This window comes from Shewanella nanhaiensis (genome assembly GCF_019457885.1).
Classification (GTDB): domain Bacteria; phylum Pseudomonadota; class Gammaproteobacteria; order Enterobacterales; family Shewanellaceae; genus Shewanella; species Shewanella nanhaiensis.
In genome coordinates this window covers 346,029-403,699 of sequence record NZ_JAHZST010000003.1, presented here as the reverse complement: position 1 = coordinate 403,699, position 57,671 = coordinate 346,029, and the positions used below count along the sequence as shown (strand labels likewise).

Below are 57,671 nucleotides of genomic sequence, written 5' to 3'. Positions count from 1 at the left end.
CTGTCTCAGGGAAATATTCATTTTGAGCGTTTTAAAACAGAGCGTGGCGGGGTTGCTTTTAAGCCTTCGGGCGTCAAGTTTTTCTCTCAATATGATACTGCTTTTTTAGCCTATGTTGCGGCAATCATCTCATTTTGTGTGGACAAAGATATCTCGAGCCACTACCTACAAGAGGTTTATCACTCACTGCAGGAGATTGCAGATAACTTTAATGAGCAGAGTGCGGATGAGGAGAGTGTCGCCACCATGTTTCTTGACCCTACGACAGGGCTACATAGTAAACTTGGTTTTCAAAGGATCATTCAATATTTGATTGATAAAAGACAGGAAAATAGTTTTATTGTTGTCTTATCACTCGAGATATCAGGTGGTTCAATTAATTTGCTAGATGAAGAGGTGAAGCGCTCCTTTTTAAAGAAAGCGATAGTGCGATTAAAAACCGATATACCCGATAATAATACGCTCTCAATTCTCAATAGCAGTGAGTTTGCCTTTATTATGATCGACTCCTCTACGGAAGAGGTGATCAGGACACTTACTTGTGTCATTGATGCATTTCTTAATTATTTGATGGTGGATGGTCATCCTATGCCATGTGAATTGAGAGCGGGTTACAGCTGCTATCCTAGCTGTGAATCAGAGCCTAATGAGTTGTTAAGAATGGCGTATATCGCTCTCTATCAAGCCAAAAATACTCCGACAAGAAAGCCAGTTGGTTATCAGGATGCAATTGTTCAGGAGTTAAGATTGCATCTTGAGCTAGCACATTGCTTACCCAGAGCCATCGAGCTCGGAGAGTTTGTACTCTACTTTCAACCGATTGTGAACTCGACAAAGTTAGATGAACCCATTCAACACTATGAAGCTCTGATCCGCTGGGAGCATCCCGTAAAGGGAGTTGTTCCGCCGGATCATTTTATTGAAATTGCTGAAAAGAGTGGTGATATTATTGCTATTGGCTACTGGGTGATTCATGAGGTTTGCCGATGTTTATCTCAACCTTCTGTGCCGAAAAATGTAGGAGTATCGATTAACCTGTCTCCGGTTCAGTTTAAGGAGGAGATGCTGGTTCAAAATATCGCTGAAATAATTAAGGGTTACGGTATCTCGACCAATAGAATCACAATAGAGATCACTGAAACCTCGGCGATGCAAGATAATGAGTTAACGAAAGAGAAGTTTTCCGAGTTTCACGCTGAGGGATTTAAACTCTCAATGGATGATTTTGGTACCGGTTATTCATCTTTAAGTTATCTGCTTAATTTCCATTTTGATATTATAAAGATAGATAAGAGTTTTATCGACAATACCTTAGTCGATGTACAGTATGAGATCATTGCTCAGACGGTCGTTAAGCTTGCTCATGATCTGGATTTGACCGTCATCTGTGAGGGGATTGAAACCGATCAGCAGTATAAGATGGTTAGTGAATGGAAAACAGATATGATCCAAGGGTATCTAATCAGTAAACCAAAACCTTGGAGTGAGTTTTATAAAAATTAAAGTTTTACCCCCCTATTTCAACTCCCCTTCTTAATAAAAATACCTAGCTATCCACAACTCCATATTTTTTTGTTCTATTCACCTGCCTGCTAATGAAATTTTCAAATCAATAGAGGTATATCAAGCAGTTATTTTTAGTCAAAAGATAGGGTTGAAGCCTTCGTTATAGATAGAGGTATTTATTTGTTTTTTCTGTTTGTTTTTTGACCGATTATCGCACACAATTCTGATTGTTGAACTATCTTTAAATTCCACTGTTTTTTGTCTTTGGTTTCTATTGAATCACGCTTAATGACCAAGGCTAGACTCAAGTGAGTAATGATAAATAAAGATAAGGGATGAATGGATGAAAAAGCTAAAATATGCAGTGTACTTCGCTTTGTTATTACCTTTTAACGTCATGGCTGGTCAGCAATATTATGAGGCTCGCAGCGATGCGATGGGTGGTACAGGTGTGGCGTCCTCTAACCGTGAGGGGGCAGCCTTTATTAATCCTGCTCTTTTAGCTCTACAGGCTCCGCAATTTAATGATTTTTCCCTACTTTTACCCGTTCTCGGAGCCGATGGCGCTGATAAAGATCAGATGGTTGATAAATTCGATGCGCTAGAGGAATCCTATGACGGATTAGAGGCTGCGATTAATGCTTCGAATGCTGCTGCTATTGACCGATTTCGTACGGATTTGATTGGCGATCTAGAGTCGTTAAAAGATAACACTGCTTATGTCAGTGCCGGCATTGGGTTTTCGCTTGTGATCCCTAACCACAAGATGCCGATGGCGGTTTTCTACAAAAGTTATATCGATGCTATTGGGGTGACTGTGATTGAGCAATCTGATATCGATGATTTAACTGTGCTAGATCCTAATAACCCTCCTGAAGTGTCTGATCTTGATTCTCAAGGGGCTGTTGTCGCGGGGGCTGTGTCAGATTTTGGTGTGGCAATTAGCTTTCCACTCTCTATCGTTAATATGCCCATATCGGTTGGGATATCCCCTAAGTTTCAGCGGATCGATACCTATAACTATGTGGTCAGCGCAAATAATTTCGAGTCCAGTGATTTTAATGACTCCAAATATCGTAATGATGAGTCTACGTTCAATCTGGATATTGGGGTGGCGATGGAGCCGATTGAGGGGCTTGTTGTGGGGTTATCTGGGCGTAACTTAATCAGTCAGGATGTGGATACGGTTGAGGCCCAAGGACGTAAGTTTACTTATCAGGTTGAGCCTCTATTTACAGCTGGGGTAGCTTATGATTGGAAGAGTCTGACATTAACATCAGATATCGATTTAAATGCTTATAAACGCTTCGACGAGCTAGAGGGGACTCAGTATTGGCGCTTAGGTGGTGAAGTGAGGGCGATGGACTGGTTAGCACTGCGTCTAGGCTACCGTCACGATATGAAGGACAACACCTCCAATATCTACTCATTAGGTACAGGTTTCTCCATCGGGCAGGCATTTTACTTAGATCTTACTGGCATGGTGGGCAGTGATGATGCCATCGGTGGTGTGCTGCAAACCTCATATCACTTTTAATGGCTAAGAAGGGCGTTTGCAGGCTCATTTTAAGCTCGCTTCGCTACGAGAGCGGGAACGCGTTCCCTTCGAGTTCGCCAACAAGTTGACTGCGAGTACAAGCAATACGTAGTAGGTTTGTGTCACTTCTCTTTCTCGAAGACCGAAGGTCGCTCTCGAAGTATCGTTGATGCACACTTGCTGTGACACAGTCGCGTTCTCGGAGCGCTCTGGCTTTTACAACTCTATTAACGATTTAATCGTCAACACTAATGCGCTGATAGAGCAAAGTATTAAGGTCATGCTGCGTGTTTTGCTTTTATCCACTCTCCCGACCAACCTGCCAGCCACTAGATAGCCTAATATCACCGAAGGAAGCAGTAACAGTGATAACCAAAGCTGCTTTAACTCTAGTAACCCTGTCACGGCTAAGATGGCTAAGGCGATGGTGGAGCTGAAGATAAAGAAGGCTGAGAGGGCCGCTCTAAATTGGTTGGCATCTTTACCTGAGAGTAAGATGGCTAATGGTGGTCCTCCGATGGCCGCTATATTGCCAAATACACCTGATATGACCCCTGCCGCAAATAAACTCTTGCGATTCACGACTAAATTAAACTTCATTAGGCTTAAGATGACAGCTGCGGCTACGATCCCCGCTATGGCGAGTCCCAGTATCGGCTGAGGAGCAAATATGAGTAAAGCAGCGCCTAAAAAGCCGCCAGGAATACGACCAAGCAGTGCGTATTGCAGGCCGTTAAACTCCAAAGCGCCACGCTCTCTAAAGAGGGTCAGTAACGAGATGGTAAATCCCATGATGATCACGGGAGCTGGAACGAGATCTGGGTCAACAATGTAGAGCAGCGGAGAGGCAACAACCGCAAGACCAAAGCCTATTAAGCTTTGAGTAAGTGCACCAAAGAAGATGATGATAGATGCCAGTAGCAGGGTGGTAGGTGCAATTAACTCAAACATATTGAATGTCCATTAGCCGAGCACAAAATTGAAAATTAATACAAAAATAACAGAGTAAAACAAACAGGGACCGCATTGCGGTCCCTGAGGTGAGTATACATTTATATAAGCTTACTCAACATCTTCCCACTCAATCCCCATCTCATCCATTAAGCGTTTCACTTCCGCTGGGATGCTGTCGGGCTTGTCTTTTGAAAGATCTTCATCGTTAGGCAGTGGCTGACCAGTGTAAGCATGCAAAAAAGCTTCACAGAGCAGCTCACTATTGGTGGCGTGACGAAGGTTGTTGACTTGACGACGTGTGCGTTCATCAGTCAGTACCTTAAGTACTTTCAAAGGAATGGAAACAGTAATTTTCTTTACCTGTTCATTCTTTTTGCCGTGTTCAGCATAGGGGCTGATGTAATCGCCATTCCACTCAGTCATTGACTCACCTGTAAATTCAAAATTCGGGGCAGATTTTAACCCTTTAATTTGTACAGTCAAATTATTGCCTCTTATTTCCATTAAATGCAAATAGATTTCCATATGTTCGGACGTCTAAACGTCTAATTGGTTGACGAAGAGGTAACTCTTAGGTACATTTAGACGTCCAGACATCTCTTTGTTCTTGTCGATATGAAGTATGATGTGAAGTAGTCAGTATTAGGAGCAGTAGATGACCGAACGTAAGTTAGCCACGATTGCCGTGCGTCAGGGGATTGAGTCCGATACCCAACATGGTGCCGTAGTACCGCCGATCTATCTTTCCACTAATTACTCCTTCGATGGGCATAAAAAACCAAGAGATTTTGATTACAGCCGCTCAGGTAATCCAACCCGCTCGATTCTAGGCGATGCCATTGCTGGCCTAGAGAAGGGAGCTACTGGCGTCGTAACCTGTACGGGAATGGCTGCCATAACCTTAGCCACTAGCTTGTTAGGTCCAGATGATCTGCTTGTGGTACCTCACGATTGTTATGGTGGTAGCTACAGACTATTCACTAATTTGGCTAAAAAGGGTCAATTTAAGCTGGCGGTGGTCGATCAAACTGACAGTCAGGCTTTAAGTGAGGCGATAGGCCTAAAACCTAAGATGGTTTGGCTTGAGACACCATCGAATCCACTGCTAAGGGTGGTTGATATCGAGGCGATTGCGCAAGCAAGTCACGAGGTTGAAGCGCTCGTGGTCGTCGATAACACTTTCCTCTCTCCCATTTTGCAGCAGCCACTTCTTTTAGGGGCTGATATCGTGATCCACTCGACGACTAAATATATTAATGGCCATAGCGATGTTGTGGGTGGCGCTGTGGTGGCAAAAGATCCAGAGCTTGGTGAGTTACTGCATTGGTGGTCAAACACCTTGGGGCTGACAGGGTCGGCGTTTGACAGCTATCTGGCTCTACGCGGCCTTCGAACCTTGCCTATCCGTATTAAAGAGCATCAAGCTAATGCTGAGCGAGTGCTAGAGGTGCTGACAAACAGCAGCGCCGTCGACAAGGTGTATTATCCTGGATTGAAAGATCATCCCGGTCACGAGATTGCCGCTAAGCAGCAAAAAGGCTTCGGTGCCATGCTCAGTTTCGAGTTAAAAGGTGGAGAGGCCGAGTTAGTTGCCTTCTTAGCGCAACTTTCTGTGTTTTCTGTCGCAGAAAGTTTAGGTGGGGTAGAGAGTTTAGTCGCGGTTCCTGCGACAATGACCCATAGAGCGATGGAGCCAGAGGCACGAGCCGAGGCCGGGGTTAAAGAGACCCTTATTCGCCTCTCTGTCGGTATTGAAGATGCTGATGATTTAGTTGCAGATATTCAAGCAGGTCTTACTGCTGCATCTGCAGCCAGCTGTTAATTGGTTTAGTAGGAGTTAGAGATGGCGCGTGGTCATTTACATAAATTTGGTGGTTCTAGTCTGGCTGATGCTGATTGTTACCGCCGCGTGGCTCATATCCTTCTCACTCACGGCAATAGCGACGATCTGGTCGTTGTCTCCGCCGCAGGTAAGAGCACCAATTTTCTTTATAAGCTACTGGCGTTAAAAGATTCGTCTCAGTTGTGGCAAGAGGAGCTACAGGTGCTGATCAGTTTTCAACAGAATCTGATTGAGCAGCTGCTCTCTAACGAGCAGGCAAGGAGCTTGCGTGAACGTTTATCTATCGATAAGTATCAGCTGATAAGCTTGTTCTCTCTCGATTCCCTTAATGAATACAAGCGCAGCGAAGTGGTGAGCTTCGGCGAGCGCTGGTCAGCACGTTTGCTAGCCGCACTTTTACGAGAGTCTGGTGTGGCGGCGAGTGATATTGATGCTAGAAGTTTGTTGATTGCCGATGAGGGGGCTATTCCTCAAATAAGAGTCGATGAGTCCCGTGCTCGGGTGCTTAAGCGTGTAGATGAGAGTCCCAATGAGAGACTGATTATCACCGGGTTTATCTGCGCCAATAGCCAAGGTGAGACTCTACTGCTTGGTCGTAATGGCTCAGACTACAGCGCCACCTTAATCGCAAGCCTTGCCAATATTGGCCGAGTGACAATCTGGACCGATGTCGAAGGGGTATTTAATGCCGACCCTAATAAGATTAATGATGCCAAGCTGCTTAAGAGCCTCTCGTTAGATGAGGCGAACCGTCTGGCTCATTTAGGCTCCCCTGTACTGCATAACCGCTCACTGCAGCCCCTGTTTGATACCGATGTGAGCTTAGCAGTGCGTTCAAGTTACGCATCACATACCGACTTTACTCTTATTGCACCAAAGAGTTCATCAGCCAGTGCACCGGTTGTAACAAATCTATCTTCAGTATCACTATTTAATTTCAGACTGACAGCCGGACTGCAAAGCGTTATCGAGCTGTTAGCCGAAGCGGGGTTGATCCCGTTAGCCCATTGGAAGTTAGCGCAAAACCGAGTGGAGTTGGCGTTTACGAATGAGAACAGCAAACAGGTGCAATCGATACTGGAGCTTAATGCTGAGCCTCTGGGTATTGCCGATATCCGAGTGCGTGAGGATCTGGGGTTAGTCGCGCTTGTTAGCGCCGACTCAAATCTCTATCGCCGAGGATTTGCTCGTTTGCTAAGTCGTGATGCGCGGCCACTATTTAATGATGGCTTGAGTCTAGTGACCTTAGTGCCTTTTGGTCAGGTTAACCTCTTGACTCAGAAAGTTCATCGTCGCTGCGCAGGACCTCGTAAACGTATTGGAGTACTGCTTCTAGGTGTGGGTAATATTGGTGAAGCTTGGGTCGACCTCTTCACCCGAGCGCGCACCTCATTGAATAAAGAGCTAGAGGCCAGTGTCGAGCTGGTGGGCTTATTGAGCTCAAAAAAAGCTCTCCTTAAAGAGGAGGGGATTAGCCTGAGTTCATGGAAGGAGGAGTTTGATCAACAAGCGACGCCTTGGTTGTATGATCATCTTTTTGAGCAGCTTCAAGCCCTCGAGTGTGATGAACTTATTGCACTTGATATTAGTGCTAGTGCCGATCTTACGTTGCAGTATCCAGAGTTTTTTGCTCGTGGGATCCATGTGGTTAGTGCCAATAAACTTGCAGGATCAGGGCCGCTGGCCTTCTATCACGAGCTTAAACAACAGCTAGGTAATCGCAGACTGTTTTGGCGCTACAATGCTAGCTGTGGTGCAGGCTTACCGGTTCAACATGCTTTAAATGATCTGCACAATAGCGGCGACAATATCGAAGCCGTAGGGGGGATCTTCTCTGGCACCTTGTGTTGGTTGTTTGAGAACTATGATGCTGAGAAGCCGTTTTCACAGCTGGTATTGGAAGCGAAAGGCTTAGGGATCACAGAGCCCGATCCCCGTGACGATCTTTCAGGTCGTGATATGCAGCGCAAGCTACTCATTTTAGCTCGCGAAATCGGCCATGATATCGAGCTTGAAGATATTAAACTTAACTCTCTCGTGCCTGCCGAGTTAGCCGATATCCCTCTAGAGCAGTTTTTAGCTCGTATCTCTGAACTCGATGAGGAGATGCTAGCGCAGTTTAACAGCGCAGCTGAGCTGAATAAGGTGCTGAGATATGTGGCGGGACTGGACTTTATCGATGGTGAGTTAAAGGCTGAGGTGGGGATAGAGTGGGTAGATAGAGAGCACGCTTATGCCAATTTAACTCCAGGTGATAACGTGTTTGTTATTCGTAGCTCCTTTTACCAGGATAACCCGCTTATTATTCGTGGCCCAGGAGCTGGGCGTGAGGTCACGGCAGCCGCTGTACAATCGGATCTGGCCCAAATTTGCCGAGATCTGGTTCAGGAATAAAGAGTAACGAAGGGCGCTTTGCTTCGAGAGCGCTTCGCTTTGAGTCTGTTCGCAGGCTCACTTCGAGGACGCCAACAAGTTGGCTGCGAGAAAAGCACAATCACTTTGCTTTTGACTGTTCTTGAGCTAGTAGTAGCCTCACTGCTAGCTGACTTTTCTTTTTCTCGTAGGTCGAAGCCCTAACTCGCAGTGACGAAGTCACTATCTCGTTACACCCCGTTATATCTTATTTAATAAAATTGGCATTAGTCCTCTTTTAGCTATTGACTTCAAACCTAGTTTCTCTAATATGGATGTATAGACGTCCAAACGTCTAAAAGAGAACTCTGTGACTTAACTCGATTAAGAGAACAGATTATACAAAGCAGTAGAGGGAATAGAGATGAGTTTTAATCATGCACAACATTCAACGTCACTAAACCAGAGCTTAGCTGAGCTGAATGGCGATATTAACGTTTCTTTCGAGTTTTTCCCTCCTGCAACACCTGAGATGGAGCAGTTACTCTGGAACTCTATACGTCGCCTTGAGCCACTGAATCCTAAGTTTGTTTCGGTAACCTATGGCGCTAACTCTGGAGTTCGTGACCGTACTCACGGCGTGATTGAACGTATTCAAAAAGAGACAGATCTGGTTGCTGCCCCGCACCTTACTTTAGTCGACGCCAGTGATGAGGAGCTTAAAGAGCTAGCTAAGCACTACTGGAATTCAGGTATTAAAGATATCGTCGCACTGCGTGGCGATCTGCCTGAAGGGAGTCCAAAGCCGACTCGCTTTGCTAATGACTTGGTACGTCTACTGCGCTCGGTGGCTGATTTTGATATCTCGGTGGCTGCTTACCCTGAAGTTCACCCTGATGCGCGTAATGCTCAGGCTGATCTGATTAATCTAAAAAAGAAGATAGATGCAGGCGCCAATCGCGCAATTACCCAGTTCTTCTTCGATGTTGAGTCTTACCTTCGCTTTCGTGACCGCTGCGTGACGGCAGGTATCGATGTTGAGATCGTACCTGGCATACTACCAGTGACTAACTTTAAGCAGTTAAAGCGCTTTGCTGGCATGACCAATGTCGGTATTCCAGGTTGGTTACATAAGCAGTTTGAAGGCTTAGATGATGATCCTGTGACTCGTCAGATGGTAGGTGCTAACGTGGCGATCGATATGGTCAAAGTCCTGTCTCGTGAAGGGGTTAAGGATTTCCATTTTTATACCCTAAATCGCGCTGAGCTCACGTACGCCATCTGCCATACATTGGGTGTACGTCCGGGTAAGTAAAGTATTAAGTTACGAGAACAGATGCTCTGAGTGATGAGTTAAGTTTAATAGAATAATATAGATGCCCTACCGTGACAGGTAGGGCATTTTTGTATCTGATATAAGCTTGTTGTAAGGTGTAAAAAACACTTTAAGGATAACTGGATGAAAACATGGAAGCTGAGTTTTTTGAGTTTATTATTGCTTAGCGCGTGCAGTAACCTCACGTTTCGAACTCATATTAGTCCTGAAATTGGTGAGGTTGCAGCTAGGTCTATAGCGGCTTCTGACATTAGAGAGTTTACGGCAGAAGAGATTTCTCGTCGTGAAAAAGAGTTCCTTGGAGAGATAAGGTCATCATATTGCCAAGCTGGGTTATCTAAACCAACTCCTTCACGCTCCTTGTTAGCCACTGACTTGCGTTATAAAACTGTAGGACTTGGGGGCAATGGTTATACTGTAATGGAGTGCTTTGATTCTAATGCCGGTTGTAATGCCTATTTAGAGTGCCGTGCTTTAGCTTATATTGTTAGAGATGGCTCCCTTTGAAAGTTATCTTAATCACAGATATTTTTGGTGTAACTGAGCACCTATTACAGATTCAACAAGGGATCGCTAGAGCAGGTTGGGCGTGTGAAGTGCTTGACCCCTATTGCGGTGTTGGGCGACAGTTTATGAGCGAGTCTGTCGCCTATGAAAGCTTTATGGCTGAGTGTGGTCATAAACCGTATTGTGATTTGGTGATAAGCAAGCTTGAGACTGCTGATTGTCCCTGTGTTGTAATTGGCTTTAGTGCTGGCGCCTCGGCGGCTTGGAAAGCACTTGATAGGCTTAGTCCTGATGCTGTATCACAGCTAATTGGTTTCTATCCCAGTCAAATACGGCACCATTTAGCTGTGAATCCTAGTGTCCCTGTCAGCCTTGTTTTCCCCGCCTTTGAATCGCATTTTGATCTGGGTGCTGTGATGGTGAGTTTAGCTAAAAAATCATTGCTGATGCTTAGTCAAACACAGTATGGTCACGGTTTCATTAACTTTTACTCTTCGGCTTATCATAAGTTTGCATCTTCGCAATATATTGATCTCCTATGTAATCCAAAACTGTTAAAGGAGCCAACTTCGATGCAAACTGAACTAGCAAGGCTTTCAGATAAAATGTTAGAGCGTTAGTTATGCAATATTTTCTCTGTTTGCGGCTTAGGTCATCAAACCCTTTTTCTTTCATTAAGGTGAACCTATGATTCAAACATCCGCTACCTTCTGCCCACTGTGCCGAAACAAAAATCTATGCGCAGTCAGTGCTAATGGAAGTATTGATGAGTGTTGGTGTCAAACAGCCAGCTTTCCACCTAAAGCGACTGTGAAAGAGTTAACCGATGCTAGCAGCTGTATCTGCCAAGACTGTCTCGCAAGGATTAAACAAGAGTTAGAGCTAGGTATTACGAGGCTAGAGTAAAGGTTTCTTATTTAATAGTTTTCGGCAGAGATCAGGTTTACGTCACGTTGAAAACAGCCATCAGTAAGCCTTTTATGGCTGACGCCTTGCAGCATGAATGAGATGTTATACCTGCTGCCTTTAACGGCTAGCTTGCTGATGACAGCTCCTCTCACCAAATAGCCTGAACTCTGTGTTATGGCATCTTCTATCCGCTCAATTTTGGTGATCTTATACACTGTGGAATTGAGCTTCTTATCCCCTTGTACGACCATGGCCATTTGTCCTTTAGTGACATATTGCCAATCATGATTCATTGCGTTAGCGATTTGCGTGTCATCGAGATCGAAAATAATAGGATCATCCCCTTGAGCTCTAGATTTTATCGTCTCGTTATATACGCTGTTGTAATCTCGACCTTGTAAATTATTAAAATAGATCATGGGTTCACCTCTACAAAATGTAAAGTGATTATATCAATTGGTACTCACATGTATACTCGCTTGTTAGTTGTGTCTGGTTCAGCTTATATTCAATGGTGGTGGAGTATTCTTGCCCTGTTGCATAGTTTAAATTGGACGGCTTAATGAAATTTCGCATATTACTTGTGTCTCTACTTATCTGTTTTGCGCCTGCTTCCATGGCTGAGTCACTGCTTTGGATAAAAGGCAATCATAGCGCTATACCTGATGCTGTGATAAAGCCATCCGGTGAGCTGTGGTTGAAGGGAAATAGCGGTACCTTACCCGATGCATTCGTTAAAAATACTCAACCTATAGTGCAGCTCCAATCGCAGCGAAGCAGTCAAATAAATGAAGCAAAAAGTGATCTCATCATCTGCCGCGATAACCAGATCTGGCTAAGTGGTGATATGTCACAAGAGCCAGACGCTAAGTTAGATAAGCTAGGCAATGTTTGGTTAAAGGGCAATGATACCGACACGCCTGACGCAAATGTATCTCACGATGGTTTTATCTGGCTTATTAATAATTACACTAATACTGCCGATGCCGCAGTGAGAGGAGGAGACAGTTTTAAAAACGCTTTTATTGCCTCTGTGTACCTGATGATCTAACTTCTGTTCAGGTAATTTGACTATGCTTAGTATTAGTGTGAACTAGGCAGAGGGCGCAGAATAGGTGTTATATCTCAGATTAATATTGCCTGTTTTGTTTATTGTGATCACCGTGAGCGGTTGTTGTTTGCAAACACTACAACCAAACCTTAACCAGAACACCTTGATGAATAAAACAGAAGCAGTACCTTCCTTTTCTGTCATCGCATTGTTTGCTCACCCCGATGATGAAACGTGGATCTCAGGCACCTTGGCAACATTAGCTGCTAGAGGTGTGCAAGTGACGCCTGTCTATGTGACCTCTGGTGATGCTGGAAGCGATCACTCAGGTCAAGGACTTACCGGTGTTGAACTGGCTAGTGTAAGAGAGTTTGAAGCGCGTCAAGCCTCTGCTATCTTAGGGCTAAAACCACCTATCTTCTTAAGGTTTCCTGATGGCAAAGTTACCGAGTATGAGCAAGAGGTTAAACGTAAGCTCACTACTCTTGTAGAGCAGATCGCCCCTAAAATAGTGCTTACTTTTGCTCGAGGCGGGATCACAGATAATCGAGACCATAAAGCACTCAACGCCTTGGTAAGCGAGCATTTCTCTACGCTTGCCGCCTACTTTGCCGTATCTCAATCACAAGCTGAGATTTTAGCGCTATCTGCGAGTAAGTTTGACCTTAACTACCGCATTGCGAGACCTGTTGCAGATGCTGATATCAGCATTAAACTTGATGTTGTAGGCTACCAAGCACAAAGAGTTCGTGCGATGGCAAGTCATAAAACCCAGTTCCCGCCAGTGATGCTCCAAGCCTATCAAGACTATGCTGAGGCATCTCCTTGGGAGGCTTTAACGAGTGTGAATGAAAGTCAACTTATTATTTTTAAAACTATTACAGATTAAGCCCTATTGGTACAAACATCAGGTTTTCATCTATTAATTTTTGCAGGATAAAATTTGGGTTGTGGTTGTGGTTGTGGTTGTGGATTAATAATATTTAATTGAATGGCATATTCCCTTTTGTTGATGCAAGATGCCTGCTGATCCAATAAGCAGGTAAGTGCTAGTGCAAGCGAATTTCAAACTAGGTTTTTTCTTTATCTCAACGGCGGTTCTTTTTTGGGGCATTCTTCCGATAGCGCTAAAGCTGTCTGCGAGCTTTATTGACCCTGTGACCCTTACCTGGTTTCGCTTTCTGGTTGCCCTGCTGATTACCTTTGTTATCCAGTATGTGAGCGGGAGCTTGAAGCAGTTTGCATCTTTGAAGTCTCGAGATTGGTTGAAGCTTGCTTTTTCCGGCGTCTTTCTCATGTTCAACTACGTCTCATTTGTCTACTCTTTGGCGTATCTGGCGCCTGGGGCTGCACAGCTAAATTTTCAGACGGCTCCCTTTTTTCTGGCTTTCGGTGGCATGCTCTTTTTTAAAGAGAGATTAAATGCGGTTCAGATGGCCTGTTTTGCGACATTAGCCTTAGGTATGTTGCTATTTTTTCATCCTTATCTGGATTTTTCACAATCGGACAATAGTGCTGTTTGGACTGGAGTGATGATCATTCAATTCTCTGTGTGTTCTTGGACCAGTTATGCTTTGCTGCAAAAATCACTACTGAAAAAGTTAGACCCTAATAATATCCTGCTGTTTATCTATGGTTTAGGCGTGCTAGTGATGGCGTTTTTCAGTGACTTTACTCAGTTTGGAGTGATGACGCTTAATGAGTGGTGGGTTGCCATTTTTTGTGCCATCAATACTTTGATCGCATATGGTTGTTTTGGGGCTTCGATGAAGTATTGGCCGACGCCGCAAGTGAGTGCCATGTTAGCGTTAACGCCAGTGTTGAGCTTTAGCGCTACCGCTTTAGTTGTCAGTTTAGGGTTATGGCCTGATGCCTTTGTGAGTGATGAATTGAATTTCCTGTCATTAAGCGGTATTGCCATTATTATCTTGTCGGTGGCTTCTCTACAGTTACTTCCTATGATTAAGAAACACAGAGATAAGTTGGTCGTTGGAGAAGGGAGTTAGATGGGTCTGTGGTTTAATGATTTTTTATTTCTGTTAGGGGCTCTAGCCATTGTTTTAATTTGGCAACAAGCCTATCTGGATCAATTGGCTTAGCTAGGTAATCATTCATGCCGGATTGAATGCATTTTTCTTTGTCACCTATCATGGCATTAGCTGTCATGGCTATGATGCAAGCATCTGTATACTCTTCACCAGCTTGACCTGAGCGTATGGCTTGAGTGGTTTGATAGCCATCCATTTCGGGCATTTGACAGTCCATCAAGATGATATTGAACCTCTTATCTTGCTGATTGAGTCTCTCTAAGGCTTGAATACCGTTGATTGCCACAGTGGGAGTGATATCAAACTCCTCTAAAATCCCCTGAACAACGAGTTGGTTTACATGGTTGTCTTCGACTAGCAGTATTGAAGCCTCTGTTTCCCAGCTATTTTCCTCTTTGTATGAGGCGGACTTATCTTTATGACTAAGAGTCGTGAGATCATTGTGTGTTATCAATGGGGACTCGTTTTTCATGGCTTCACCAGATTTAGTAACAGTAGATAAGGCATCAAAGAGATCTTCGGTAGTTGTAGGTTTTGGAAAGTAGGCCTGAAAACCTAGATCTGCAAAGAATTGAGCATCCCCTTCTTGAGACATTGGTGTCATCATCACCAGTTTGATCTCATTGAAGTGGGGTGAGGTCTGCATCAGCTTTCCTAACATAGCACCATCCATCTTTGGCATACTCATGTCCAGAAATGCGATATCGAACTGAGGTTTATCTTTTTGTAAAAACCTTGATTGACAGAGCTTTAGGGCTTCTGGGCCACTTTCTGCTTCCGATACTTCGGCTCCCCAGAGGTTAAGTTGATTTTTTAGTACCTCTCTGTTTGTCTTATTATCATCGACAATTAGTAAGTTAAGGGAGTTTATGTCGACTTTAGGTATGACAAGCTGAGTCAGCTCACTTTTTTCCAGATGAAGGTAGAAGCTAAAGCAGCTTCCTTGATTCAATTCCGTGGTGACACTTATGTCGCCTCCCATTAATTGGCATAATTTCTTCACAATAGCTAATCCAAGACCTGTTCCTCCAAATCTTCGGGTTGTAGAAGCGTCAGCTTGACTGAAAGAGTCAAAGAGAGATGAGCGTTTGTTCTCTGCGATTCCGATACCTGTGTCGCTAATTGAGCATTTGAATAACCAGTTTTCATCTTCTAAAAGAGTTAACTTTGCTCGGATAAGGATCTCCCCTTGAGAGGTGAACTTGATTGAGTTACCGACCAAATTGGTTAATATCTGCCTTAATCTTCCTGAGTCTCCTTTGACTGAGGTATGTTCTATGCCTGAGAGGTCGAGTATAAGTTCCAAGTTTTTATTTTGTGCCTCTATAGCCATAGATTCAGCGAACTGACCTAGTAATTGGCGAAGGTTAAAGTCTAAATTTTCCAGTTCCAGTTTGCCTGCATCAACCTTGGAGTAATCCAAAATATCATTAATTAAGGTCAGCAATGATTGGGCACTGGATTGCGCAATAGAGGCTTTTTTTCTTTGATCTTCTTTCAGTTCACTATTAAGCAAGAGGCCAAGCATACCCAAAACACCATTCATTGGGGTGCGTATCTCATGGCTCATACTCGCCAAAAACTCACTTTTTGCCAGTGCAGCATCTTCTGCTGCATCTTTAGCGAGAATTAACGCATTTTCTGATTCTATTCGGTGGGTTATATCTTGGTAGTTCCAGACTCGACCATTAATCTTTCCATCGAGATTCATGGGTAAAGAGACGCGCTCCATGACTCGGCCATCTTTAAGGTAGAGTTTATCAAAGGTGGGGTGTTTATCATTGCCTTCTAATCTTGCTGTTTCAAACAATAGATTTTGATGATGTAACTGTTTATTTAAGTGCTTTTGTAGCTGGTCTTTGTCATCTAAGTTAAGTTGAGAGGCTTTTAGTTTCCAAATGGCCAAAAACCGTTTATTGACCTTAAAAATATCTCCTTGTTTACCTGTGACTAAAATGCCGTTATCGGTTGATTCTAGTGTCGACTCCAGTAGCGCGAGCATCTGCTTTATCTCCTGCTCTACTTTTTTCCTCTCCTCAATCTCAACGTCTAACAGGACCTTATTGGTGGTAGTTGATTGAAGGTTTGCCGCCATAGTATTCATGGCGTTTCCTAGAGTTGCAATTTCATCATTGCCTAGATCTGGAAGTCGATAAGATAGATTACCATCGCCAATGACTTTTGAGCCAAGACGTAATATTTCTAATCTACGTAACAGGCCATGCTTAGCTAAGAAGTAGAGAAAGCTAGCAAGCATAAATGCCCCGAGTAGTGATGTTATTAGAATGACTTGAGAGATCTGTTTTAGAGGTTTAAAAACTTTCTCTTGATCATAAATTATCAGGACTTCATTATTTTCAATATAATGATTATTCACAATATTTTTTGATGTTAAAGCTTCGAGTGGGTGATCACTTGCGGCGAGCTCATTATCTTTTGTTTGTAATGGGTGTTGGACAAGTATCTCTCCCTGTTTCGATCTGATAAAGGCTGAGGTGACATGATTGTTTGTACGGTTTAACTCATCTACTAAGGTTTTTAATACAGCTTGGTTGACTTGATGCCAATCAACAGAGATAACAAGCCAGCCAATAAACTCTCCTCGTTTCGTGATTTTTGTCGCTAGCCACTGGCTCTTTTCCTTATCTATTCCAACATGGCTAAGGTAAGGATCTGCTTGATAAGAGCTGAAGTAAGTATCATCTGTTGTTGAAGTTAGAAATAGCGGGTGAGTTAAGATATTGAGAAGTAGTAGGTTTTCACCATAGATTTTTTTATTTTGGTGGCTTCGTGTACTGGTTGAGAAAACAGCACCATCGGGTTCGGCGACCAGAACATAATTGATAAATGGATAAATATAGGGAAGATCGTTGAGAACTTGACTGATCCCACGGCTATCGAAAAGATCTAATGCTTTTTTTATCTCTCGATTTCGTGCAAATTCCCTTAAAATACTTAATATTTGCTGATGTTTATCATCAATTTTAGTTATGGCCAGCTCAATATTGCCTTCGAGATGATTTGTTTTCATCTCTAACATAAAGTTTCTAACTTGAAACTGTAAGTAGTAACCCACTGAGCCAATGACGAGCATGACGCTAATCGAGGCTGATAATACTAATTTTGTAATTAACTTCATCAGATATCTTTCATGGGGTGATTAAAATTACCTTCTCTTTAGCTGTATCTGACAGCACTATGCCCAGCTGTTTTAGGCTATTGGGGTTGGCCAGAAAGAGGGGCGGATCTTGTAGTTCAGACTTTAATCTAGTGGGGGGAAGTTTTTCTTGGAGAATTCTGGAAGCTTTTTTAGCAGCCATTTTTCCCAGAGTATAGAAATCTGCTACGGGGCCAAATGTTGAACCTTGTTCGATACCACTTTTATTTGAACTAAGAATGGGAAGTTTATGCTGAAGAGATATTTCGATAAGTGCAGCCTCTCCACCTGCTTGGAGTAGTGTGTCAGTTGTTGTGATAAATAGATCAACTTTACTTACTTGCTCTTTAGCCATCAACTTTAACTCTTCGATATCTCTAGGCTCCAAATTGATAGTGGTGATCCCTTTTCGTTTGAGTAGGCGGATCATGTTTGCCGCCTGGATATTGGAGTTGGGCTCACCTTTACGGTGGAAAATGGCTGCTGATTTAGCGTTAGGTAGAATTAAATTAAGTAGAGAGATGTAGTGTGCTAAAGGAATGAAGTTGCTGGTTCCAACCAAGTTATTACCTGAATACTCGAAGGACTCAATAAGACCTGAGTCAGCTGGGTAGGTAACAATTGAAAAAACGATGGGCATCTGTTCGGGTAAGACCTCCTTCATTATTGCTGTGCCGGGAGTTGTGAGTGAGTAAACTAGATCGACCCCTAAGCGTTTAAACTCCTTTGCGACCTTTTCTTGTAACGTCTTATCGCTACCAATTTCACCAAGGGTATAGTTTATATTGATGTTTTCTATTAGGCCTGCTTCTGTCATTCCATCTTTAAAACCTTGAACGCTGCTTTCATAGCCGGACCAGCTTGCGACTCCTACTCTATACCTATCTTTAGCTTCTACTTGGCTAATGGATGCAACTAGGCCATATATTAAAATAAGGATTAGAGGAGGCAGATATTGTTTTTTTACAGTGGAAAAATTCACCTTACTCATAAATCTCTTCCATGAGTGATCTTGGTATAACAATAGACCAAAATGAGTAAATTCATCCTATTATCGGTTGATATTCCATCTATAACAGGAGGAGCAATAACGCTTATTAGGTAAAGTCTTTATTATTGGTGTGAGAAGTTGTTTTGTTTTGAATCTAGGCTGTTTTGGCCAATATCTCTTTAAGCCAGTTCATGGCACTCTGCGTGCCTAACTTGGTTGCAGGAAAGATTTTTATATTGATCTCGTCTAAGGTGACTCGCTGACCTAGAAGGGGAGGGATATGCTCTCTTTGTAGATCATGGTACAGGATGGCCAATGCCCTTTGGTGCTCCAATGAGGCAAGACAGAGTTGGGCTTCATAGGTGTAGCTGTATTGATTTTTTTTATTAACGAGCAGGGCAAAATCTCCTGGATAAAAGTCACTTAGATAGTTATCCAGCTCTTCGACCATTTCGATACCCAGCTCAACGCCACTGTCGACAATGACTTCTGCTATATTCGATTCTAAATGGTTAATAGTGCAGCCAAAACTTAGCCTTGCCATGCTTTCCTCTTTATAATATTTATTAAAACGTGACGGTTTAATATAGATCATAGCAAATGGTGCTGCAACGCTACCTTGTGATGCTTTGGCTAACCTCTTATTAAGGCGTATCCTTAACTGATTGAAATAGACTGTTTAATAGTTGAGATTAATTTTCATGGAAAAATTGGATGTCATCGTTGTCGGTGCTGGTGTTGTCGGGCTTGCCATTGCGGCCAAGTTGAGTAACACAGGGAGGAGCCTTGCCGTTATTGACAGAAGAGGAGGTTTCGGTGAAGAGACGAGTAGCAGAAACAGTGAAGTTATCCATGCTGGGATCTATTATCCTCAACACAGTCTAAAGGCTAAGTTTTGCGTTGCAGGAAGGCATGCTCTCTATGAATATTGCCAGCGAAAAGGAGTGCCTTTCTCGCCTATTGGTAAGCTGATTGTTGCCAATAGCTCTGTTCAAGAGAGTGCATTACACACTGTAATGGAGCAAGCGCTTAAAAATGGTGTTGATGATCTTTACTGGGTTTCTAAGCAAGGCTTTGATTCATTCTCATCTGAGCTGAGCGCTTCTGCTGCCCTGTTATCTCCCTCGACGGGGATCATAGATAGCCACAGTTATATGTCGAGTCTATTGGCTGACATAGAGCTCGCTGGAGGGATATTTGCCAGCCATACTGAGTTGGTAAGGGCAGAGCCTATCTCTGGTGGCTTTATCGTTTGGTTGAATGTCGATGGTGATGTGGTAAAGATGCAGTGTCGTCATCTTATTAACAGTAGCGGTTTAAGCTGCACAGAGGTTGCAAGGCGCATAGAGGGGGTTGGTGTGAGCCTTTTGCCTGAGCTTTATTGGTGTAAAGGACACTATTTTAACTACAGTGGTGTAAACCCTTTCACTAAGTTGGTTTACCCAGCACCTGAGCCAAATAGTGCAGGGTTAGGCATACACGCAACCATAGATATGGCTGGGCAGTTAAGATTTGGTCCAGATGCCCATTATTTAAGTCCCCAAGACTTGTTAAACTCGCAAGATTACTCGATCCCAATCTCATTGAAAGAGGGCTTTATAGCAGCGATAAGGCGCTATTACCCCAATATCGATCCTGAAAAACTCCATCCAGGCTGTGCAGGCATTCGCCCTAAGTTGCAAGGTCCCAATGACTCCTTTAAAGATTTTCAGATTCAAGGGGAAGGTGAGCATCATATAGATGGACTGATAAACCTATTTGGCATTGAGTCTCCTGGGTTAACTGCGAGTCTGGCTTTAGGTGAATATGTGGCTAATATGGTTAAGGAGAGTGAGTAGCCAGTGATGCTGCTCTACACAGCTTAAGTGTCAGGGCAATCTATCTTGTAGAAGCTCGTCAGCTCTGCTCATTAGTTTTTTGAACATCTCATTAAGTTTGAACTGCTCATCGCTGCTCAGTATCGACATAAGGGCTTGCTCTCTGGCTAAGATCATCGGGGCTAGCTCTTGATGGATCTTAATTCCCTCTGGGCTTAACTTTAACAGGGAGGAGCGTTTATCATGCTTGTGGCTGTCTTTCATCAGCAGAGATTTATCGAGCATCTTGGCGATAGCGCGGCTGGTCTGCATCTTCTCTAGATTAATCATCGAGCCGATATCTTTGGCCGAGAGTGATTGCCCTGCTCCCAGTACTGCTACTATGCGCCATTCATGTTTGGATAATGCAAAATGGCCAGTGTAGATATCGGCAATACTGTCACTTACGCGAGCCTGTAATTGAGTGAGCTGAAAAGGAAAGAACTGCTCCATCTCTAAACTCACCTCTATCTCCTTATCAGAATTGCGCTCTCTTACTGACATAGTCACTCTTAATTGGCATGTTACTTATCGTGGTAGCGACATTATCGGCTTACCCGCTTACTGGAGTAAAGGGATTCCTTTACAGCTTCTCTTTAAAGCTTGCTCATTTCTTGAACTCTGATGATAAAAAGAATATAGTAACATTTGTTACTATATTCTTAGGGGAAGTTATGATCAATATCGAGCAGATACACCATGTAGCATATCGCTGTAATGATGCGAAAGAGACTGTTGAGTTTTATAGAGATAAGCTCAATATGGATTTCCTCGTGGCCATAGCTGAAGATAAGGTGCCTTCGACTAAAGCGCCTGACCCCTATATGCATCTGTTTCTCGATGCGGGCAATGGCAACATATTGGCATTCTTTGAGCTGCCGAATTCGCCCAAAATGGATAGAGACAGAAACACCCCTGAGTGGGTGCAACATATTGCATTTAGAGTGAAAGATACTGCAGCACTGCTTGAGGCCAAGCGTGAGCTTGAGGAGAAAGGCGTCGAGGTACTCGGGATCACTAAGCATGGGATTATTGAATCGATCTACTTTTTCGATCCAAACGGTCACCGATTAGAGCTAACCTGTGTGACCGGCACACCCGCACAATTTAAAGAGTTGAAAAAGGTTGCGCCAGCTATGCTTGAGGAGTGGTCGGTGACTAAGCGGGCTCCTAAGCATGCCGCCTGGTTACATGAGGAGGAGTTCGAAGGGAGCGATTCTTGAAATGAGATTGATGGCTAATACCAATCAATAAAAAAGCAAAAAAGGAGCCTAGGGCTCCTTTTTTATGGATTCACTTAGTTAAAAGCGATCGGCTCATCTAGCGGGTTTACTCGCTATCTCTTGATGGGCCTTTGCGGTGTGTTTTTCTGTCACCTGATGGGCGACGGTCACCAGAAGGTCTGCGTGGGCGACGTGGTGGACGGCTGTCTCCAGCTGGCATCTCAGCACCATCGGCTTCACGAATGTTAAGTGGCTTGCCACAAACACGCACCTTTTTAAGGTGGTCCAGTACATCCTTTGGCATGCCATCAGGAAGATCGATAGCTGTCATGTTATCAAATAACTGGATCTGGCCAATATAACGGCTGTCGATGTTTGCTTCGTTTGCAACAGCGCCAACGATATTACCCACTCCAACACCATGATCACGACCCACATCTATGATGTAACGGCTCATCTTAACGTCTGGATTGTCCTTAAGTGCATCGGCTTTACCCAAGTTAGTTGGGGTTGGGCGCGAATCACGGCGAGGACGATCATTACGGTCACGTGAACCACGATCGCGAGAGTTACGGTCATCACGGTTGTCACGCTGACGCTCGTTAATCGACGGCAACTGTAAAGGACGCTCTTTCTGTACTTGCTGTAGCAGTGCTGCAGCAAGAATGTCAGTGTCGACTTCAAGTTGTTGACAAAGTTGAGCTACAGCACCCTTCATGAAATCTAAAGAGTCTTTGCTGATGATCTCTGCAACTTGCTCACCTAGGCGAGATAGACGACGCTCGGTCACTGTCTCTGGGCTAGGAACGTCCATTGGTGAGATGCGGCTCTTTGTTGCACGTTCGATAGTGCGTAGCATACGCATCTCTCTGTGCGTAACAAACAAGATTGCCATACCAGTACGACCAGCACGGCCAGTACGACCAATACGGTGAACATAAGCTTCTGTATCATATGGGATATCGTAGTTAACTACGTGTCCGATACGCTCAACGTCAAGACCACGAGCAGCAACATCAGTGGCGATAATGATATCTAGCTTGCCACGCTTAAGTTGATCAACAGCGCGCTCACGAGCCTGCTGGTTCATATCACCGTGTAGTGGTGATGATGCATAACCGCGCGCTTCAAGCTTCTCTGCTAACTCAACACAGCTGTTACGAGTACGAACGAAGATGATGATACCTTCAGTCTTTTCAACTTCAAGAACACGTACTAACGCTTCAAGTTTGTTGTGCTGAGAGACCTGAACAAAACGTTGCTCGATGGTTTCAACCGTTGTTGTAGTGGCTGCAATTTTAACGTGTACTGGGTTATCCAAGTACTTGTTAGCAACACGCTTAATCTGCTCAGGCATAGTCGCTGAGAAAAGTGCGAGTTGACGCTCTTGAGGTGTATGCTCAAGGATCCATTCGATATCATCGATGAAGCCCATTTTTAGCATCTCATCAGCTTCATCAAGTACCATAGCTTTAAGCGTAGCTAGCTTAAGTGTGCCACGACGCATATGGTCCATAACACGGCCAGGAGTACCAACGATGATCTGTGGACCACGTCTAAGAGAGTTAAGCTGCTGCTGCATGCTTTGACCACCATAAATAGGTAGTACATGCATGCCTTTCATAAATTTAGAGTAGCTAGCAAAAGCTTCTGCAACCTGAACGGCAAGTTCACGTGTTGGCGCTAGCACTAAAATTTGAGGTGCATTGGTTGTTGGGTCGATGCTGTTAAGTAGTGGCAGAGCGAAGGCACCAGTTTTACCTGTACCAGTCTGTGCCTGACCTAATATGTCCTTGTTGGCCATAAGAGGGTCGATACTTGCAGCTTGAATTGGGGTAGGCTTTTCGTAGCCTAGCTCGTCAAGAGCACGCAACAAAGGCTCGGAAAGACCGAGTTCGCGGAAAGTTTTTTCTTCGGATGACATGGGTTGTAGCCTTGTGGAATAACAGAGTGCAGAAAATGCACTTAGGTTTATAGACAGAAAATCAACCCCGTGTCGACTTCCCGCAACAAAAATTGCTTTAATAAGCCGATTATTATAGCAGGGTGCAATTGGTATTACCAATTAAATGTGAGCTCGTAATGAGTTTACGGGATGATTTCATGGTAAACCGGATACTAATTAGTAAGTTATATTCAAAAATAATAATTTATCACTATCATTTATTGAATGTTTCCTAGTTGTAAACTGTCTATTATCAGCAGTTGGTGCGCCGAGCTGGTAACAGCGGCTAGAAATTCAAAATCTATTTTTTCCTGGGTATCGCTAGGTGCATGATAATCTTGATGAGGTGGTACGCCAAAGTAGAGCCAAGGAACCCCAATTTTATGCAGCGGGTAGTGATCTGAGGCCCTAAGCCAGTCAATATTTCCGGTTAACTTCCCCCGCTTTCTTGGGTGCTTAGCCTTGATACATAACCCTGTCTCATTTATCAGTTTCTGCTTAATTAATGGAAACTGTTTAAACCCTCTTCTTCCCTCGAGATAGACCGCCATGGAGCGCTCAGGTCGACCCACCATATCTAAGTTAATGGCGAGCTCTATCTGTTTGTTGTTTGGAGTGATGTTTTGCTGGCTAAGAAGCTCGGCCAAGGCGTAGCCGCCGTAGAGTCCTGGCTCCTCGGCATCGGTCGCGACAAACATAAGATTGGTTTTTGTAAATAACTCAGGATGTGTAGCCGCATAGTGGGCAAGTTGTAACATGGCTGCAATGCCCGATGCATTGTCATCGGCGCCAGGGTATAGCTTGCGACCTTTTACGCCTAAGTGATCATAGTGTGCGATGACAACCCGCCAAGATGTTGAGGGGGTTGATGCTTTTAAAACCCCCACCACATTGCTGCCTTCTCGCTCACTGAACCCTTGGGAGTAGGTGAAGGGAAGGTTGAACTTGCCTGTACTCTTACTTTGTAGCCTTGTGGCTTTTGTACCTACTTGCGCAGATAACCAAGGTGTTAACCCTATCTGAGTGAAACGCTCATTAAGGTAAGTTCGAGTTAACGCTGCGCCTTGAGTACCGGTTTTTCTACCCTCAAATTCTGCGGAGGTCAGTTGAGTGAGATCGGTTTTAAGGGCTTGTTGGTCGACCCAGTTGGCTTTTAATTGAGTTTTACAGCTGGTACTGAATGTGGAGCAGCCAGAGAGAGTAAGGCTAAAGAGCAGTAGTATAGAGAGGGTATGTGAGAAGCGGAGAGAGGTGAGCTTAATCTGTATTGGACTCATCTTCTCTCCTTGTCTATCTCGTTAATTACTGTTCTAGCAAAGGCTTAAGAAAGCGCGCCGTGTGAGACTCTTTATGCTCGGCAACTTGCTCTGGTGTGCCAGTCGCTAGAATTGTTCCGCCGCCAGCGCCACCTTCAGGACCGAGATCGACAATCCAGTCGGCAGTTTTGATCACATCCAGATTATGCTCGATAACCACTATGGTATTACCGTGAGCTTTTAATCTGTGCAGAACATCCAATAGTAATTGAATATCTGCAAAGTGTAGCCCCGTTGTTGGCTCATCGAGAATATAGAGCGTCTGACCCGTATCTCGCTTAGAGAGCTCTTTTGCCAGCTTAACACGTTGTGCTTCACCGCCAGAAAGTGTGGTAGCACTCTGTCCCAAGCTGATATAGGAGAGGCCAACCTCAATCAAGGTTTGCAATTTTCTAGCAATGGCTGGTACGGCATCGAAGAAAGGCCTCGCCTCTTCGACGGTCATATTGAGCACCTCATGGATGCTCTTGCCTTTATATTTGACCTCTAAGGTTTCACGATTATAGCGCTTGCCCTTACAGTAATCACATGGGACATACACATCGGGAAGGAAGTGCATCTCAACCTTGATCAAGCCATCGCCCTGACACGCCTCACAGCGTCCACCTTTGACGTTAAATGAGAAACGACCAGGCTTATAACCTCGGGTACGAGACTCTTGAGTTGCTGAAAATAGCTCCCTGATTGGAGTAAAAATGCCCGTGTAAGTGGCTGGGTTTGAACGTGGCGTACGGCCAATGGGGCTTTGATCGATATCGACCACCTTGTCACAATGCTCCATCCCTTTGACTTCTCGATAAGGGGCTGGCTCATCCACGGTTGCGCCATTAAGTACTCGATGAGCAATCTTATAGAAGGTATCGTTGATCAGAGTTGATTTTCCTGAGCCAGATACCCCAGTCACACAGGTAAACAGGCCAACAGGTATGGTCAAGTCCACATCTTTTAGGTTGTTGCCACTGGCACCAAATAGCTCGATTAGCTTATCGCCGTTATACGCGACTCGATCTTCACTGATATGGATCTGCTTCTTGCCCGAGAGATATTGGCCAGTAATCGACTCGTCACAGCTGAGAATATCCTCTAAAGTACCGTCACAGATCACTTCACCGCCATGTACACCAGCTCCTGGGCCAATATCGATCACATGATCTGCCATCTTAATAGCATCTTCATCGTGTTCGACCACAATAACTGTATTGCCTATATCGCGAAGATGGATAAGGGTTTGCAGTAAGCGTTCATTATCTCTTTGGTGTAGACCAATTGAGGGTTCATCGAGCACATACATTACGCCGACTAATCCTGCACCTATCTGACTTGCAAGTCTGATCCGCTGAGCTTCACCACCAGAGAGCGTGTCGGCAGAGCGGGACAGGCTTAGGTAGTTAAGCCCGACGTTGACTAGGAAACCTAAACGATCGCCCACCTCTTTAAGGATCTTCTCGGCAATCTGGGCTTTCTGTCCCGTCAACTTAAGTGTGGAGAAGTACTCCATCGCCTCACCGATAGACCACTCGGTTAACTCTGGCATGCTCAGATCATTGATAAAGACATTACGTGCTTCTTCACGAAGACGCGAGCCGTGACAACTTTGACATGATTGGGTGTTGATAAATTTGGAGAGCTCTTCGCGAACAGCGTTTGATTCTGTCTCGCGGTAGCGCCTGTCCATGTTGTTGAGTATGCCTTCAAACGGGTGATTACGAACAACAACGTCACCACGATCGTTAATGTACTTAAAGGCGATGCTCTCGCTGCCTGAGCCATGTAGGACCAGTTTCTGTATTTTATCGCTGAGTTTTACAAAGGGTTGCTCAACATCAAACTTATAGTGCTCGGCAAGGGAGCTTAGCATCTGGAAATAGTAGAAGTTGCGTCTGTCCCAGCCGCGGATAGCACCGCCAGCCAGAGATAGCTCATTGTTGACGATAACACGTTCTGGATCGAAATATTGCTGTACGCCTAAACCATCGCAAGTGCCACAAGCACCAGCTGGGTTGTTAAATGAGAATATTCTTGGTTCCAGCTCAGCCATCGAGTAGCCACAGTGGGGACAAGCAAAGTTTGCTGAGAAGAGTAGCTCTTCATCGGGATTCTTACTCTCGCTATCCATGTCAGCCACGGTGGCGATGCCGCCTGAAAGTTCCAGTGCAGTTTCAAATGATTCGGCTAATCGCTGTTGAATATCGTCACGAACCTTAAAGCGGTCGACCACGACTTCAATGGTGTGCTTAACGTGAAGTTCAAGCTCCGGTGGATCGGTGAGGTCGCATACTTCACCATCTATACGGGCGCGAATAAACCCTTGCGCCGATAGGCTGTCCAGTAGCTTTACATGCTCACCTTTACGGTTGTTGACCACAGGGGCAAGCAACATCTGGCGGCTGCCTTCTGGAAGTTCTAATACCTTGTCTACCATCTGGCTGATGGTTTGTGCCGTGAGGGGCTGGGCATGAGTGGGGCAGCGTGGCTCACCGACGCGGGCAAAAAGAAGACGCAGGTAGTCGTAGATCTCAGTGATGGTTCCCACCGTGGATCTTGGGTTGTGGGATGTGGATTTTTGCTCGATGGAGATCGCTGGGCTTAACCCTTCGATATGATCGACATCGGGTTTCTCCATCAGGCTTAAGAACTGGCGAGCATAGGCTGAAAGGGATTCAACATACCGCCTCTGCCCTTCGGCATAAAGTGTGTCAAACGCCAGAGAGGATTTACCCGAGCCCGACAGGCCGGTGATCACGATTAATTTGTCTCTGGGAATTGTCAGGTTGATGTTTTTTAGATTGTGGGTGCGGGCGCCACGTACTTCAATCTTGTCCATCTGTCTCTCTATGCCAAATAAAAAAGAGATCGATTATCGCACAAAAATTAGCAAAAGCAGAGAGGAGAAGATCAAGAGTAAATTCTGGGATGGTGCGGTTAGTTGGTGTGGAGTTTTGTTGTGCTCCCACTTAAAGGTCCTAGATGAATTAGTTACATCTTGATCTGAATTGGTATAAAATGCGCGGCTTATTTATGTATTCAGATCAGGGCGAAAAATGGCCAATAACGGACTCTCAAAGACTGAGAAAAAAGTCGCGTTTTCTTTAGCCAGTGTATTTGGTTTGCGCATGATGGGCTTGTTTATGATCATGCCTGTTTTTGCACTTTACGGGCAACATCTGCAAGGTTTTTCACCATTGTGGGTGGGTATTGCTATTGGCGCTTATGGTCTGACCCAAGCTGTTTTGCAGATCCCTATGGGGATATTATCGGATAAGTTTGGCCGTAAACCTATTATCCTTATCGGCTTACTGATGTTTGCCTTTGGTAGTTTAGTGGCCGCCAACGCTGACACTATTTACGGTGTGGTTGCGGGTCGTGCGATACAGGGAATGGGCGCGATCGCCGCCGCCGTGCTTGCCTTAGCGGCTGATTTGACTCGGGATGAGCAGCGTACCAAGGTGATGGCGATTATTGGTATGTGCATCGGGTTCTCGTTCGCCCTGTCTCTGCTGGTTGGGCCGATTGTCGCTCAATATTTAGGTTTATCTGGTTTGTTTGCCATGACTGCGGGTCTCGCGGTTTTGGGCATGATTATTGTGCAGCTGCTGGTGCCGAACCCCATATCTCAAGCCCCCAAAGGGGATACATTAGCGACGCCTGCGAAGTTGAAGGCGATGGTGACTGACCCTCAACTGTTTCGTCTTGATGCGGGGATCTTCATTCTGCATTTAGTCTTGACCGCTGTATTTGTTGCCTTGCCGCTGGACTTAGTTGATGCTGGTTTGGCCAAAGAGAAGCATTGGATGCTCTATTTCCCCGCTTTTATGGGGGCGTTCTTTTTGATGGTGCCGCTTATTATCATTGGTGTGAAGAAGAAAAACACTAAGGCGACATTTCAAGTTTCACTGCTAATCATGATGTTGGCATTGGCTTCAATGGCACTGTTTGCTAATAATCTAGTGGTGCTAAGTATCGCGGTTGTGCTGTTTTTTACAGGCTTTAACTATCTGGAGGCGTCGCTTCCAAGTTTAATTGCCAAGTTTTGTCCCGTTGGTGATAAAGGCTCCGCCATGGGCGTATACTCAACGAGTCAATTTCTTGGTGCCTTCTGTGGTGGTATATTAGGCGGTGGTGCTTATCAGCTTGTGGGGGCCGAAGGGGTTTTCGCTGTGGCGCTGGGTTTGATGACGCTCTGGTTATTACTCACGTTAGGCATGAAAAATCCAGTGTTGTTAAAGAGCTATACTCTTGAAGCAAAAGTTGAAGGTAAAGAGCAGGCAAAGGTGATGGCGACTGAGCTGTCTCAGCTTGCAGGTGTCGCCGAGGCGATAGTGGTTCTTGAAGAGAAAGTGGCTTATTTAAAAGTTGATGAGCATTTCGATTTAAGAGAAGCGCGAGCTGTGTTAGGCTCTGTCAGTTAAGTCGTTATTTCGTGTCATTTGATATGAATTAAGCGTAGAATTTATCGTAATTTGTAAGAATATCTCAGGAGATTTCAATGGCCAGTCGTGGTGTCAATAAGGTAATTTTGGTCGGTAATTTGGGTAAAGACCCTGAAGTTCGTTATATGCCAAATGGCAATGCCGTCGCCAACTTTACAGTGGCGACGAGTGAGTCTTGGAAAGACCAACAAGGTCAGCCACAAGAGCGTACTGAATGGCACAATATTGTCATGTACCGTCGTCTAGCTGAGGTTGCTGGTGAATACCTTAAGAAAGGTTCTAAGGTTTATATCGAAGGTAAACTGCAAACCAGCAAGTGGCAAGATCAGGCAACCGGTCAAGATAGATATAAGACTGAGATCAATGCCAATGAGATGCAGATGTTAGACAGTCGTGGTCAAGGCGGTGGTCAACAGCAAGGTGGTTATGGTCAGCAGCAGGGGCAGCAGCAAAACCAGTACAATGCACCTCAACAGCAAGCGCCACAACAGGGTGGTTATGCGCCTAAGCCTCAAGCAGCTCCTCAGCAACAGGCACCTCAGCAGGGCGGATACCAGTCGCAGCAGCAAGGTGGTCAACAGCAGCAAGCGCCAGCTTATGCGCCTAAGCCACAAGCAGCTCCACAGCAACAGTCGCCACAACAGCGTCCAGCGCCTCAGCCTCAACAGCAAGCTGCGCCGCAACAGAACTTTACCCCAGATCTTGATGATGGTTGGGATGACGATATCCCGTTTTAGATCTTAGCGACTAAGTGCTAAAAACATCTCTGAAGCCTCTTATTTAAGAGGCTTTTTTGTTGCCTATTTTCTCCGTTTTAAATATTTTCCTTAACTAGTCAAAAGTATTACTCCTTTTCTATCGCTTTCTTCAGTTACTCGTTAGTGAGCACTTTTTACTCGTCAAAAAAAACCAATTGCTGATAGTGTGGTTCTTTAGTCTAAGTCGCGGCATTGCTGGATCCGCGTTGGCTTAATACTGTTTAGTTTGGGTCTCATCCCGTGAGCCTTTGTAATTGTTGAGATTGATAACATATGAAAAAGTGGATCTATTTATTACCGTTTCTCTTTACCTTCTCAACGGCTGCAGTAGCGGTGGAGGATGATATTGAGATTAGTGGTTTGGTGATAGATAGAACCTTGACTCGGTTTGGTAAGGACTTTGGTTTTTACTACTCAGGTTATTGGCGAGATCTCACTTTCACCCAGGGCTTCAATGTCACTCTCTATGAAACTGTATTCCCCCAAGCGGGCACTCAGCTGACCTTAGAGGTGAATGGAAAAGCTATCTATAGAACCCATTTTGGACGTCGGGCGAATCCGATAAAGGAGCGGGCAGAGCAAGCAATTTTACTTACCATAGATCATATAGCCCAGATTAAGGCGAACGCCGTTACTGGTGAGTTGGCAAGTGCTGAAGATGGCTATTAATTTTGGCTATTAGGATAAGAATAATGAAATACAGGATGTTAGTTTTAGCGGTCAGCTTAGCTGCTGGCAGCGTTCAATCGACCGAGTTGGTCTATACCCCTATTAACCCCAGTTTTGGTGGGTCGCCGTTAAATGGCTCGTACCTGCTTAATAAGGCTAATGCGCAAAATGATCATAGCGAAGGAGAGGGTGATAAAGACTTTATTACTCGGTTTAAAGAGTCTCTAGAGCGAAATATTCTTAATACGATCACCCGTGGAGTTGCCAGTGGGGAGATCACTGACGGTACCTATGACACTGGTGATTTTCGTATTGAAGTCGCCTCTGTTGGTGGTGGGGTTGTGCTCACTATTACTAATTTGGTCACGGGTGAGATCACCGTCATTGAGATGCCAGTTTATGGAGGTGGGGGATGAGATACTTACTACCTCTAGTTGTCATCAGTTTGCTCTCAGGCTGTGGTCTGCTTCCTAAGCCGGAGTTAAATGTGAGTCAGGCTGAACTTAACCCTGTGAGCGAGACCATGCTAGCACTGCAAGCGAAAAAGGGGCCTAAATACCCTATTCCTGTTGCTGTGTATTCATTTAGGGATCAAACGGGACAGTATAAGCCTCAACAAAATGTCAGCTCATTTTCCACTGCTGTAACCCAAGGCGCGACCTCTATGCTAATTCAGACACTGCTGGATTCTCGTTGGTTTACTCCTGTTGAGCGTGAAGGGTTACAAAACCTGTTAACGGAGCGAAAGATAACCAAGAAGCAACCTAAGAGTAAAGACTCTGAAGTGCCTCAACTGACCAATGCTCGCTTGTTGCTTGAAGGTGGGATTATCAGTTATGAGACAAATGTTAGTACAGGTGGTATCGGCATGGAGTATTACGGTATCGGTGCTTCTGAGCTCTATCGTGAAGATCAGGTCACCATCTATTTGAGAGCTGTCGATGTGCACAGTGGAAAAGTGATGATGTCGGTATCCACCACTAAACGTGTGTTTTCTCAGGAGTTGAGAGCTGGTCTGTTTCGTTTTACTAGTTTAAATCGTTTGGCTGAAGCTGAGATGGGGTTCACAACTAATGAGCCTGTGCAGTTTTGTGTGTTGCAAGCGATTGAGCTAGCGGTTGCTGAGATGGTCGATAAGGGGATCGCATTGGGATACTGGAGTCCTAATTCTCAAAGTTAATTCATAGAGCTAATTCACTGGAGTGAGTCACAAAGTTAACTTAAGCCTAGATTTTTTGAGAACAGAGCAGCAATAACACTGTTTAATATTATTGCTGCTTCTTTACTGCTTCATATTTAATACAATTTATTCAAACACCTGCAATGTCAATTCCATGCTCTGCATTTATATAATCATAATCTTACTTTAAGCCGTATAAAATATGCCTGAATAGCGAATAAAACTCTGCTATGTAAATTTTACAGCTTTATTTATTTTTCTTAGTTTGTTTTCTGGTAATTTATAATTATTTATTATAATAATGTTTCTCAAAAGTAAAAAAGCTGTTTTAACTCTCATGGGACCAGAGAGTATTTTATGTTTTCTTCAGGGTGAAAACATAAGGGTATAGACAAGGAGAAAGTTATGAACCAAATCGATGAACTTGTCTTTTTTCATCAAATTGAAGCGCCATGTCATTTAGCTATTTTGGCTCAATCGATTGGATTAAAGACTCGGATTGTCAGTAAGTCTTCAGAACTTTTTGATGGGCTACTATCAAATAGTTTCTGTTTTATTGCTCAAAAAGGGGAGGCGCTGGATAATAAAGGTATCCCTTTAATAGCATCTAGGCTCGCATCGCAGTGCCCCGTTGCGCTTCATCAAGTTGAGCCCAATACGTTAGAGGTTGAATCAGCGCTGCTTTTAGGAATAAAAGGGGTGCTTTACTCTAATCAAGGAATGGATTCTTTGATGTCGGGTATTACCAATATGGTAGAGGGAGAGCTCTATTTTGATCGGCAGTTGATCAGCCAGGTTTTCAGCCGTCTTGTGCGTAAATTAGACAGTGCCAATGACACACTGCAAGACAGCGCAGTGATGATGCAGATGCTAACGAGTCGGGAGAGAACGATTATTAGTTTAGTGTCGAGCGGTGCAAGAAATAAAGAGATAGCTCACAGGTTGTGTATCAGTGAGCATACTGTAAAGGCTCATATTTCATCTATCTTCAGAAAGACGCAATCTAGAAACCGTGTTGAACTGTTAAGGTGGGCACAAAGTTACCAGAGTCAGCTTGAGTTATGTTCTTAATCTGATTTAATTTATTGATATAAATAAAAAGGGAGCCTAAGCTCCCTTTTTGCTTTTGTTACTAATATGAAATTAGTTTTGAATCACAGTTGCGGTATTAAAGTCACCAGTTTGCGTGACTGAGATGCTGTTATCTGAACCAGTTTGCGAACCCATAACTAGGTTGTCATTACCTGTTTGGGCTATGGTCAGGCTGTTACCATCACCAGTTACGACGAAGGCACCATCATCTTCACCACCAACCCAGTTACCATCACCTGTTTGCGTGATTAAAGCACTGTTTTCATCACCAACAATGATAAGATCGATAAGGTTAAGGTCGCCCTCTTGTGTCATATCGAGATCGGCATTATTCATACCCACAACCGTCAATACGGCTTCGTTTTCATCGCCATCTTGTTCGATATCTGTGTCATTACCACTGCCGATAAGGTCTGCATAACCGAAGTTCATGTCACCCTCTTGGCTGATCTCTATCTTGTTATCATCACCTTCGGCAAAAGCGGTAACTTCGTTTTCATCTCCGTCACTTCTTAGGTCAAAATCATTATCGTTGCCATAGACGCCGAATGTAGCAACGTTGGTGTTCCCCTCTTGATCTAAAGAGACATCATTGTCGTTGCCAAATACTTGGAACTGGGCAGTGTTGTTGTCTCCCTCTTGGTCGACTCTCAGATCATTGTCATCACCTTGAACCTCAGCGATTAAGGTGTCACCAATTGTGTTACTCATTCCATCTTGTTTTATCTCAATAAAGTTATCATCACCTTGGACGGCAGCCATATAAGCTGTGTTGTTATTGCCCTCTTGGTCAATCTCAAATTCATTGTCAGAACCAGTTAAGTCATAAACAAAACCTGTGTTATCGTTACCCGCTTGCTCAATATCGAAGTTGTTATCATCGCCTGCAACGCCTTTAACGGCACCTAAGTTGCCATCTCCCTCTTGATAGACGGTTACATCATTGTTGTTGCCAACATTGGGTGTGATATCAAGGGAAACCATGCCTGCGGTATTACCGTTACCTATCTGAGTAACGTCGCCATCATTATCGTTACCCTCAACACGGTATACACCGAAGTTACCGTCACCTTCTTGATTGATTACAGCGGTATTATTATCACCAATTAGCTCAACAACAGCTTCACTTTGTGAACCGTCTTGAGCGACATCAACATTGTTATCATTACCTGTGACATCTATGTTGACCTGATTAAAAAAGTCGAACTGAGCAACATAAGTTTCGTTATCGTTACCAGTCATGTCGACATTAGAGATGTGCCAGTCGTCAGCTTGATCTACTTCAACATTGTTACCAAGACCAGTGGAATTAGTATAGGCTTCTAGCCAAACCCCTTCCTGTACCGTAGTTGCAGATTGGTCATCACCGATTTGAGTGATGGTAGCAACATTGGCATTACCACCAGTTTGAGTTTGCTGAATATAAGCTTCTTGGCCAACAACAGCATTAGCTGTATCTGTCGTTTGTGTAATGGTTGCAGAATCAGCAAATGCTGAGCCACTCATTCCGAGTCCTGCAGTGATCGCTAGCGCAAGTATTGTTTTTTTTGTTTGAGATCTCATGTGACTTTCCCTGTTTAATATTGTGTTATGGTTATTTCAGCACCATCGGCAATCTGCTCGATAGAGAAATTAGCACTGCCAAGTTGATTTAAATTAACCAAGTTATCGTTTCCTATTTGGATGATATCTGCTTGGTTATCTCCACCAACTTGAATAAGTTCTACCTGATTATTCTTCCCATCCTGAGTGATATTGGCCTGGTTGTTGTCCCCTAACTGCATCAGATCGACATAGTTGTTATTGCCAGTCTGCATAATATTTGCGGTATTTAGGTTACCTAGCTGAACTAGGTTAACTAGGCTTGAACGCCCATTGCTTTCGAGAAGAGTTTGTAACGTGATAGGTAGTTCGTAGGTATTGCTTGTGTCTAGCTCATCATCTGCTAATACCCAAGAGCTACTGCAGAGGGTGATAAACAGTAAAAATAGAGAGTTAAATGTTGGCACTTTCATACCCCTTTTACTTTATGAGCTCTAGGTTATTCTCGATACAAGTCTTGAATCAAATTCCCTAAAACGATTAGCTATCCTTTAGACCTTTTGCAGAAGCGTTAATAACGAATGCTTAACAATAGATCCAGATGAGAGTTCAAGTTACAGTCCTGTAAAAATGCCGCAATTGGAAGAAGGTATATTTATTAAAATCTCTGGAATAAATATTTTTTTAACTCGTAAGTGACGTTTAATTATTTGTTTGTTTTGAATAAAGTTGCTTTATATAAATGCTATTTAGTTTTTTAAATTAAACTTGCTAGCGCGATGGGCGTAGTAGAAAGGTAGTAAAGCCCGTGAGTCCGCTTTTAAAATTAGTAACCTTGTGGCAACAATCCTCTTTGTGAAATGCACCGGGATGTTTTGAGACCTTTTTAAGAAGAGAAGGTTAATACCGCGTATTAAAGGTCTTAGATGGATTTGGTTCCGGATATAAATATTTAGGGATAAAAAGGAAGTCAGAATTATGTTTAATAAGTTGACACCGATCGCGCTTGCTGTTGCTGGCGCCATTACGGTATCTGCAGCACCCGTTCAGGCTAAAGTGACACAACATGAATATGTGAAAGACTCAATTCTTGTAGTGTATAAAGATAATGTCACAAAATCTGAACGTCTTTCTGCACAGCGCTTAGTGCGCGGTTCAATACGTGACATCAATGCCGACGGCGTTGATGATAAGTTCGCTAATTTAATGGGCGGTAAGCTGGCAAAACTATCACTGCGTTCAGGATCTGATGTATCAAAAGCAATTAAAATGATCAGTCAGCATCCAGCAGTTCAATATGCCGAACCTAACTATATCCTGAAAGCTGCAGGTGCGCCGGATGACCCTCGTTATCCTGAAATGTGGGGACTTAACAATACTGGCCAGAATGGGGGGACAGCAGACGCTGATATAGATGCCCCAGAAGCCTGGGACATAGCAACTGGTGATGACACTGTGATTATCGGTGTTATCGATACTGGTGTTGATTACAACCATGAAGATTTGACCAATAACATGTGGGTCAATCCGGGTGAAATTGCCGGCAATGGCGTGGATGATGATGGTAATGGTGTCATCGATGATGTCCATGGTTTCAGCGCTGTTAATGATAATGGCGACCCAATGGATGGTAACGGTCACGGTACTCACGTAGCGGGCACCATTGGCGCTGAAGGCGACAATGGCATTGGTGTTGTTGGGGTGAACTGGGATGTCAGTATCATTGGTTGTCAGTTCCTCGACGCAGGTGGTAGCGGCTCAACTGCGGATGCTATCGAATGTATTGATTACTTCACTGATCTTAAAGTCAATCGTGGTATAGATGTGCGTGCGACCAATAACTCTTGGGGAGGTGGTGGCTTCAGCCAGGCGTTGAAAGATTCCATCGAAGCCAGTGGTGATGAAGGCATTCTGTTTGTCGCTGCGGCAGGTAATTGTAGAACTGGTGCACCTGCACGCGATATCGATCAGGAGCCAAGCTACCCAGCTTCATACGATTCAGATGCCATCTTGGCTGTCTCCATGACTACCCGTGATGACACTTTGGACAGCTGTTCTCATTGGGGACCAGTATCTGTGGATGTGGGTGCACCAGGTAGCAGCATTCTGTCTACTACGCCGGGTAATAATTACTCTGTATTCAGCGGGACGTCCATGGCCAGTCCTCACGTTGCTGGCGCGGCAGGCTTGGTGTGGTCTATTAATCCTAATTTGACTATGGCTGAAATGAAGGCCTTGCTGATGGATTCCGGTGATGCTTTGGCCGATTTGGATGGCAAGACAGTATCGGGCAAGCGCCTGAACCTGTTAACAGCACTGGAAGAAGCTGATCCCGCTCCAGGTTTCCGCTTTAGTGCTACGCCAAGTTCTGCTCAGGTTATTGCTGGTGAGTCTACTAGTTATGAGTTCTCTGTTGGCAGCGTAGGCGGCTGGGATGGCACTGCCAACCTTAGTGTGACGTCAGCTCCAGCATTAGCGGGTGTATCTTTGTCAGCAACAACCGCAGGTGCTGATGATACCTTTATGCTAGACGTTGCGACTGCGTCGGATACTCAGTGGGGTGACTACACCTTTACTGTAACCGGTGTTGATGGTGACTTCGAAAAGAGCAAGAGTGTTTCTCTTAACGTGCTGCCTCAGGGTCTGCAGGATTACCCATATGAGAACACGACTCCAGTAGATCTGCCTGACAATGACTCAAATGGTATCGTGAGCACAATCGACGTTGCTGATGATCTACAAGTGTTTGGTGTTACTGCCGATGTGAATATTACCCACACTTGGAGTGGCGACCTTATCGTAACGCTAACCTCACCAGAAGGGACGGAGTCTATACTGCATAACCGCTCTGGTGGCAGCGCCGATGATGTTGTAGAAAGCTGGGATCTTTCTGACTTTAACGGTGAGATGGCGATGGGTACCTGGACTCTGTCTGTTAGCGATAATGCAGCAGCAGATTTAGGAACGCTTAACAGCTGGGGTATTGTTATCTCAGGTGTAGGTGACACTGGACCTGCCGCACCAGTTGCTGGTTTTGATCACAGTGTTGATGGCTTGACTGTTAGCTTTACCAACACAAGTACCGATGCGAACGATGACATCGTGAGCTATAGCTGGGACTTTGGTGATATGGGTAGCTCAACTGATATGAACCCATCTCATACCTATGCATCAGCGGGTAGTTATGCTGTTTCACTAACAGTGACAGATGCTGAAGGTAACACTGATACAGCCAACATGAATGTTGACGTATTTGATAATGTGATTACGGCAGAAGTTCTTCGAGCTAAGCTATCTCGTCGTGGCAGTGCGCTAGTTGACCTGACTTGGGATGGTGCAAATGGCAATTCGGTAGATATCTACCGTGATGGTGAGATGGTTGCGACGACTGATAATGATGGTCGTTACCGTGATCGTTTCACAAATGCGCCTGCATCGGTTGAGTACACAATCTGTGAAACTGGTTCTAGCCTATGTTCTGATCCAATCACAGCTCAATTCTAAATCGTAGAGTTACTTGTCATTAGCGGCCCTCGGGCCGCTTTTTTTGGTTTTAAATATCTAGGTTATTTTAGCTCAGCTTGAACCGCTACCCCTGAGCTTGTGACTTCGCTCTCAAGAGTAATGTAGTACCAGCCTGAAATGGGGTTACTAACGGTAAAGGTCTCACTTGTGCTATTAGCTGTTGTCGATGTTACCTCATGACTATTGGCATTTGACCAAGAACTGCCACCATAGAGGCTGATATCCCCACTACCATAAGCTGAGGTAACTGTGAGTTCACTTGTGCCCTCATCGATCCAGAGCGAATAGTAGTTGATACCATCGTCAGCACAGACCGCTTCCCCTGAGGTGAGGCGCGCACTGTTGGTGGGAGCTTGGATCAAACAGGCATCGGTTATCGTGCCTGAGTTTGGCGGCGTAGGTGGTGTTCCTGAGCTTAACTCTACCGTGACGGTTACGCCTGAAAACTCACTCTCAGAGTCCACCGTAATATAGCGCCAACCTCTGTTTGCTGTGACATATAAAGTCTCGTCATTGCCCGTATTCGTTGAGCTTGCTTGATGACTGGTACTGCTAGCCCAAGTCTCTGCATTGAAGTAAAGGTTAGCATCACCGCTACCACCTGCTGTGCTGATGGTAAGTTGAGTATTATCCTCTTCAACGTAAACATATAAGCTATTTTTGCCACCACTGATGCACTCACTTTGGCCTAAAGTCAGCTGACCATAGCTAATGGTTGCAGACCCGCAATCTTCAACGGGAGTTGGCGCTCCTCCACCATTATCACCACCTTGAGCAGGATCTGGGTCGGCCACCACCTCAGTGATACTCACTAACATATCTACACCTCCGAAATCACCTGCGAGGGTGATATAGTGCCAATACTCATCAGGGTTCATGGTGACCTTAATCACTTCGTGATTACCATTGCCTATGCCGTAACCTTCATTAGACTCACCGCTGGCCCACCCTGTTGTGCTGTAGTAGATATCAGCATCGCCCCAGCCACCACCAACTTTAATCCAGATCTCCTGTGCAGTGCTGTCGACATTAGCAATGGCAAAGCTGGCTCTGCCATTTTGAGAGTCAATACACTCCATGGGGGTATCCAGTTTAAGGCTAGCTTCATCACTGTAGCGATAGGCTTCATCGGTGACAGTACAGGGCGAATAATCTGTGCTAATGGTGGGTTTAGGACCTGCCCAGTTACCGTCAATGCCGCTTGGCAGGGCATCGGCATCAGAGGGACCATGGTCGATAATGCCGTTGTCTACGGCACTTAAACCACTGGTAAGCCAACCTGTCCATTCGTTGTCATAGCGGGTACCGATACTGTCCATAAAGACTTGGTACTCTTCATACTGATCGTTGCGCAGGTAAGCTAAGATCTGGTCCACGTCCGCTTTGTGATTTTCAAACATAAAGCGCACCGCCAGATATCCCCAGCGATAGATCCGGTCTTGGCCTGAGTCATAGTTGTTTTTGAAAATCGTTGAGAGTGGGTACTCTGCAGTTTCGCCCATTGCGATAGCTGCTGTATTGGCATCACGGTAGGAGATATATTCGGCTAATCCCTCTATCCACCAGATGGTGTTAGCCGAAATTCCACGACCAAAATCACCGTGCAGATTATAGCGTCCATCTAAGTAGTGGACATACTCATGCTGAAGGTTCCATATATGGAAGTCAGGTTGGCGCCACTGCGCCTCATAGGCGATAAATCTGGCTTGGTTTTTCATTCCTGCTGGCGAACCCTCAAGGTACATGCCGCCATTGTTGGTATTGATACCGAAAAAGGTGCCTGCATAGGATTGATAATCGCTGGAGCTATCAAAAACGACCAACTCGAGGGCTTCATTATTATCATTTGCCACAGGCGTGTTATTGGTGCCTAATTTGCTATGGAAGTAGATCTCTTGTCCGCCTAGCACCTCACAGGCCCATTTGGCCTGATCTTGATAGAGGGCTTGAGCACGCATCATTAAAGTGTCTGAACATTGCCAGTTAAAACTTAAGGTGTCGGCTTCGAGCTGAGCTTTAAAACCACAGATATCATAATAGTTACAGTTGGCCCTGTCGTAATAATCTGCCATCTCGGCAGCGGCTAACCAGATAACTTTAGATTCATCGTTTTTACTGCTGCTATCGAGCACGGCTTTGACTAAGGTGGTGACTCTGCTCTTCATCTGGGGAATATGGTAAAGGCGAGACATCTCACGAATAGCGTTAAGCAGAACATATTCAGCGTTACTGCCCACTAAGTGTCGATTATTGAGCTGAAAGTTGTTGAGGGAGTCGAGAATACTATGGTCGGTCGCAAACAGCACCTTCATCGCATCATCCCATTGAGCCCGAAAAAGTGTGGTAAAGATAGCGTTCGCCGCGCCATTCATGCCCCAGCTGGCTTGCCAGTCGGCATTATACTCACTCAGTACTCTCTTGGTGATATGGTTAAAGTCGGCACCTAATCCAGCCGAATCGATTAAGATCAATGACTCCTTTAATACACCGGAGTTCTCCTCTGAGATGGTCCAGATCTTGGCGTTGTCGAAGATAGCCGTGATCTCTTTCTTGATATCTGCTTTTACTGTACTGCTGTAGGCGGGAACATCTTCGGGACTGTAAAACTGCACATAAAGGGCTGCACGTTGAAAGTAGATAAGTGATTCTATGCCTGTGCTATCAAGCCCTGTGTATTCGGGAGCGCGGCTAGTGATCCCATCTGCCACACTGAGCATGTTGGCTTCACTGAATAGAGCTGTGGCATCGGTTCCCTTAAGGCTGTAAAGGGGACTGACACATTGTGGATCTGATGTTGCCAGCTTAGTCACCAGCGCACTGCCACTTAACCCTATAAAGCTACTGCAATCGGCAGCTGCCGCTGGACCATTGGGCCCAATTAGTCCAGGCCTTGCAGCCATAGTATCTGCACTCGCCCAAGGGGAGAGAGTTTGAGTGAGGGCACTTTTTGATGCTTGAGCCTGGTTTTCTGATAAACCTATGTGATGAGAGTAGGTGCTACTTGGGTTACTCACTGCGCTAAAACTTGTAGTGAGCCCTATTGCGACGACCAGATGTTTTAATTTCATGGGTTCTCCATTGATTGTTGTTCCTTAGGCTCTATGCCTAAGGGAGGTGTATGGATGTATAAACGTCTGCTGAGCAGATCTTATTAAGCTAAACAGGTAGGTAGTCTCTCTTTGTTGAAGACTTAATTTTCTCAGGGAAACCCGTTTAACATAAATGCAACAATACAGATTGAGGATAAAATATACAATAGTCAAAGTGACTCTTTTGTGCTTTTTTTATTCAGCAAGGAGTGAGAAATTAAGTGGAGGCCTTGAGCGTACTGGTGTGTGGTTGAAAATGGGGTAGATAGAATTTAGTTGATATATTTTTGCTCTGTTAAGGATTGATTTACCTTTATTTGAGGTGTATCAATATTAAATCTGAATGTTAATAAGTCCTAATTTATGTCTGCACACTCACTTCCACAAGACTATTTACACGTTACTTTTGATGAACCAGGAACGCCGGATGTTTTATATCTTACTCGCTCTCAACTACCTAAGGTTGAAGAGGAGCAGGTGTTAATTAGAGTTCATGCGGCAGGCGTCAATGGGCCTGATCTGGCTCAGAGAAAAGGCGTTTATCCTGCCCCAGCTGGTGCTAGCCCAATTTTAGGCTTAGAGGTTGCAGGTGAGGTGGTGGCACTAGGGTCAAAGGTCACTCGATGGCAACTGGGAGAGAGGGTGTGTGCCTTGGTGCCCGGTGGCGGCTATGGCGAATATGTGGTGACGCATGCAGATCACTGCCTGCCGATCGCTAATGGCTGGCGCGACTCCGATGCCGCCGCCGTTGTTGAGACCTTTTTTACGGTCTGGGGCAATCTATTTATGCGAGCCGAATTGAAGATGGGTGAGACTGTATTGATCCATGGTGGCTCAGGAGGGGTGGGGAGTGCGGCTGTTGTCTTAGCTAAGGCATTTGGCGCTAAGGTTATCACGACATCGGGTAGTGATGAGAAGTGCGAGCATTGCGTAAGCCTAGGCGCCGAGCTTGCGCTTAATTACCGTAGTGATTTTGTCACCCCTGTTATGGAGCATACTCAAGGGAGGGGAGTTGATGTTGTATTCGATATGGCTGGTGGCGATTTTATTAATCAAAATTTAAAAGCCTTAGCTATGGATGGGCGTATGGTATCCGTAGCGATGCAGAGAGGGGCTACAGCTGAAGTCGACATTTTTCGGATCATGGCTAAACGAATTCGTTGGACTGGGTCAACACTGCGGCCTCAAAGCGTTGTGGCTAAAGCTGAAATTACCACACAGCTGTTAGAGAAAGTTTGGCCCTTGTTAGCTTGCGAGCTAGAGAGTTCCACTCAACTTAAACCGCATATTTTTGCAGAGTTTCCCCTTTATGAGTGTGCGAAAGCTCACACCTTGATGGAGGCTGGAGAGCATAGAGGTAAGCTAGTGTTGAAAGTGCAATGACATTAAGTTCTTATGATGAAAAGCAAGTTGATATATTTGTTTTTACTTAAATTTTTCTTGTAATTTAAATGACATTAGATTGTCATTTAGCCTGCTCAATATAGCCCTCAATTTGATATTTTTTAAATCCATTTTTATCAAATGGTTGAAATTGATTTTATTGAGTTATAGCTTAATATTTGTAGATTTCACAAATGAAAACTTGAATAAATCATGCTTTCAACTAAATTCGATATTAGTTTGAAAACTCATGATTCACTCCTTGCTTTACGCTAGGTAGAAGTGAGTATTTTGATGAACAGGACTGCCCCTTTTGGTGTAGGCCTAATTTGAAATAGCATAGGTTGGTAAAGGTCTATCGTTTAATCGTTTTGGCCTTGTATTCCTCCTGTATGTGTTGATTAAAGGATATTGGCATATATGTATAATACAGTGAAAACACCAATTTGGTATGGCGAGTTAAGAACGGCTCGTGGTAATGCTATTGTCATTCATGACAAGCAATTTCCAGAAGCCTCGGCGGGGCGCATCTATCTCTATAACACTCAAAGAGATTCGATAATTGAATATGCAGAGGAGATAGTTCAGCACAACCTGCATGATCTGGACAAGGCAGCGGCAAAAGCTGCTGCAGAGACTTATGGTGCGGCTTGGAATAGCGCACGTAGTGAGTTTATGGGCAAGCACGAGGGCTGGGTAGAGGCGATATCTTCTAAACACAAACCTTTGATTAAAAAGGAAGCCCAAAAAGATCTGGATAGTAACAAAACCCCCGATGATGACCTTGATCTCGATGATGGCTCAGAAAGCCAAGATCGTGAGTTTGCTGATGGCTGGTCAGGTGGTTTAGAGGAGTAAAGCGATAAGCCTTAGCTAAGGCTTATCTTCATTAAACTGCTTCAAACTGATAGCGACTGATATGATGATAAACCTGATCTGGTTTTATCCATGGGTCACTAAATAGCTCTGTTTGATTGGGGCCGTCAGGGATCTGCTGAGGCTCCAAGCATATCCCTTGATGCTTACTTAGTACCTGTCCGCCTCTGCCTTTTTCTCCCTGTAGAAAGTTTGCCCCATAGATCTGCACACTAGGTTGATTTGTGTATAGGGTCAGGCTGCGGCCAGACTTAGGTGAACTTAGGCAGCCAAATCGCGTCAATTCATCACTGTTTGTTGAGACTAAATAGCAGTGATCTATCCCACCTGTTGAGGAGAACTGTTTATTTTCCTGAACATCTAAGCCTTTGGCCTGATTAAAGTCGAGTAAGCTACCGTTTACCTCTTCTACTCCAGTAGGAAGGCCCAGCTCATTGAGAATAAAATGCTTCTGACTGTCTACTTGAAGGGTATGGTCGCGGTTAGAGCTTGAATGGGCACCCTCTAAATTAAAGTAACTGTGCTGAGTCAAGCTGATCGGACAGGCCTTATCTGTAGAAGCAAAAATCTCCATATAGAGATTATTGCCAGCGAGTCGATAATCCAGTTGTACTGTACAGTTACCAGGAAAGCCCATATCGCCATCAGGACTGACTAAACTTAGTCTTACGCCATCGGGGAGCTGACCTATATGCCACTGTTTACGGTTAAAGCCTTCACTGCCACCATGCAGGCAGTTGGTCAACTGATTGGTATCCAGTTGATAGTTATTGCCTTCAAAACTCATCTGCCCATTAGCAACTCGGTTGGCATAGCGTCCAGCAATGGCGCCAAGATGAGCACCTTGAGCCAGATAATCCTCCGCAGAATCACAACCTAAAACGATATTGCTTCTCTCGCCATCTCTGTCAGGAGTCCAGAGAGAGCGGATGATGCCGCCCAAACTCAGTACCTCTAGCGCTATGGTGCCGTTATCTATTCTGACACGCTCAATCAAGCCTCCTCGGGGATCTTCCCAAGGTTCTAACGGACGAAAACGTACCATAAAAGCAATCCCTTTTTGTTGTGAAACTAAGTAATTATTATCGCTAGTAGAGCTCTTCGTCGACGCGAGCGGCACCGTCACATGCAGAGCAAAGATACACAGTCGCTTCGAGTCCTGTTTGTTGGGTGTATTGGCTCTCAATCGCCTCGACAACTGCATCGGTAAGCTCATGATCGACCAAGGCGACGACACAACCACCAAATCCACTGCCAGTCATTCTCACTCCACCACGCTCTCCAACAACACCGGAGATGATATCTACAAGTGTGTTTATCTCTGGCACTGTGATCTCAAAATCATCACGCATAGACGCGTGGGATTGTGCCATTAGTTGACTGAGCTTAGGGATATTTCCCGCTTCCAGTGCATGGGCTGCATTTTGAGTTCGCCTGTTTTCTGTCAAGACATGTTTAACCCGTCGATAGCTGACATCGTCTAGCTTATCTTTTGATGCTTCAAGTTTGCAGAGATCAAGATGTCTCAGGGTATCTAAGCCAAAGTGTTCTGCGACGCTTTCGCACTGCTCACGTCTAAGTTTGAATTCGGGGTCAAGTAATCCACGCTCTACATTGGAGTTCACTATGATAAGACTCAGGCTTTCGGGAATAGAGACTGATTCACTGTCAAGATCTTCACAATCAATAAGCAGTGCGTGATCTTGTTGACCTAAGGCGCTGATCATCTGATCCATGATGCCGCAAGCATAGCCCACATATTGATTTTCACCACGTTGGGCCATCTGAGCGACGGCTAACGGAGAGAGTCTGAGTTGACTGCAGTCATTGATTGCTGTGCCAAAAGCGATCTCTAGCGCTGCAGACGAAGAGAGTCCGGCGCCTAAAGGGACATTGCCAACAATCGACAGATCTAACCCTTTAGCTGGTAGACCGGATGCCGCCATCGCAGCGGTAAACCCTTTAAGGTACTTTATCCAAGTATCTTGGGGATCCATTTGCCCCTCTTGGCCAAATTCCCACTCCTTTATCTCACCGGGAAAGGCATCAGAGATAACACGAAAAATCGCATCTTCACGGCGTTTTACCGCAACAATGGTATGGAAGTTAATGGCGGCGGGTAGGACAAAACCATCATTATAGTCTGTGTGTTCACCGATCAAGTTTACCCGGCCTGGTGCCAGATAAAGATCGTCTGCGGTTGTGCCAAAAGTTTGCACAAATAATTTGTTCGCGCGTTGAGCAGGATTCGACATGCTTTACAACTACCCTAAATATGTATTGAGTATGCACCAAATCAGCCCTAATGCTGATGGTGACAGATAATTTGTTTCGGTCTTTTTGTACCTATTTTGGTACTTTATATACCAATTTATATCATGAGTTAACTTAAGCTGTAACTGAGTTTTTGCTGGGAGCAGAAGATAATAAAAGGTTTTTTATCTAATTACTCATAAAGAAGTAGTTGCTTGGGGCGCTTTTAGAGAGTTCTCGCTAATTGGTAAGGCAATAAAAGTGGTTTTATATTGATTTGAACTGCTGCTTTCTGCTCCCCACCTTAGCTTAGGTGGGGAGCTGGTGGAGAGCAGGTAGGAAGGGACTTGTGTGTATTCCTGTCGCTATCCCTGCTGTTTTACTTTTACTATCTCTGAGGTGTCTTCCTCTTTAGTTTGGCTATCGGCAAGAAGATCTTTTACCACATGCTCAACAAAACCTGCACCGGCAGCTTCATAGAGGTTATAGATACTGTGTACGCCGGATTCTCGCAGAGATTGGGCATCATCACTGTATTGGACTATAGCGCTGAGTTTACCTTGATAGTTAAGCCGCTTAAGTTGCTCGACGGCGAACTGATTACCGATATGGTGTGGCATCGCTAACAGAACAAGTTCTAGGTTTGGCGCGCGATCTAACTTCTCCCAGAAATCGGTATCTGAGGCATCGCCTTGAACCACATTACGTCCTTCACTTTGGTGGAAGTCAGCCAGCTCCTGCTTATGTTCAATGCCTAATATTTCACCATCAAAATTGGCTTTAAGTTCATCATAAGCTCCACTACCGATCCGTCCCATACCTAAGATAAGGAATCTAGGGTTACCAACTGGGATCGGTCTATCTTCCGGATGAAGAGGGTGTCTTTCAAGCTTAATTAAGCGGCCCTGTAATTTCTGGTATAGCCTACTGGAAGCTGCGTTCAGTGGCGCAGCAAACAGGAAGCTAATACTAAGTGCAACAGCAAGGATCACCATCCACTGGGAGGGAAGCCAACCTTTACTGGTGGCCACCGCTGCGACAATTAAGCCGAATTCACTGTAGTTACCTAAGCTAAATGAGCTCATCAGGGCGGTGCGTGATCTGAGCTTAAAGTGGGTCAGTAGGTAGAGGAAAAGCAGCATCTTAATAGGCACTATCACCACTAACAGTGTGGCGAGCCCGATATCGGAGAAGCTAGGTAATCCATTGAGTCCTACGGTGAGGAAAAAGGCCACCAGAAAGAGCTCTTTGAAGTAGAAGAGGGATTTAGCCAGTTCTGAAGACTTAGAGTGCCCCGCTAATAAAATACCGATTATCAGCGCACCAAGATCTGGCTTTAAGCCGACCACTTCAAATAGCCATGCTCCTAATACTAAGGCCATAACTAGGCCAAAAAGGACAAGCAGTTCACCGTGGCCAACGCGATCGAAAGCGCGGTAGATGAGTGGTTTTGCCAAGGGAAGTAGTAGCAGACCAAAGGCCCAAACAGAGGGAATATCACCTTTAGAGATAGTTAAAAAGGCGACGGCAAAGATATCTTGCATAATCAAGATACCGATAGCAACACGGCCATAGAGTGACTGCATATCACCCTTATCTTCCAGTATCTTAACGGCAAAAATAGTACTGGAAAAGCTTAAGGCGAACGCCAGCAGGGCTAGTTGGTTAAATTCGAGTCCAGTAAGCTGCTCGAGACCGAGCATTCCCAATAATTTAAGCAGAGGGATAAAGAAGATCATCGATCCCATTAAATGCAGGCTAGAGCCAGCCCAGACTTCTGCTTTAAAGAGACTTTTAATATCTAGTTTTAAGCCAATAGCAAAAAGCAGTAGGGTGACACCTAGCTCCGCCAGCTGCTCGAGCAGGGGAAGGCTGGATTCGTCAATTCCAAATAAAAACAGCACAAAGCCCGCAACAAGGTAACCAATCAGCGGTGGCAATCCGACTCGGCTAACAAGCATGCCACAAGCTAAAGTAATAATAAGAATGGCGGGTTCCATGATTCTCCTGACTGGGTGAAGTTAACTACCTATTATTCTATAAGATTTAGATTAATTATAAATAAAAATTAATGCTTTTCGGCTATCTTTTTTGTGGTCTCTAGGATAGGAGATTAAAAGGCTATTTACTGAGTTTCCCTTCACTATTTTTAGCCAAAATTTATGTTTTTTGGTTGTAACTGGCTAAAGCTGTTGAGAGCTAAAGTGTTTAAAAGTTGATTAGCGATAAGGTATAAGCCGTGATTTATCGGTAATTTATCATTTTTAGTTGAAAAATAGTGCTAAATTATCACTTATAGCTTTTATTTGAGGATAGATTGAGAGTGGCGATATCGGTAGCTGGCGGAGTGAGACCTGGTAAGGTCATTGAGATTGAGCATAGGCTTTATCAACAGTTGATTGTAGGGAAGCAAAAATCTAGCTCAATGTTTGATGAGCTTGATGCCGAACTGGAGAATGACGCCAATAAGCTGGCCATTGAGCGTGAAGCTGTGTTGGAGAGACTAGCCAAACAGATAGAAGCTAAAGATATATTCGATCGTGTTTCCAAACAGTTGATCGATAGCGTAAGCAGTGCCGTTGACCATAGATTAGCCTCGGCAGACTCTGTGATAAAAAGTGCCGGGATCAATGAATCACAGCTGCTGATGCTAGAGCTTTTGCAGAGTGACAATCTCGATATTAATCGTCTTCGTCCTTTGATCGCCAATGAATCTTGGTTAGTAAGGGACCTACTCAATATCGTTAATAGCTCCTCTTTTAGACACAGGCGTCCCCAAGGCTCAGATGTCAAAGTGACCGACATTAAACTGGTGCTTAACTTTATTGGTATTGAGAATATTAAGTTACTCGTGCCCTATTTTTGCCTGAGAAACTGGCTGCCTTCCGGTCACGCTAATCTACTTTGGACCACGAGAAAACTGTGGCGTTACTCTATGGTGAGTGCCATTGCTGCACAAGCTTTGGCTAAATTACATGAAAAAGATGGTGTTTTTGTCTATACCTGTACCTTGTTGAGCCAGTTAGGGCCATCTGTGGTACTGAAAAATAGTGCGCTTCTATTTGAAGAAACATGGGGAGTCTGGCTGCGAGAGGCGAGTAATAGTCGAGATAAAGAGCTTTATGATGCTGTTCTGGCAACTGAGTTCCCCTCTCAGAGAGTTTATGAGTTGGTGATAGAGCATGGGGATAGGCTTAACTGGCAGCTGCTGGAGCAGCTCAACTTCAGTGACAGTGCTATGGGGGCTGTGATGGCTGAGCTGGACAATAACCTAAGCTATAAAGATCTTTCTGAAAATGCTTCCATCGTTGCTCGGGCAAACTGCTACGCTAAGGTGGTGCTGTTGGAGGAGATGAGAGAGCTCTCCCCGCAGGAGAAGCGGATCATGTTCGATTATTATGAGTTGAGCGAGCAGGAGCTCATCAGATTAAAAGCACAAAATTATCGCAAGCTGGATATCATCTAATCATACTAGCTTTACCTCTTATTGCTAATTTACTTTCCTATCTTATGTTTTGAACTAAGCTCTTCATGTGCAAAAGGTGAAAAACTAGGATTAAGTTAGCATTTACGGACCATTTTTATTGTTATCTATGCATTTGTGGTGAATATTTAAATAAAATGGACTGGAGTAACTTTTTTTATGACTAAATATGCTCTAAACCCCCGTTATAAACGCTTGTATAATTCTTAAACTCAAATCTTTATGCAATAAATATGTGCTGCTGATCTTATTTGAGTGTAAGAAACTGGTGTTTTGATCACATTTTCGCTATTAATGTCTCTTAAGTAATGTAAATAAGCACCGCCAGCGTGAGCTATTATAAAGAAAATAGGCGGGCCAAGTGGCTTTGAGAGCCATCAACAACAATAAAGGATGAGAAGGTATGAGCGTAAACAAGACCCTGACAAGAGCCCAGTTTGATGATGTGATGGTGCCTAACTATGCGCCTTCGGCTGTAATCCCTGTTCGTGGTGAGGGAAGCCGAGTTTGGGATCAGGAGGGGAATGAGTTTATCGATTTTGCTGGTGGTATTGCGGTTAACTGTCTTGGTCACTGTCATCCAGCCTTGGTGAGCGCACTGAAGGAGCAAGGTGAAAAACTTTGGCATCTTTCAAATGTAATGACTAACGAACCTGCATTAGCGCTCGCGACTAAACTCGTCGATGCAACGTTTGCCGATCGTGTTTACTTTGCTAACTCAGGGGCTGAAGCCAACGAAGCTGCGCTGAAACTTGTTCGCCGTTATGCGATGGATAAGTTTGGTGCAGAGAAAGATCAAATTATTGCATTCGACAAAGCTTTCCATGGCCGTACCTTCTTCACTGTTAGTGTTGGTGGTCAAGCGGCATATTCTGATGGTTTCGGTCCTAAGCCACAGAGCATCACTCATGTTCCTTTCAATGATATTGCGGCACTAGAAGCGGTTATTTCTGATACTACCTGCGCGGTTATGATGGAGCCACTTCAAGGCGAAGGTGGAATTATCGACGCCGATCCTGATTTCCTTAAAGCGGTTCGTGCCCTGTGTGATAAGCACAATGCACTATTGGTATTTGATGAAGTACAAACCGGTGTTGGTCGTCTGGGTGAGCTATACGCATATATGCGTGGTGACGTGGTACCTGATGTTCTTACAACGGCTAAGGCACTTGGCGGTGGATTCCCAATTGCAGCTATGCTGACCACCAAAGAGATTGCCGATCACCTTAAGATAGGTACTCATGGTTCAACTTATGGTGGTAACCCACTTGCTTGTGCTATCGGTAATGCTGTCCTTGATGTAGTTAATACCCCTGAAGTGCTTAACGGCGTTAAGGTACGTGAGCAGCTACTGCGTGACGGTCTGAATAAGATCAACGATAAGCATCAGGTGTTCTCTGAAGTTCGTGGACAGGGACTGCTACTGGGTGCTGTTCTCAATGATAAGTATCAGGGACGCGCTAAAGAGTTCCTCGTTGCATCTGTAGGTGAAGGCTTAATGAGCTTAGTTGCTGGTGCAAACGTAATACGTTTTACTCCATCTCTGGTTATTCCTGAAGCTGATATTGCTGAAGGTCTAGTACGCTTTGAGCGTGCAGTAGCTAAAGTCGTTGCAGCCTAATTGACATTTAGGGTATTGGTATAAAACCGATACCCTTATTTGTCATGGGGAATACTTGAACCTTAATGATTCTCTACTTGTCTTATAGTTAGTAGGCAGGGAGCGTTAAGCGGCCGAGTGAAAGTGAGGAGACTCAGAGATGTTAATAATACGTCCTATCCGATCTAGCGACTTTGAAGCGCTGTATCAAATAGCCGAAGAATCCGGACACGGATTTACATCATTGCCAGTCAATGAAGAGCTACTTAGAAATAAAATAGCCCGAGTAGAAGCCTCGTTTTTAAAAGAGGTGGATAAGCCTTTCGATGAAGGCTATCTCATGGTGCTTGAAGACACAGTAACGGGTGAAGTTGTAGGTACATGTGGAATTGAGGCCGCCGTGGGGATGGAAGATGCCTTCTATCACTACAGACTCGGTACTGAGGTGTATCATTCGGAGCAGATTGAGGTTCGCAACGAAGTTGAAACCTTGACCTTATGTCACGATTACACAGGCGCTGCTGAGCTTTGTACTCTATTTTTACGTGGATCTTACCGTAAGAATAGCAACGGTCGCATGCTATCTCGCAGCCGTTTTCTCTTCCTTGCTCAACATAAGGAGAGATTCGGTGAAACTGTGATAGCAGAGATGCGCGGTGAAAGCGATAAAGAGGGTAACTCCCCTTTCTATGACTGGCTACAGAAGCACTTCCTTGGCATCGACTTTGTTGAAGCAGATTACCTTTCTGGTTTAGGCCAAAAAGCCTTTATGGCAGAGATGATGCCTAAAAATGCTGTCTATGTGTGTCTTCTGCCTGAAGATGCGCAAAAGGTGATTGGTGAAGTACATACTAATACCCGTCCCGCGCTGAACTTGCTGCAGGCTGAAGGTTTCAGGTGTCGAGGTTATGTCGATATCTTTGATGGTGGCCCTACGGTTGAGTGCAACATCAATGATATTCGTGGCGTCAGAGAGAGCCGCTTGCTTACCGTTACTATAGGTGAGCCGCCTGCATCAGAGACTAGCTATATCATCTCAAATACACAATTAGCGAACTACCGTGCGACCTCTGCCAAACTGCTTGTCAGTGAGGAAAATGATGAGGTTGTCATATCACCAGAATTAGCCACAGGCTTACTGCTTGAGCAGGGTGATCAAATCCGTATTTTGGCTTTGTAGGAAAAAATAATGACTCAATTTATTAATGGTCAGTGGGTTGCTGGCCTAGGTCACGAAGTGACATCTAAAAACCCAGCAAACAGTGAAGTTATCTGGAGCAGTAAAACTGCTACCGCTGAGCAGGTTAATACAGCCGTTGAAGCAGCACGTGAAGTACAGTTTGACTGGTTTATGCTGGGCTTTGAAGGTCGTTTGGCTATCGTTGAAGCTTACAAAACTCAGCTTGAAGAGCATAAAGCTGAGATGGCGGAAGTGATAGCTCAAGAAACTGGTAAACCACAGTGGGAAACCGCGACAGAAGCTGGCGCCATGATAGGCAAAATTGGTCTCTCTGTTGCAGCTTACAATAAGCGCACTGGTAGCTCAGAAAACGATACACCAGCTGGACGTGCTGTATTACGCCATAAGCCCCATGGTGTGGTGGCTGTGTTTGGCCCCTATAACTTCCCAGGTCATTTACCAAATGGTCATATCGTACCTGCTCTGCTTGCAGGTAACACTGTGGTTTTCAAACCATCGGAACTGACACCTAAAGTTGCAGAGCTGATGCTTAAACTTTGGGAAAAAGCGGGGCTGCCTGCTGGTGTGATTAACTTAGTTCAAGGTGAAGTGGAGACAGGTAAATCCCTAGCTTCACATGAACAGATCGATGGTCTGTTCTTTACCGGAAGTTCTCGTACAGGCCATATTCTGCATCAGCAGTATGCTGGAGAGCCAGGTAAGATCTTAGCTTTAGAGATGGGCGGCAATAACCCACTTATTATTAAAGGTGTAAAAGACACCAAAGCTGCAGTCCATGACATCATTCAGTCGGCTTATATCTCATCTGGTCAACGTTGTACCTGTGCTCGTCGTCTCTATGTTGAGAAGGGCGCAGAGGGCGATGCACTGCTTGCAGAGCTTGCCGATGCGGTTAAGCGCATTCAAGTTGGCGCTTGGAACAGTCAGCCGCAGCCATTTATGGGCTCTATGATCTCAGAAACCGCTGCGAAAGGCATGGTTGAGTCTCAGCGTAACTTGCTGAATCTCGGTGGTAGTTCACTGGTTGAATTAACACACTTAAAAGAGGGCACAGGGCTAGTTTCACCAGGTCTTATTGATGTGACTCAAGTGATTGAACTGCCTGATGAGGAGTACTTTGGTCCTCTGCTTCAAGTGGTGCGTTACACCGATTTTGATGAAGCGATTAAGCTGGCGAACAAGACTCGTTATGGCCTATCAGCAGGTATTCTTGCCGATAGCCGTGATGATTACGAGTACTTCCTAGCGCGTATTCGCGCGGGCATCGTTAACTGGAATAAGCAGATCACAGGCGCGTCAGGCGCAGCCCCATTTGGTGGTGTTGGTGCATCGGGGAATCACAGAGCGAGCGCATTTTATGCCGCTGATTACTGTGCATACCCTGTTGCCTCTGTTGAAGCCGATGCGGTAAGCCTGCCTGAGAGTTTGAGTCCAGGTTTAAGTATTTAATTTTTTGAAAAAATGATGGGAGGCCTTAGTGTCTCCCTTTTTTATAACCAGTACAGTAAGTTATACCAATTAGTATAAATATTTTGGTATTAGTTCAAGCCACTTTACTCTCGCTGTACTTATATCGTGAAAATAAAAAAACAGCATAGCTTTAGCTATGACTGAGTAACACGATGCTGTTAAGGATAAACTGATGCACACAGATGTTAACAAGCTATTTGAATCCCTTTGGAGTGATTACCTCGCTATGACCCCTTCTGCTGGAAAGGTTCATCAGCTGCTTTCACAGGGTGAGACCATTATTAACGACCATATCGCACTGCGAACATTTAATATTGAGAAGGTAAACTTAGCTGTTTTAGCCGCTCATTTTGAAAGCTTAGGTTATGTGGATTCTGGCGATTACCACTTCGAGGCGAAAAAGCTGAAAGCTAAGCATTTCGAGCACCCAGATCCTACTCAACCTAAGGTCTTTATCTCTGAGTTGATGGTTGAAGAGTTTAGTCCGCAGTTACAAAGCATATTGAAAGGCCTAGTCGACCAGATCGATGTTGCAGCGACGACAGCTGATAACTTTCTCTACTCTGGCCGTCATTGGGAGCTGGATTTCACAACCTATGAAACATTGCTTGCAGAGAGTGAATATGCGGCGTGGGTTGCAGCATTTGGTTACCGTGCGAACCATTTCACTGTTTCAATTAACCATCTTCCAGGTTATTCAACTATTTTAGATGTGAATGAAACCTTGAAGAAGGGTGACTTCATCTTGAACTCAGCTGGTGGTGAAGTGAAGGGGTCTGCCGATGTGCTGCTTGAGCAGTCTTCGACTATGGCTGACAAGATTGAGGTTGACTTTAAAGATGTACAGAAGTCGATCCCAAGCTGTTTCTATGAGTTTGCACTGCGTTACCCTAAGGCTGATGGTGAGCTTTATACAGGTTTTGTTGCGGCCTCTGCGGACAAGATATTTGAAAGCACCAATGCGAGCTAATCTGATATCAGATCAAAAGGGCCGTCTATCGTGACGGCCTTTTTGATCTTATAGGCTCTTAAAATCCAGTTTTATTCTCAGTCCACCTAGCTTCATGCTTTTAGTAAAGGCCAGTTTTATCTCATACTGCTCGGCGATATCTTTGACAATTGAGAGTCCGAGACCGTGGCCCATGGTAGCTTCATCCAGCCTTTTACCTCGGCTTGTTAACAGGCTAAGTTCATCATCGGCAACACCTGGTCCATCATCTTCAATCACTAAGCTGATACCAGCAGCTTCATTAGTGACTCTCACTTCTACTCTCTCTTTAGCCCACTTGTGAGCATTGTCGAGTAGGTTTCCGATAAGCTCCATACCATCTTCCCTGTGTATGGGGAGTCTGCTGATGGTATCGGGAATATCAAAATTGCAGGTGATCTGTTTATTAAAATGCACCTTGCTTAAGGTCTTACTGAGATCTTCAATATCTTTAGGGAGCTGCATCTGAGCCGCGGGTAGCATATCGCCTGTTATTCTGGCCGCTGCGAGCTTTCTCTCGATCATCTTGTGCACTAGATCCAGTTGACTCTGCAGGGCAATAGCTGAGTCGGGATCTTTAAGCCCTAGAGCCTCCACTTGCTGCTGCATCACAGCTAATGGGGTTTTAAGGCCGTGACTTAAGTTACCTAAGTTATTTCGGCTGCGCTCTATCTGTTTACCTGAGTAGTCAAGTAGATCATTGTAAGTGGCAGCTAGTGGGCGTAGCTCTGAGGGAATTTTACTGACCTCGAGTGAGGTGATCTCACCCTCTCTAAGGCGAGCAAGCACATCCTGTATCTGGTTGACTGGCTTGAAAGACTGCCTTATGACTAAGAAGATCCCCATGATCATTGTCAGTAGCATGGCCAAGTTAACCCCGAGTTTGGTGCCGTATATCTGGGTAAAGACTTTACGTCCAATACTTAAATCTTGGGCCACGGTTAAGGTGGCATCGAGACCTGTAGATTCGGACTTTAGGCCGATGGAGAGCAGCTGGATATCATGGTTCAGAGGACCTTTGGCTTGCCATACTCGGGTCTCTCCAAGTGGTAACATCTCAATATCGAGTTTTTGATCCCATAATGAGCGTGAGCGGATCTCAAGATCGGCTAGATTAAGCTGATAGTAACGTCCAGAGAAAACGGGTTTATAGAAACCAGAAAGTTGGCTCTGATCGATACTGAACTGCTCATCATTGAGATGAGTCGCCAACATCACCTGCTCAATATCTTCCTGCAATCTGGCAATGATTGAATCATGGAAAGCTTGGCGAAGCATGGACTCGAAAAAGACGATTCCAACGGCGGTAGATAAGATGACTAAACCCGTTAACCAGAGGCTGAGTTTAGTCTTTATCGATATCATTCTTTTATGCCATGAAAGATATACCCTTGGCCGCGACGTGTCTCAATGCTTGTTTTACCGAGTTTTTTACGTAGGTGGGTCACATAGACCTCAACCACGTTACTCTCTTTCTCATCGTCAAACTGGTAAAGTTTATCGGTGAGTTGCGCTTTAGAGAGTAGCTTTTTAGGCGACATGATAAATATCTTTAGCAGTCTAAACTCCATGGCAGTAAGTTCAAATTTCTCCTCTTGGACCATCACAGATTGCTGATCTTCATCTAAGGTAATACCGGCATAACTTAACTCTTTCGAAGGGGAGTTTGCCTTGCCGTGAGCTCTCTGTATCAGGGCGTTGATACGAACTAATAGCTCCTGAGTATGGAACGGCTTTCCAAGGTAATCATCTGCACCAGCATTGAAGCCTTCCACTTTCTCATGCCACTGGCTTCTGGCCGTGAGCATAATAACAGGTGTGTGAATGCCCTGATTACGCCAGCGGCTGAGGAGCTCCAAGCCGTTACCGTCGGGAAGGCCGATATCTAAGATGACACAATCATAGTTTGTCTCTTTCAGCAGGTAATCGGCTTCTGATGCTTTATCGGTCACGTCAGTTACGTATCCGGCCTGTTTCAACTGTTTCTCTAACTCTTCAACAAGTAATGCATTATCTTCTACGAGCAATAGTTTCATAGGAACCTGTCTGTAAAAAGTACCATTGAGGTTAGCCTAGCTTGAGATTACTTTTCTAAAGCGCGGCATTCACTAGGCAATGATAGGTAAGGATTAGGTTGTCCGGTGCTGGCATCCAGACTTAGATCTATGATTTGGCCACGTTGTGTCTTAATTTGCAAATCATAACGCCATTTTCCCTCCTCTTGATAGAGGTGGGCATCGATTAGCTTACCAAAACAGAAGAATTGAGTCTTAGCTAAGGTGACATCAAGAGAGAGTATCTTCCCTGTGCTAACCAGCTGCTTGGCTTGGTTATGCTCAAGTTCGATAAGTGGGGTTGCAGATGCTGTTGTGGCTAGTGTGATCGCAAGAGCTAATAAGCCAGATAATTGAGCTCTTGTCATTAGCATTGTCTCCAAAAAAAATGGCCTGAGATAATCTCAGGCCACTTTATCGAAGCTATCTTAAATCTAACTGAATGTTAGCTTAGCGAGTTCCGTAAACTACGATTGTTTTACCGTGAGCTTGGATCAAGTTTTGTTCTTCAAGCATCTTAAGAATACGACCAACCGTCTCGCGTGAACAACCAACGATTTGACCTATCTCTTGACGAGTGATCTTAATCTGCATGCCGTCTGGGTGCGTCATCGCATCAGGCTGTTTAGCCAGATGTAATAAGGTTTGGGCAATTCTTCCAGCAACATCAAGGAAGGCAAGATCGCCGACTTTCTGACTTGTGCTGTGTAGACGGTAAGCCATCTGAGAAGACAGTTTCATCAAAATTTCAGGGTTAACTTGGATCAACTGCTTAAATTTCTTGTAAGAGATCTCAGCAATTTCACAAGGTTGTTTAGCGCGAACCCAGGCTGTACGCTCAGCTTGCTCTTCGAACAAACCAAGTTCACCGATAAAGTCGCCCTGATTCAGGTAAGAAAGGATCATCTCCTTACCCTCTTCATCTTTGATTAAAACAGCGACTGAGCCTTTGACGATATAGTAAAGAGTATCTGACTCTTCACCAGCGTGGATCAAAGTGCTTTTGGCTGGATACTTATGAATGTGACAGTGTGATAAAAACCATTCCAAAGTAGGATCTGGTTTCGGCTTACCAATCAGAGCCATGCCTATGTTCCTCGACTGTTTAAATTAAATACAAGAATATGCTAAATAAGCAGTTTACGTCAATTAAGTCCGTAAAACCTAGATGGAGGTCTAAATTTAGACAAAATGAATTTAGCTAACATGCTATCTATTTTTGCGATTATTTTGATACATTAGTGATATAAGTCAACTAATAACGGATAAAGATAGGCTGAATGAGGTAACAATGCTGAGTTAATCACATCTTATTCGGGTTTACGTTAGAACTTGTGTGTGTTTTATCTGTCTTACTCATGTGAATAAACCCTTTATTTCCATGCTTTCACCAGTAAATCTCAGTCTAATGTGAAAAAAGACTTGTTTTGTCATGATTTTATTTTTATTTTGTAAACAAGCTCTCGGTTTGTCATCAAATTCGATGCGCTTTAGACCCGATATCCTTAAGTCTGTTATGTTTGATAGGAGTTGTGTGTGAAATTTC

48 protein-coding genes (2 of these 48 cut by a window edge) are annotated in these 57,671 nt (G+C 44.6%); 28 read left to right on the top strand and 20 right to left on the bottom strand.

The window, feature by feature from the left end; genetic code table 11:
• Both K0625_RS06260 and K0625_RS06255 read left to right on the top strand, forming a co-directional pair.
• Nucleotides 1–1,503, top strand: the 3' portion of a protein-coding gene (locus K0625_RS06260; RefSeq protein ID WP_220108888.1) for a putative bifunctional diguanylate cyclase/phosphodiesterase. Its footprint begins 417 nt before the window's first position; only the last 1,503 of its 1,920 coding nucleotides appear in the window; its start codon lies off the left edge, out of view; the stop codon is at nt 1,501–1,503.
• 346 nt (nt 1,504–1,849) lie between these two features.
• The gene (locus K0625_RS06255; RefSeq protein WP_220108887.1) at nt 1,850–3,043 is read left to right on the top strand and encodes a conjugal transfer protein TraF; all 1,194 of its coding nucleotides are present in this window, start codon (nt 1,850–1,852) and stop codon (nt 3,041–3,043) included.
• Between the two features lie 216 nt (nt 3,044–3,259).
• On the opposite strand, the gene K0625_RS06250 is transcribed toward K0625_RS06255, so the two are convergent.
• Nucleotides 3,260–3,994: a sulfite exporter TauE/SafE family protein gene (locus K0625_RS06250; RefSeq protein ID WP_220108886.1), complete on the bottom strand. Its 735-nt coding sequence runs from the start codon at nt 3,992–3,994 to the stop codon at nt 3,260–3,262.
• 111 nt (nt 3,995–4,105) lie between these two features.
• Nucleotides 4,106–4,420 (bottom strand): met regulon transcriptional regulator MetJ, encoded by a 315-nt coding sequence (metJ, locus tag K0625_RS06245; RefSeq protein ID WP_012144376.1) that lies wholly within the window; start codon nt 4,418–4,420, stop codon nt 4,106–4,108.
• A gap of 232 nt (nt 4,421–4,652) precedes the next feature.
• On the opposite strand from metJ, the gene metB reads away from it, so the two are divergent.
• The 6 genes from metB to K0625_RS06215 all read left to right on the top strand — a co-directional run bounded on the left by metB (nt 4,653) and on the right by K0625_RS06215 (nt 10,941).
• The gene (gene metB, locus K0625_RS06240) at nt 4,653–5,819 is read left to right on the top strand and encodes a cystathionine gamma-synthase (protein WP_220108885.1); all 1,167 of its coding nucleotides are present in this window, start codon (nt 4,653–4,655) and stop codon (nt 5,817–5,819) included.
• Nucleotides 5,820–5,840: 21 nt separating this feature from the next.
• Nucleotides 5,841–8,234, top strand: coding sequence for a bifunctional aspartate kinase/homoserine dehydrogenase II (locus K0625_RS06235; protein ID WP_220108884.1), 2,394 nt, complete (start codon nt 5,841–5,843; stop codon nt 8,232–8,234).
• Nucleotides 8,235–8,616: 382 nt separating this feature from the next.
• Nucleotides 8,617–9,507 carry a methylenetetrahydrofolate reductase gene (metF, locus tag K0625_RS06230; RefSeq protein WP_220108883.1) on the top strand — a complete coding sequence of 297 codons (891 nt, stop codon included), beginning with the start codon at nt 8,617–8,619 and terminating at the stop codon, nt 9,505–9,507.
• Between the two features lie 144 nt (nt 9,508–9,651).
• Complete coding sequence (locus tag K0625_RS06225; RefSeq protein WP_220108882.1) at nt 9,652–10,035, top strand: hypothetical protein; 384 nt, start codon at nt 9,652–9,654, stop codon at nt 10,033–10,035.
• A complete protein-coding gene (locus K0625_RS06220) occupies nt 10,032–10,655 on the top strand; it encodes a dienelactone hydrolase family protein (RefSeq protein WP_220108881.1) in 624 nt (207 codons plus the stop codon). The genes K0625_RS06225 and K0625_RS06220 overlap by 4 nt, the downstream gene beginning before the upstream one ends.
• A 67-nt stretch (nt 10,656–10,722) precedes the next feature.
• Complete coding sequence (locus tag K0625_RS06215) at nt 10,723–10,941, top strand: cysteine-rich CWC family protein (protein WP_220108880.1); 219 nt, start codon at nt 10,723–10,725, stop codon at nt 10,939–10,941.
• Nucleotides 10,942–10,952: 11 nt separating this feature from the next.
• Here K0625_RS06215 and K0625_RS06210 read toward each other — a convergent pair whose 3' ends face one another.
• Nucleotides 10,953–11,363, bottom strand: coding sequence for a hypothetical protein (locus K0625_RS06210; RefSeq protein ID WP_220108879.1), 411 nt, complete (start codon nt 11,361–11,363; stop codon nt 10,953–10,955).
• Nucleotides 11,364–11,506: 143 nt separating this feature from the next.
• On the opposite strand from K0625_RS06210, the gene K0625_RS06205 reads away from it, so the two are divergent.
• From K0625_RS06205 to K0625_RS06195, 3 genes are all read left to right on the top strand, one after another.
• Nucleotides 11,507–11,995, top strand: a complete 489-nt coding sequence (locus tag K0625_RS06205) for a hypothetical protein (RefSeq protein ID WP_220108878.1) — start codon at nt 11,507–11,509, stop codon at nt 11,993–11,995.
• A gap of 166 nt (nt 11,996–12,161) precedes the next feature.
• The gene (locus tag K0625_RS06200) at nt 12,162–12,884 is read left to right on the top strand and encodes a PIG-L deacetylase family protein (RefSeq protein WP_220108877.1); all 723 of its coding nucleotides are present in this window, start codon (nt 12,162–12,164) and stop codon (nt 12,882–12,884) included.
• Between the two features lie 163 nt (nt 12,885–13,047).
• Nucleotides 13,048–14,001 carry a DMT family transporter gene (locus K0625_RS06195; RefSeq protein WP_220108876.1) on the top strand — a complete coding sequence of 318 codons (954 nt, stop codon included), beginning with the start codon at nt 13,048–13,050 and terminating at the stop codon, nt 13,999–14,001.
• A gap of 13 nt (nt 14,002–14,014) precedes the next feature.
• Here the strand turns inward: K0625_RS06195 and K0625_RS06190 are convergent, their stop codons facing one another.
• The 3 genes from K0625_RS06190 to K0625_RS06180 all read right to left on the bottom strand — a co-directional run bounded on the left by K0625_RS06190 (nt 14,015) and on the right by K0625_RS06180 (nt 18,735).
• Nucleotides 14,015–17,182, bottom strand: a complete 3,168-nt coding sequence (locus tag K0625_RS06190) for a response regulator (RefSeq protein ID WP_220108875.1) — start codon at nt 17,180–17,182, stop codon at nt 14,015–14,017.
• Between the two features lie 10 nt (nt 17,183–17,192).
• On the bottom strand, nt 17,193–18,191 hold the full coding sequence (locus K0625_RS06185; protein WP_220108874.1) for an ABC transporter substrate-binding protein: 999 nt from the start codon (nt 18,189–18,191) through the stop codon (nt 17,193–17,195).
• A 154-nt stretch (nt 18,192–18,345) separates the two neighbouring features.
• Nucleotides 18,346–18,735 (bottom strand): hypothetical protein, encoded by a 390-nt coding sequence (locus tag K0625_RS06180; protein WP_220108873.1) that lies wholly within the window; start codon nt 18,733–18,735, stop codon nt 18,346–18,348.
• Between the two features lie 157 nt (nt 18,736–18,892).
• Between K0625_RS06180 and K0625_RS06175 the strand changes: the two genes are divergently transcribed.
• The gene (locus K0625_RS06175; RefSeq protein WP_220108872.1) at nt 18,893–20,029 is read left to right on the top strand and encodes an NAD(P)/FAD-dependent oxidoreductase; all 1,137 of its coding nucleotides are present in this window, start codon (nt 18,893–18,895) and stop codon (nt 20,027–20,029) included.
• A 30-nt stretch (nt 20,030–20,059) separates the two neighbouring features.
• On the opposite strand, the gene K0625_RS06170 is transcribed toward K0625_RS06175, so the two are convergent.
• Nucleotides 20,060–20,551, bottom strand: a complete 492-nt coding sequence (locus K0625_RS06170; protein ID WP_220108871.1) for a MarR family winged helix-turn-helix transcriptional regulator — start codon at nt 20,549–20,551, stop codon at nt 20,060–20,062.
• A 170-nt stretch (nt 20,552–20,721) separates the two neighbouring features.
• Between K0625_RS06170 and K0625_RS06165 the strand changes: the two genes are divergently transcribed.
• Nucleotides 20,722–21,270 (top strand): VOC family protein, encoded by a 549-nt coding sequence (locus tag K0625_RS06165; RefSeq protein ID WP_220108870.1) that lies wholly within the window; start codon nt 20,722–20,724, stop codon nt 21,268–21,270.
• Nucleotides 21,271–21,376: 106 nt separating this feature from the next.
• Here the strand turns inward: K0625_RS06165 and K0625_RS06160 are convergent, their stop codons facing one another.
• The 3 genes from K0625_RS06160 to uvrA form a co-directional block, all read right to left on the bottom strand.
• Nucleotides 21,377–23,194, bottom strand: a complete 1,818-nt coding sequence (locus K0625_RS06160) for a DEAD/DEAH box helicase (RefSeq protein WP_220108869.1) — start codon at nt 23,192–23,194, stop codon at nt 21,377–21,379.
• A gap of 239 nt (nt 23,195–23,433) precedes the next feature.
• Entirely contained in the window at nt 23,434–24,492 is a 1,059-nt protein-coding gene (locus K0625_RS06155) for a M28 family peptidase (protein WP_220108868.1), read from the bottom strand.
• 25 nt (nt 24,493–24,517) lie between these two features.
• On the bottom strand, nt 24,518–27,355 hold the full coding sequence (gene uvrA, locus K0625_RS06150) for an excinuclease ABC subunit UvrA (RefSeq protein ID WP_220108867.1): 2,838 nt from the start codon (nt 27,353–27,355) through the stop codon (nt 24,518–24,520).
• Nucleotides 27,356–27,572: 217 nt separating this feature from the next.
• Between uvrA and K0625_RS06145 the strand changes: the two genes are divergently transcribed.
• From K0625_RS06145 to K0625_RS06120, 6 genes are all read left to right on the top strand, one after another.
• The gene (locus tag K0625_RS06145) at nt 27,573–28,940 is read left to right on the top strand and encodes an MFS transporter (protein WP_220108866.1); all 1,368 of its coding nucleotides are present in this window, start codon (nt 27,573–27,575) and stop codon (nt 28,938–28,940) included.
• Between the two features lie 77 nt (nt 28,941–29,017).
• Nucleotides 29,018–29,698, top strand: coding sequence for a single-stranded DNA-binding protein (locus tag K0625_RS06140; RefSeq protein ID WP_220108865.1), 681 nt, complete (start codon nt 29,018–29,020; stop codon nt 29,696–29,698).
• 294 nt (nt 29,699–29,992) lie between these two features.
• Nucleotides 29,993–30,388, top strand: coding sequence for a curli production assembly/transport protein CsgE (locus K0625_RS06135; RefSeq protein ID WP_220108864.1), 396 nt, complete (start codon nt 29,993–29,995; stop codon nt 30,386–30,388).
• Between the two features lie 23 nt (nt 30,389–30,411).
• Nucleotides 30,412–30,804: a curli assembly protein CsgF gene (locus K0625_RS06130; protein ID WP_220108863.1), complete on the top strand. Its 393-nt coding sequence runs from the start codon at nt 30,412–30,414 to the stop codon at nt 30,802–30,804.
• Nucleotides 30,801–31,568: a CsgG/HfaB family protein gene (locus tag K0625_RS06125; protein WP_220108862.1), complete on the top strand. Its 768-nt coding sequence runs from the start codon at nt 30,801–30,803 to the stop codon at nt 31,566–31,568. Before K0625_RS06130 ends, K0625_RS06125 begins: the two co-directional genes overlap by 4 nt.
• A 405-nt stretch (nt 31,569–31,973) precedes the next feature.
• A complete protein-coding gene (locus K0625_RS06120) occupies nt 31,974–32,639 on the top strand; it encodes a response regulator transcription factor (RefSeq protein ID WP_220108861.1) in 666 nt (221 codons plus the stop codon).
• Between the two features lie 72 nt (nt 32,640–32,711).
• On the opposite strand, the gene K0625_RS06115 is transcribed toward K0625_RS06120, so the two are convergent.
• Nucleotides 32,712–34,223 (bottom strand): curlin, encoded by a 1,512-nt coding sequence (locus K0625_RS06115; RefSeq protein WP_220108860.1) that lies wholly within the window; start codon nt 34,221–34,223, stop codon nt 32,712–32,714.
• 14 nt (nt 34,224–34,237) lie between these two features.
• On the bottom strand, nt 34,238–34,669 hold the full coding sequence (locus K0625_RS06110) for a curlin (protein ID WP_220108859.1): 432 nt from the start codon (nt 34,667–34,669) through the stop codon (nt 34,238–34,240).
• Between the two features lie 511 nt (nt 34,670–35,180).
• Between K0625_RS06110 and K0625_RS06105 the strand changes: the two genes are divergently transcribed.
• On the top strand, nt 35,181–37,706 hold the full coding sequence (locus K0625_RS06105) for a S8 family serine peptidase (protein WP_220108858.1): 2,526 nt from the start codon (nt 35,181–35,183) through the stop codon (nt 37,704–37,706).
• A 62-nt stretch (nt 37,707–37,768) separates the two neighbouring features.
• On the opposite strand, the gene K0625_RS06100 is transcribed toward K0625_RS06105, so the two are convergent.
• Entirely contained in the window at nt 37,769–40,795 is a 3,027-nt protein-coding gene (locus K0625_RS06100) for a M9 family metallopeptidase (protein WP_220108857.1), read from the bottom strand.
• A 384-nt stretch (nt 40,796–41,179) separates the two neighbouring features.
• On the opposite strand from K0625_RS06100, the gene K0625_RS06095 reads away from it, so the two are divergent.
• Together K0625_RS06095 and K0625_RS06090 are read left to right on the top strand one after the other, a co-directional pair.
• Nucleotides 41,180–42,199 carry an NAD(P)H-quinone oxidoreductase gene (locus K0625_RS06095; RefSeq protein WP_220108856.1) on the top strand — a complete coding sequence of 340 codons (1,020 nt, stop codon included), beginning with the start codon at nt 41,180–41,182 and terminating at the stop codon, nt 42,197–42,199.
• 420 nt (nt 42,200–42,619) lie between these two features.
• Nucleotides 42,620–43,057 (top strand): hypothetical protein, encoded by a 438-nt coding sequence (locus K0625_RS06090; RefSeq protein ID WP_220108855.1) that lies wholly within the window; start codon nt 42,620–42,622, stop codon nt 43,055–43,057.
• 31 nt (nt 43,058–43,088) lie between these two features.
• Here K0625_RS06090 and K0625_RS06085 read toward each other — a convergent pair whose 3' ends face one another.
• From K0625_RS06085 to K0625_RS06075, 3 genes are all read right to left on the bottom strand, one after another.
• Nucleotides 43,089–44,120: an aldose epimerase family protein gene (locus tag K0625_RS06085; RefSeq protein ID WP_220108854.1), complete on the bottom strand. Its 1,032-nt coding sequence runs from the start codon at nt 44,118–44,120 to the stop codon at nt 43,089–43,091.
• A gap of 43 nt (nt 44,121–44,163) precedes the next feature.
• Nucleotides 44,164–45,330: a galactokinase gene (gene galK / locus K0625_RS06080; protein WP_220108853.1), complete on the bottom strand. Its 1,167-nt coding sequence runs from the start codon at nt 45,328–45,330 to the stop codon at nt 44,164–44,166.
• 363 nt (nt 45,331–45,693) lie between these two features.
• Entirely contained in the window at nt 45,694–47,328 is a 1,635-nt protein-coding gene (locus tag K0625_RS06075; RefSeq protein WP_220108852.1) for a cation:proton antiporter domain-containing protein, read from the bottom strand.
• A 323-nt stretch (nt 47,329–47,651) separates the two neighbouring features.
• Between K0625_RS06075 and K0625_RS06070 the strand changes: the two genes are divergently transcribed.
• The 5 genes from K0625_RS06070 (at nt 47,652) to K0625_RS06050 (ending at nt 54,053) form a co-directional block, all read left to right on the top strand.
• Nucleotides 47,652–48,794 (top strand): HDOD domain-containing protein, encoded by a 1,143-nt coding sequence (locus K0625_RS06070; RefSeq protein ID WP_220108851.1) that lies wholly within the window; start codon nt 47,652–47,654, stop codon nt 48,792–48,794.
• Between the two features lie 421 nt (nt 48,795–49,215).
• Nucleotides 49,216–50,433 (top strand): aspartate aminotransferase family protein, encoded by a 1,218-nt coding sequence (locus K0625_RS06065; RefSeq protein ID WP_220108850.1) that lies wholly within the window; start codon nt 49,216–49,218, stop codon nt 50,431–50,433.
• Between the two features lie 139 nt (nt 50,434–50,572).
• A complete protein-coding gene (gene astA, locus K0625_RS06060; RefSeq protein WP_220108849.1) occupies nt 50,573–51,592 on the top strand; it encodes an arginine N-succinyltransferase in 1,020 nt (339 codons plus the stop codon).
• Nucleotides 51,593–51,601: 9 nt separating this feature from the next.
• Complete coding sequence (astD, locus tag K0625_RS06055; RefSeq protein ID WP_220108848.1) at nt 51,602–53,062, top strand: succinylglutamate-semialdehyde dehydrogenase; 1,461 nt, start codon at nt 51,602–51,604, stop codon at nt 53,060–53,062.
• A 193-nt stretch (nt 53,063–53,255) separates the two neighbouring features.
• Entirely contained in the window at nt 53,256–54,053 is a 798-nt protein-coding gene (locus tag K0625_RS06050; protein ID WP_220108847.1) for a DUF1338 domain-containing protein, read from the top strand.
• A gap of 48 nt (nt 54,054–54,101) precedes the next feature.
• On the opposite strand, the gene K0625_RS06045 is transcribed toward K0625_RS06050, so the two are convergent.
• The 4 genes from K0625_RS06045 to crp all read right to left on the bottom strand — a co-directional run bounded on the left by K0625_RS06045 (nt 54,102) and on the right by crp (nt 57,211).
• On the bottom strand, nt 54,102–55,436 hold the full coding sequence (locus K0625_RS06045; RefSeq protein ID WP_220108846.1) for an ATP-binding protein: 1,335 nt from the start codon (nt 55,434–55,436) through the stop codon (nt 54,102–54,104).
• A complete protein-coding gene (locus K0625_RS06040; RefSeq protein WP_012323303.1) occupies nt 55,433–56,107 on the bottom strand; it encodes a response regulator in 675 nt (224 codons plus the stop codon). Before K0625_RS06040 ends, K0625_RS06045 begins: the two co-directional genes overlap by 4 nt.
• Nucleotides 56,108–56,154: 47 nt before the next feature.
• Complete coding sequence (locus K0625_RS06035) at nt 56,155–56,493, bottom strand: PepSY domain-containing protein (protein ID WP_220108845.1); 339 nt, start codon at nt 56,491–56,493, stop codon at nt 56,155–56,157.
• 82 nt (nt 56,494–56,575) lie between these two features.
• A complete protein-coding gene (crp, locus tag K0625_RS06030; protein WP_012323305.1) occupies nt 56,576–57,211 on the bottom strand; it encodes a cAMP-activated global transcriptional regulator CRP in 636 nt (211 codons plus the stop codon).
• Nucleotides 57,212–57,661: 450 nt separating this feature from the next.
• On the opposite strand from crp, the gene K0625_RS06025 reads away from it, so the two are divergent.
• Nucleotides 57,662–57,671, top strand: partial view of a tetratricopeptide repeat protein gene (locus tag K0625_RS06025; RefSeq protein ID WP_220108844.1) — the start only. The gene runs 770 nt beyond the window's last position; the window shows 10 of its 780 coding nt (coding positions 1–10); the start codon lies at nt 57,662–57,664; its stop codon lies off the right edge, out of view.

Bases quoted from the DNA above. Each gene is read 5' to 3' on its own strand.
- K0625_RS06255 (WP_220108887.1), top strand. From the start codon at position 1,850: ATGAAAAAGCTAAAATATGCAGTGTACTTCGCTTTGTTATTACCTTTT.
- K0625_RS06250 (WP_220108886.1), bottom strand. From the start codon at position 3,994: ATGTTTGAGTTAATTGCACCTACCACCCTGCTACTGGCATCTATCATC.
- metJ (WP_012144376.1), bottom strand. From the start codon at position 4,420: ATGACTGAGTGGAATGGCGATTACATCAGCCCCTATGCTGAACACGGC.
- metB (WP_220108885.1), top strand. From the start codon at position 4,653: ATGACCGAACGTAAGTTAGCCACGATTGCCGTGCGTCAGGGGATTGAG.
- K0625_RS06235 (WP_220108884.1), top strand. From the start codon at position 5,841: ATGGCGCGTGGTCATTTACATAAATTTGGTGGTTCTAGTCTGGCTGAT.
- metF (WP_220108883.1), top strand. From the start codon at position 8,617: ATGAGTTTTAATCATGCACAACATTCAACGTCACTAAACCAGAGCTTA.
- K0625_RS06225 (WP_220108882.1), top strand. From the start codon at position 9,652: ATGAAAACATGGAAGCTGAGTTTTTTGAGTTTATTATTGCTTAGCGCG.
- K0625_RS06215 (WP_220108880.1), top strand. From the start codon at position 10,723: ATGATTCAAACATCCGCTACCTTCTGCCCACTGTGCCGAAACAAAAAT.
- K0625_RS06210 (WP_220108879.1), bottom strand. From the start codon at position 11,363: ATGATCTATTTTAATAATTTACAAGGTCGAGATTACAACAGCGTATAT.
- K0625_RS06205 (WP_220108878.1), top strand. From the start codon at position 11,507: ATGAAATTTCGCATATTACTTGTGTCTCTACTTATCTGTTTTGCGCCT.
- K0625_RS06200 (WP_220108877.1), top strand. From the start codon at position 12,162: ATGAATAAAACAGAAGCAGTACCTTCCTTTTCTGTCATCGCATTGTTT.
- K0625_RS06190 (WP_220108875.1), bottom strand. From the start codon at position 17,182: ATGAAGTTAATTACAAAATTAGTATTATCAGCCTCGATTAGCGTCATG.
- K0625_RS06185 (WP_220108874.1), bottom strand. From the start codon at position 18,191: ATGAGTAAGGTGAATTTTTCCACTGTAAAAAAACAATATCTGCCTCCT.
- K0625_RS06180 (WP_220108873.1), bottom strand. From the start codon at position 18,735: ATGGCAAGGCTAAGTTTTGGCTGCACTATTAACCATTTAGAATCGAAT.
- K0625_RS06175 (WP_220108872.1), top strand. From the start codon at position 18,893: ATGGAAAAATTGGATGTCATCGTTGTCGGTGCTGGTGTTGTCGGGCTT.
- K0625_RS06170 (WP_220108871.1), bottom strand. From the start codon at position 20,551: ATGTCAGTAAGAGAGCGCAATTCTGATAAGGAGATAGAGGTGAGTTTA.
- K0625_RS06165 (WP_220108870.1), top strand. From the start codon at position 20,722: ATGATCAATATCGAGCAGATACACCATGTAGCATATCGCTGTAATGAT.
- K0625_RS06160 (WP_220108869.1), bottom strand. From the start codon at position 23,194: ATGTCATCCGAAGAAAAAACTTTCCGCGAACTCGGTCTTTCCGAGCCT.
- K0625_RS06155 (WP_220108868.1), bottom strand. From the start codon at position 24,492: ATGAGTCCAATACAGATTAAGCTCACCTCTCTCCGCTTCTCACATACC.
- uvrA (WP_220108867.1), bottom strand. From the start codon at position 27,355: ATGGACAAGATTGAAGTACGTGGCGCCCGCACCCACAATCTAAAAAAC.
- K0625_RS06145 (WP_220108866.1), top strand. From the start codon at position 27,573: ATGGCCAATAACGGACTCTCAAAGACTGAGAAAAAAGTCGCGTTTTCT.
- K0625_RS06140 (WP_220108865.1), top strand. From the start codon at position 29,018: ATGGCCAGTCGTGGTGTCAATAAGGTAATTTTGGTCGGTAATTTGGGT.
- K0625_RS06135 (WP_220108864.1), top strand. From the start codon at position 29,993: ATGAAAAAGTGGATCTATTTATTACCGTTTCTCTTTACCTTCTCAACG.
- K0625_RS06130 (WP_220108863.1), top strand. From the start codon at position 30,412: ATGAAATACAGGATGTTAGTTTTAGCGGTCAGCTTAGCTGCTGGCAGC.
- K0625_RS06125 (WP_220108862.1), top strand. From the start codon at position 30,801: ATGAGATACTTACTACCTCTAGTTGTCATCAGTTTGCTCTCAGGCTGT.
- K0625_RS06120 (WP_220108861.1), top strand. From the start codon at position 31,974: ATGAACCAAATCGATGAACTTGTCTTTTTTCATCAAATTGAAGCGCCA.
- K0625_RS06115 (WP_220108860.1), bottom strand. From the start codon at position 34,223: ATGAGATCTCAAACAAAAAAAACAATACTTGCGCTAGCGATCACTGCA.
- K0625_RS06105 (WP_220108858.1), top strand. From the start codon at position 35,181: ATGTTTAATAAGTTGACACCGATCGCGCTTGCTGTTGCTGGCGCCATT.
- K0625_RS06100 (WP_220108857.1), bottom strand. From the start codon at position 40,795: ATGAAATTAAAACATCTGGTCGTCGCAATAGGGCTCACTACAAGTTTT.
- K0625_RS06095 (WP_220108856.1), top strand. From the start codon at position 41,180: ATGTCTGCACACTCACTTCCACAAGACTATTTACACGTTACTTTTGAT.
- K0625_RS06090 (WP_220108855.1), top strand. From the start codon at position 42,620: ATGTATAATACAGTGAAAACACCAATTTGGTATGGCGAGTTAAGAACG.
- K0625_RS06085 (WP_220108854.1), bottom strand. From the start codon at position 44,120: ATGGTACGTTTTCGTCCGTTAGAACCTTGGGAAGATCCCCGAGGAGGC.
- galK (WP_220108853.1), bottom strand. From the start codon at position 45,330: ATGTCGAATCCTGCTCAACGCGCGAACAAATTATTTGTGCAAACTTTT.
- K0625_RS06075 (WP_220108852.1), bottom strand. From the start codon at position 47,328: ATGGAACCCGCCATTCTTATTATTACTTTAGCTTGTGGCATGCTTGTT.
- K0625_RS06065 (WP_220108850.1), top strand. From the start codon at position 49,216: ATGAGCGTAAACAAGACCCTGACAAGAGCCCAGTTTGATGATGTGATG.
- astA (WP_220108849.1), top strand. From the start codon at position 50,573: ATGTTAATAATACGTCCTATCCGATCTAGCGACTTTGAAGCGCTGTAT.
- astD (WP_220108848.1), top strand. From the start codon at position 51,602: ATGACTCAATTTATTAATGGTCAGTGGGTTGCTGGCCTAGGTCACGAA.
- K0625_RS06050 (WP_220108847.1), top strand. From the start codon at position 53,256: ATGCACACAGATGTTAACAAGCTATTTGAATCCCTTTGGAGTGATTAC.
- K0625_RS06045 (WP_220108846.1), bottom strand. From the start codon at position 55,436: ATGATATCGATAAAGACTAAACTCAGCCTCTGGTTAACGGGTTTAGTC.
- K0625_RS06040 (WP_012323303.1), bottom strand. From the start codon at position 56,107: ATGAAACTATTGCTCGTAGAAGATAATGCATTACTTGTTGAAGAGTTA.
- K0625_RS06035 (WP_220108845.1), bottom strand. From the start codon at position 56,493: ATGACAAGAGCTCAATTATCTGGCTTATTAGCTCTTGCGATCACACTA.
- crp (WP_012323305.1), bottom strand. From the start codon at position 57,211: ATGGCTCTGATTGGTAAGCCGAAACCAGATCCTACTTTGGAATGGTTT.